Below are 57671 nucleotides of genomic sequence, written 5' to 3' on the forward strand. Positions count from 1 at the left end.
AAGCAATCTACATTTTTACGAATAATACCTGAGGGTACTAAATTTAGTTTATATTCTTTTTGGCTTGAGCCTTGGCCAATGACTAATGTATGGCCTGCATTATGCCCCCCCTGAAAACGAACGACACCTTCTGCGTGATCGGTTAGCCAATCCACAATCTTACCTTTACCTTCGTCGCCCCATTGAGTACCAATGACTACTAAATTTTTTGCCATCTTAAATTAAACCGTTTTAACTTTCCACGCTTTATTCGCGTCTTGCATTAATATGCGATCACAATTATTTTGTTTAGCGTTCATATCACCAAATAAATCAATGGCGACTATTTCGCCTTGTTGGCGAAGTGATTCAATAGCATTTTGTAATTCACGCTCGCTCCCTTGGGGCGCTAGAATTGCTTTCGCTTTTTTCCCATTAGGGAATAAAGTGACAATATTTTTTAAATCCATCGTAAAACCTGTGGCTGGTCGGTTACGACCAAATGATGCGCCAATATTGTCATAGCGACCACCTAATGCAATGGGTGAATAACACTGATCTGCATATACTGAAAACACTAAACCATTGTGATACTGGTAGCCACGAATATCACTCAAGTCATATGACACTTTAATCTGATTGTTTTTTAAAGCCTGATCAAGTTGGTTTAAAAATTGCAGCGCACTTTTAATAGCCTGATCTTGTGGCAATAATTTCTCAGCTTCTTTTAGCACATTGACATCACCATAAAGACTCACTAATTCAATGAGTGCATCTCGATTTTTTTTATCTAATGATTTAGTTAAACCAATCACTTCTGATTTATCTTTTTTCTGCATCGCTTGATACAAAAGATCAAGTTGATCACGTTCCATATTGGACGATGCGATTAAGGACGTAAAAATATCAAGGTGATTAAAATCAATTACTGGATTTTGAATACCGATGGTACTCAGTGTTTTAATTAAAAGCGTTTGTATTTCAAGATCAGCTTCGATACCTTTAAACCCATAGAGCTCAGCTCCAATTTGGAATGGCTCTCTTGACTGAAGAAAGCTGGCTGGCTTTGTTCTTAACACCGAGCCTGCGTAAGACAATCTTGTGACTTCATCATTTTGAATAAGGTGTGCATCAATACGTGCGACCTGAGGTGTGATATCAGCGCGAACACCCATAAGTCTTCCTGTCAACTGATCAACAACTTTAAATGTATCTAGATCCATATCCTGGCCATTGCCATTTAAGGATTCAATGTATTCCAACATAGGAGGAATAACATATAAATATCCGTGCGTTTGATAGAGATCAAGAATAGAGCGTCTTAATGACTCGAGATAGACTGCTTCATCGGGAAGCATGTCTTCAACATAATCTGGGAGTGTCCATTGATTCATCAGCTAGCGGCCTAAAAATAAAAAAATTAATCCTAGTGAAAAAGATATCAAACCCATAAAACGAATCTGACCACCTTTCATGGTAATCATTTTTCTGAAAGTATTACGCCAACCCTCTGGAAAAAATAAGGGCATGAGACCTTCTAAAATCAACATAAGACCAAAAGATGAAAAAAGCCAACTTTTCATGACTAATCTTTTTTCTTCTTAGAACTACGCATGTACTTTAAAAAATCTGAGGTTGGATCTAAGACCAACACGTCAGCTTTATCCTTAAAGCTTTTTTTGTAAGCTTCAATGCTTCGATAAAAGGCATAAAATTCGGGATTCTTAGCATAAGCATTGGCATAGATTTCTGAGGCCTTTGCATCGCCATCACCCTTTACTTTCTGTGCTTCTTTATAGGCTTCCGCAATAATGACATCACGCTGCTTTTCAGCATCAGCACGAATTTTTTCTGAAGCTGCAAAACCTTGTGAGCGCAACTCATTGGCCACTGATTTACGCTCAGCTTCCATACGCTGATAAACAGACTCGCTCACCTCTTTAGGAAGATCAACGCGTCTTAAGCGCACATCTAAAATTTGAATACCCATCGAACGTAAATCTCGGTCCGCACGATCTGTCAGAATTTGCATAATTTCACCACGTTCGCCTGATACGACATCATGAATGGTCCTTTTACCAAACTCCGCGCGTAATCCATCATTCACTGTTTGAGAGATTCTTCTCTCAGCTTGCACTTCATCACCCTTCACAGATACATAATATTTTGCAGGATCGACAATTTTCCATTTAATGAATGAATCAACAAGTACGTTTTTCTTTTCGCTTGTGATAAAACGATCAGGCTCTTGCCAATTCAGTGTCAAAATTCGATTGTCAAAAAACTTCACATTTTCGATGAGCGGTGTTTTGAAATAGAGCCCTGGCTCTTTTTTAATCGATATGATTTCACCTAAGCGAAATACAATGGCGTACTCTCTTTGATCTACAGTGAAAGTAGACATCGCTAAAATCATGATGCCTGCTAAAAAACTCACCAATACATATGTAATATTTTTCATATTCTTTATCTCACTTCTCGTTCTCTTGATTTAAAAGCATCTCGCGTTCGCTCCATATTTTGCAGAGAAGACTGATTCATGTCGACTTGCGGTATGACATCCACTCTAGGCGATATTGTGTCTGGTGTTGCTTGCTGAATCAATTTATCCAAGGGCAAATAAAGCAAATTATTCGAGTTTTTTTGATCGATAAACACTTTAGAAACACTCGATAAGATTTGCTCTTGAGCTTCAATATAAAGCCGATCTCTCATCACTTCGGGTGCGCGATTATATTGCGTCAATATTTGCTCGAAACGACTTGCGTTACCCTTCGCTTCATTTTCAACTCTTAAACGATAGCCTTGCGCTTCTGCTGTTAGCCTTGATGCTGTGCCTTTGGCTTTCGGGATGATGTCATTGGCATAAGCTTGACCCTCATTTTTTTGTCGCTCTAAGTCTTGCTTAGCTTTTACAGCATCATCAAATGAAGCTTGCACCTGCTCTGGCGGCTGTGCATTTTGCATAGTGACACTTGTCACATTAATGCCCGTATTGTATCGATCCAAAATTTCTTGCATAAGTTTTTTGGCTTTGACTGCAATCTCTTCGCGACCTTCGTATAACGCAAAATCCATTTTACTTTTACCAACGATTTCGCGAATGGCTGTTTCAGCAGCGCCTCTTACTGAAGACTCCGCCGAACGATTATTAAATAAAAAATCTTCCACTGACTTTAAGTTGTATTGCACGGCAAATTGAAGGTCAATAATATTTTCATCGTCTGTTAGCATCAAAGATTCTCTTAGTTCTTTTGACCTCGCAGCAGCATCGCCTGCAGAACGATAGCCAACTTCAATGGTTCGCACCTGTTCAAGGTTCACAACCTCAGCTGATTCAATCGGATATGGAATATGCCAACGTGGGCCTGGCATCGTGACTTCTGTATTTTTGCCGAATCTTAAAACAACACCTCGTGAACCCTGGTCTACGATATAAAAGCCTGTGGCTGCCCAAAGCAGAACCACAATAAGGAGAATGGGTAAAAGAGGAAGTTGGTCATTTCCTGAGTTTGGTGTCGGATTGCCTCCGGAAGACTTCGGTGTTTTTTGATCTGTTTCTTTTTTACCAAAGATACGCCCTATTTTTTTTCTTAAATCATTTAAAAGCTCGTCTAGATCAGGAGGTCCTTCTTCTTGGTTATTGTTTTGCCCAGGGTTTTTTGCCATAAATTTATACTATCTAATAATTAAGGGGATTTTCTTCAAATATTTCGGTTTCAGATGACTGCTTTGCTACATGTAGTTGGAGGATAGCCTCTTTTAAAAGTTCAATACCCTCGCCTGTCTTTGCAGATAACTGAATAGTAGAAATTCTACCATATTCATCTTTTTCATGATTTGCCTTTATATCAAGTCTATCAATCTGATTTAAAACAAGAATTTGAGGTATTGACGCTGCTTTTATTTCTTCTAGAATCTTATTCACCGCTGCGATTTGCTCACTATGATTTGGATTGGCCATATTCACGACATGAAGAAGTAAATCAGCCTCTCTTGACTCTTCAAGGGTCGATTTAAATGCCTCAATTAAGGTGGTAGGAAGCGCCTTAATAAAACCCACCGTATCTGAGATTACACATTCCACCCCTTCTTGAATAAAAAGTTTTCGAGAGGTGGTATCAAGTGTTGCGAAAAGCTGATTCATCGCTAATGCATTCGCATGCGTCAGCTGGTTAAAGAGTGTAGATTTACCCGCATTGGTATAACCTACAATGGAAATGTTCAATACATTCGAGCGACTTCTTTTTTTCCGCTGCATCGTACGCTGTCGTTTTAATTTATCTAGTTTTTCTTTCAACTGCTTAATGCGAAGTTTTAACATGCGGCGGTCAAGTTCTAATTGCTTTTCACCGGGGCCTCCTCTGACACCAATACCTCCTTTTTGTCTTTCTAAGTGACTCCAACCTTTAATCAGTCTTGTCGATAAATGATCAAGCTGGGCTAATTCGACCTGAAGTTTTCCCTCGTGACTTTTAGCGCGCTTTGCAAAAATTAATAAGATGAGTGCGGTGCGATCAAAGATGCGTGTACTAAAGTATTTTTCTAAGTTTCGCTCTTGGGAGGGGCTGAGGTTATGATTAAAAATGACGGTATCAGCTTTTGACTCTTGAATGATGAACTTTACTTCTTCGGCTTTTCCTGAGCCCAAAAAATACTTAGGATCAGGTGCCGATCTCTTAATATTCACTGTGCTCACAATGTTCATGTCAGCACTTAATACGAGCTCTTTAATTTCTTCGACACTCTCTTCGAAATCGGTATCACCAAAATTAATACTAATAACGCAAGCAGACTTTCCTTCGTTAGGACGTTCAAACATCAATCGTCATCTGCTGGTGGCTCGATATTGACATTGCGCATGGGCACAATCGTTGAAATAGCATGTTTATAGACGAGTTGACTCACAGTATTTTTTAATAAAATAGCGTACTGATCGAATGACTCAATATTACCTTGCAGCTTAATACCGTTCATCAAATAAATGGATACTGATACATGTTCTTTTCTGAGTTGATTTAAAAACTCATCTTGTAAATGTGTATTCTTTTTTTCCATAGAGGATTCCAAATATAGTTATAAGTAAAGATTCAATCGTTTCATAGTTTCGTCACGTCCTAAGATCGCCATCACAGCATCAATACTCGGTGATTGTGCGATACCTGTTAAAAGTACGCGCAGTGGCATCGCAAGTTTTGGAAATTTAATCGCATGTAAAGTCACCACTTCATTCATTACATTATGAATGGCTTCTTTCGTCCAATCAATCTTATTTAAAGAGGCTTGAAAAGATTTAATAAGCTCTAAGGCTTCAGCATTAATATGCTTTTCAAAATCTTGCTGATTCGGCTTTTGAACTTCAAATATATAAGCGATATCACCAGCAAGATTTGTTAAATGGTTTACGCGCTCGCGATGAATATCAATTGCACCTATTAAGAGATTTTGATCAATAGGCGTATGAACCACTTTTTTTAGATAGGGCTCTATAGCCGAACTGATGCGATCAAGTGGAAGTGTTTTGATATAATGGCTATTAAGCCAATCTAATTTTTCAGTATTAAATTGTGCAGATGAAGAAGTAATATGGTCCAAATCAAACCATTGACAAAAGTCAGTCATACTAAAAATTTCGTCATCACCATGGCTCCATCCGAGCCGGGCTAAGTAATTGAGAATCGCCTCAGGCAAATAACCTTGATCAAAATATTGCATCACACTGACAGCGCCATGTCTTTTAGATAGCTTTTGGCCATCATCACCCAATATCATCGATAGATGCGCATAGGCTGGAATGTTTGCATTCAAGGCTTTCAAGAGATTAATTTGCCGAGGTGTATTGTTAATATGATCATCCCCGCGAATGACATGTGTCACTTTCATTTCCCAATCATCAATCACCACACAAAAATTATAGGTCGGTGTGCCATCTCCCCTTGCAATGACAAGATCATCAAGTTCTTCATTCGCAATCGTGATTTCACCTTTGACTAAATCATGCCAAGACACAACACCTGATTTTGGATTTTTAAAACGCACGACCGGTTGAATGTTCCTAGGCGTTGGGGGTAAACTTTTTCCAGGTTCAGGCCGCCACTTACCATCATACTTTGGCTTTAAGCCTGCTTTCATTTGTGATTCACGTAACACTTCTAATTCTTCTTTGGATGAATAACAAAGATAGGCTTTATCTTCTTTAATCAATTGATCAATATATTGTTTGTACACAGCCATGCGTTTTGTTTGATAGATAGGGCCTTCATCGAAATCAAGATGAAGCCATGTCATACCATCCATAATGGCTTCTACTGCTTCAGGGGTTGATCTTTCTATATCAGTATCTTCAATACGTAAGATAAACTTACCCTGATGTCTTTTGGCATAAGCCCAAGAAAATAATGCAGTCCTCGCGCCACCAATATGAAGATAACCTGTGGGGCTCGGTGCGAAACGGGTGACAACGGTCATAGGGATTTCTTCTTAAACATTAGGGCCTGCAAACAAATCATGTTGATCATAAGATTCAATTTTAACATCGACAAAATCACCTGGCTTTAAAAGCTTGCCATCCCGTAAATAAACTTTGCCATCGATATCGGGTGCATCTGCCATCGATCTTGCAATCGCATAATCATCATCATGGCCATCGACTAAAACGGTACATATTTGACCCACTTTGGATTCGAGTTTTTGATGGCTGATGCGCGCTTGGGTTTCCATAAATTTTTGTAATCGTTCTTCTTTAATTTCTTCAGGGACTTGGCTCTCTAGAAGATTCGCACTCGCACCATCCACAGGCGAATATTTGAAACAACCGACACGATCTAATTGGGCCTCTTCAAGAAAATCTAACAGCGCTTCAAATTCAGCTTCGGTCTCTCCTGGAAAGCCTACGATAAAAGTACTGCGTATCGTGATATCAGGACACACTTCTCTCCACTTGTTGATACGCAAAAGATTATTCTCAGCACTTGCAGGTCGTTTCATGAGTTTCAAAATGCGAGGGCTTGCATGTTGGAAAGGCACATCAAGATAAGGCAAAATCGAACCCTCACTCATCAAAGGAATGATGTCATCGACATGAGGATAAGGATAAACATAATGCATTCTGATCCAGACCCCTAAAGATCCCAGAGCTTGGGCTAGATCATACAGTTTAGTTTTAACGGGGCGGCCATTCCAAAAACCACTTCGATATTTGATATCCACACCATAAGCACTTGTATCTTGTGAAATCACTAAAATTTCTGATACACCACTATTGACTAATGTTTCGGCTTCCGTCATGACATCATCAATCGAACGACTGACTAAGTCTCCACGCATCGATGGAATAATACAAAATGAACATCGATGATTGCAGCCCTCTGAAATTTTTAAATAAGCGTAATGTTTCGGTGTTAAACGAATGCCTTGAGGTGGGACTAAATCGCTAAAAGGATCATGCGGCTTTTCTAGGTGGGTATGCACAGCCGACATGACTTCATTTAAAGCATGCGGTCCTGTGATGGCGAGTAAATTTGGATACTCTTTTTCAATAATATCTTTTTTAGCACCCAAACAACCTGTGACAATCACTTTGCCATTTTTTTTAACGGCTTCCCCAATCGCATCCATCGATTCTTTAACCGCTGAATCAATAAAACCACAGGTATTCACTACGACGAGATCAGCATCTTGATATGACTTAGAAATGTCATAACCTTCTGCACGTAATTGCGTCAATATTCTTTCAGAATCTGAACCGGCTTTGGGGCAGCCTAGGGATACAAAACCTACTTTAGGAGTATGTAACGCCATTAGCCTTCAACAATCCATTGTGTCAGAGCTACAGATGCAACGCCTAACACGATAAGTGCGACTTGAAATATAGTGGAACGTAATTCAGTTTTTTTATGTAGGCCTGGAATCAAATCTGCGATTGACACATAAATCATGCTTGAAGCTGCAAGCGCTAAAATAAAAGGTACCCAGTCCATCATGGATTCCAAAATGAAATAAGCTAATAGCCCACCTAAAACAGTAAAAGAACTTGCGAGAAGATTAAAAATAAAAGCTTCTTTTTTCTTATATCCTGAATGAAGCAGAATTAAAAAATTGCCTACTTCTTGAGGGATCTCGTGCGCAATAATTGCTAATGCTGTCACGATACCGACACTGGTACTTACCATAAAAGCCGAACCAATTAAGATACCATCGACAAAATTATGAAATAAGTCACCGACCATAATCATGCTGCCACTTCGTCCTGCATCATGCGTATGTTGATGATTTGAAGAAGCATGGCTGTCTTGATGCACATCATGAACTTCACAATGGTCGCCATGACAGTGACGCCATAACAATAATTTTTCTAACACAAAAAATAAAAGAATGCCGAATAAAACGACAAAGGTTGTAGCTTCTATATGATTGGTAAGCTTAAAAGCATGCGGTAATATTTCTAAGAAAACTGCACCCAACATCGCACCCACAGCGTAACTCACTAAATGAGAAACAAGATGCGTTCTCGTGTTCATGGTCACGAGCGCTGCAGCAGTGACACTTAATAAACCACCGATAAAGCAAGAAAAGAGAATCCAAAGAAGTGTATGCATGAAGTTAAACTATGGTGAAATAATTAAGCATTATAACGAAACTTGAAATGATTGGATGTCTTTATGCATCAATCCAGATGAGGGAAGCCATTCTGCCTGTCACGCCATCACGCCTATAGGAAAAATAATCTAACTCATTAGCAAAAGTGCAGTAATCATCCGACATACTGCCCCCAAAAATTTGGTGGACACCACATCCATTGAGTCTAATTTTGGCAAGCGCGTAAATATCAGCTAACCATTTTTGATCTGAAATCAAATGAAAAGCTTTTTCAGACTCGATATGTTTTTCGCAAAAACTATTTTTCACATCAAAGCCTACTTCAAAATGCTTTTGGCTGATGGCAGGCCCTAACCATACGAGTAATTCATTGGGTGAGACATTCATTTTCACAATGGTGTTTTCAATGACACCATTTAAAAGACCACGCCAGCCTGCATGAATAGAAGCCACAATCGTCCCCTCATTATTTGTCACTAATAATGGCAAACAATCAGCTGTTTGAACAACACATATTGTATTTTTTTCTGATGTATAAGAAGCATCTGCATTAAATGAGAGTGAAGGGAGTTTAATCGCATCCACACTATGCTTCTGATTCAGCCAATGAGGCGCGCTAGGTAAAAATTGATTAAGTCGATCGCGATTCAAGTGAACAGCATTGATGTCGTCATTCACATGTGTCGCTAAATTAAAACTGTTGTATTTACCTTGGCTGCCTCCTCCAGCCCTCAGCGTTTGCATAGATTTAATATGTGGAGGTGCTGGCCAATGGGGAATAAAAAAATTACTCATCATCCTCCAGCATGTCATCATCGATATCGTCACTGACCTCATCAAGATAGTCATCAAAACTTAAATCTTCTAGAGGTTCTGTAACACCTAATTGCTCAGCCCGAATGATTTCAAGTAAAGCCTTCATATCATCGGGTAAATCAATCGACCATTCCATCGCTTCACCACTTAAAGGATGAATCAGTCCTAAACGAATCGCGTGAAGTGCTTGACGATTAAAACCTAATACATGCTGGCGTAACGCTTCACTCATGGATTTAATCGGCATAATGCTTTTTAAACCATAGACAGGATCGCCCACAATAGATGCTTTTAAATATTGCATATGCACACGAATTTGATGCGTCCGGCCTGTTTCAAGATTGCATCTTAAGTACGTGTGAACGCCAAATCGCTCTAAAATCTCATAATGCGTAATCGCAGGCCTTCCTGATAAATGGATGGCCATGCGAGTGCGAATGGATGGATGCCGCCCAATGGGCTGATTCACTGTGCCATTTTTCCATAACTGCCCCCACACAATCGCTCGATATTCCCTTTTGACGGATCTTGCTTGAAGTTGTTGCACGAGATGCGTTTGTGCATTTAAGGTCTTAGCCACGACTAAAAGCCCGCTGGTTTCTTTATCTAATCGATGCACAATACCGCAGCGAGGGATGTGTGCAATATCCGGCATATGATGAAGAAGCGCATTCAGAAGCGTGCCAGACCAATTGCCTATCGCAGGATGAACGACCATGCCGGCGGGTTTATTAATAACAAGCAATGTCTCGTCTTCAAAAATAATATTGAGCGGAATCGCTTCAGGTAAAAATGCATTGTTCTCTGGATTTGATTGAACGATGACTTTGATTTCATCACCCGCATACACCTTATGTTTTACTGAAACATAGGATTGATTCACCAGCACGAATTCATCTTTAATCCATTCTTGCAATTTGGAGCGTGAAAATTCCGGCAAAAGTTGCTGCAAAGCCACATCCACTCTTAAGCCGGCGTGCGTATCTGGGACGATCAATAATCTTTCATCATCATTCATAATGCTATAATTCTTCGTATATTTTTATAGTTAAAGGTTCGTATGCGTATTGGTATAGTCGTTATTATGATGCTTTTTCTTGCGTCTTGTGCCATTTTTGGACCACCTACTGAGCTTGACGATACTAAAGGCTTATCGGCTGAACGCATCTATGAAAAAGCATCGGAAAAAATGGCGGATAAAGATTATAAAAAATCTGTCGAGTATTTAAAAAAATTAGAATCACGCTATCCTAATAGTAAATATGGTGCGCAAGCCAAACTTGATATGGCCTATGCCTATTACAAGCAAGAAGATGCTGCGCAGTGCGTTTCAACCGTTGAGCGTTTCATTAAGATACACCCCAATCATCCAAATCTCGATTATGCGTATTACTTAAAAGGGGTGGCTTACTTTAAGCAAAGAGGCATAGTCGAAAAAGCTACCTTCCAAGATATCAGTGATCGCGATCCTAAAGTTTTAAGGCAATCCTTTCTTGCCTTTAAAGATTTACTGACACTCTACCCCAACACGCGCTATGGCAAAGATGCGACAGAGCGTATGATTTATTTAAAAAATAAATTAGCGGATCATGAACTTCATGTGGCTCGCCATTATATGAAAGTGAAAGCATATATCGCGGCATTAAATCGCGCTAAATATGTCATTGAAAGCTATCCTGATTCTAATTTTGTTGAAGAAGCGCTTGTGATTATGATCAGCGCTTATGACAATTTAGGTATGAATGATTTAAAAGAAGATAATTTAAGAATTCTGAAACAGAACTATCCCAATAGCTCCATGTTTACTAAAGGTAAAGATACTAAAAAACAGGATTGGTGGAAATTCTGGGATAAAGACTAGCGCTTCTTAGCTTCTAGTTTATTTTTATCTGTGAGTTTTTTACGAAGTGCATTCTTGCGACGCCGCATCGATACGACACCCTCTTTAGGTTTTCTTTTTTCTTCATCCAGGTAAGGATTTTCACCTTGCTTAAATTGCACCCTTAAAGGTGTGCCAATAATTTGAAATGCTTGTCTAAATGCGCCTTCTAAAAAGCGCATATAGCTATCTTTAATCGCATTCACATGATTGCCATGAATCACAATCACGGGCGGATTCGATCCGCCTTGATGCGCATAACGTAATTTAGGACGAATACCTTTTGAAATAGGCGGCTGATGCTGTTGCAATGTATCTATGAGGGCGCGTGTTAATTTAGGTGTCGACATTTTAATAAATGCACCACGATAAGCTTCATCGACAGATTTTAAAATTTCAGTAAGGCCTTTTTTCTTTAAAGCTGAGACGTATTGAAATTCTGCAAACTTTAAAAATTGTAATTTACGTTGGATATCTTGCTTGACGATTTCTCTTTCATCTTCTTTTAGTCGGTCCCATTTATTAATAGCGACGACGAGTGCGCGACCTGCTTCTAAGATATAAGCCCCCACGTGTGCATCTTGCTCTGTGATGCCCTCTTCGGCATCTACAACTAAAATAGCGACATTCGCCTCTTCAATGGCTTGCAAAGTTTTAATGACAGAAAACTTTTCAACTGCTTCAAAGACCTTACCTTTTTTACGAATACCTGCCGTATCAATGAGCGTGTAATTTTTATCATTGCGCTCTATATCAATTTGAATTGAATCACGCGTCGTTCCAGGTTCGTCAAAAGCAATCACACGATCTTCGCCTAGAAAAGCATTCACTAAAGTTGATTTACCGACATTAGGGCGACCTACAATCGCAATCTTTGGAATTTTTTGACGTACCTCATCTACTTCAATATCTTCTTTTTTAAAAGGTTCCAATGCCATCTGAATCATGTCACGCACACCTTCACCATGTGCTGACGAAATGCCTAATGGATCGCCCAAACCTAGTTCAAAAAATTCGGCCGTGACAATGCCTCTTTGCATACCTTCTGTTTTATTGACTAACAAATAAATATTGCGATTCATCTTGCGAAGTAAATCTGCAATCACGCGATCATGTGGTGTGACACCTTGTCTGCCATCCGTAATAAAAAAAATCACATCGGCTTCATCAATGGCGAGTAGCGTTTGCTTTGCCATTTCTTTTTGAATGCCTTTTTCTATTAAAGGCTCAAAGCCTCCTGTATCAATAACGATATAAGGCATGTCGCCACCTAAACCTCGCCCGTAATGACGGTCACGTGTTAAGCCAGGAAGGTCAGCTACAAGGGCGTCACGCGATTTGGTTAAACGATTAAATAAAGTGGATTTGCCGACGTTAGGTCGGCCTACAAGGGCTATGGTGGGTAACATGATTATTGAATAGCGATGGCGTAAAGCCCGCCATTACGTGTTTGCGCTAAAAACTTACCTGTTTCAAATTCAACCATACGACGCATCACAGGTAAAGCATCGTCATCCAATTGAATACGGCCTAAAAAAGCACCGGTTTCTTTATCTAAAATATGAATATAACCTTCTAAATCTCCAACAGCCACGTAATCGCCCATGCCTAAGGGGGTTGTGAGTTTACGGTTTAAGAGGTCGCCTTGACGCCAATACGTTTTACCTGATTCAAGTGCTAATGAATAAACAGCGCCACCCGTATGCGATAGATAAATCCTAGCACCGTCAATATTAATACCTGTATAACTTGAAATATCGCGGCTCCATAAAGTTCTTGCATTGACGCGATCGACTGCTGAAATTTTACCTTGATAAGCCACCGTATAAATATTTAAGCCATCAATCACGGGTGAACTTGTGACATCAGATGCACGTTCAATTTCTGTCACCCCTTTCGGTTGTGCTACTGTAATTTCCCAGAGCAGCGAGCCATTATCTTCTCGAATAGCCGCTAATTTACCCCCCGGAAAACCTGCATATATAACACCATCACTTGCCACGACTCCCACACTTGACCTTAAGCTCAAAGGTGGCCCCACTCTAGAGAAGGTCCATTTTTTTAAACCATCTTTTACGTTCACACCATGAATAAGATTGTCTGATGTTCTCACAATCACCAGACCTTCATGAATGGTAGGCGCACTTAATATTTGACTCGATAATCTCGTTTTCCAAAGCAATTTGCCACTTAAATCATAAGCGACTAATAAACCCGTGGATGTGCCCACGGTAATTTCATTAATCCCTATGCCCACACCGCCTGATAATTTTTCACCGGTATTAATTTTCCAAATGGATTTACCCGTTTTTAAATCAAATTTAGCTAAACTTCCATCAGATGATGCAGCGTAGGCTTCTTCTCCAATAATGCCAGGATAAAATTCAAATGATTCATCGCCTTCTAATTTTGCCGACCATAGTATTTTAGGGTTAAGTTTAGCTTTAAATTCTTTGAGAGGAGCTGGAGGGTCTATGGGGTCTTGACCTACAATGCGCTCTGAAATTTGATCCGTAAAATCTTTAACGGGGCCACAAGCTAAAAACGAAAAAGATAAAAGTGCGATAAGAAGATAACGAAATAAAATCAAACCTACACTCCAAGTGATTCTAATTTTTCTTCTGTGAATCTTACATAAGGGTCTTTAGGTCCAAATCGTTTTAATGCTTCTTGATAGGCTTTTTTAGCTTCATCTTTTTTACCCATCGCATTTAAAATATCACCCTTTAAATCATTAGATAGACCGAGATAACCTTCATTATCTACATCATTCGCTTTCTTTAAGGCATCTTCATATTTTTTTTCTTCGACTAATATTTGACCTAATTGAATGAGCGCTATCGATTCTGTGGCAGATTCTTTTGCGTGACTTGAAGCCCATTCCAATTTCTCTTTTGCCTTGTCTTTTAAGCCTTCAGAGTAGCTTGCTTTCGCAAATAAAATAGCCGCGCGACCTGCATAAGGTGTGCCGCCATAGTTATCAATTAAGCTTTGTGCTTTTTGCATAATGTCTTTGCTATTTTTTTCATCCAGGACCACAATGCTTTGATAAAGTTCAGAAGCGGCTAATGATTGCTTGGTTTGGTAATAGCCCCATCCTTGATAGAGACCATATATTACAAAAAATGCAATGACACCACGAGTAATGTAGTTGCCAAATTTTCTCCAGAGCGCGTTAAGTTCGTCTACCTGTTCTTGTTCTTCTAAATTGAGTGCCATAGCTTTTTATTTCCTTTAAAAAAAATTAACTGACTTTAAATTTAAAATGATTGCCCGGAATTGCATTTAAGAGTTCACGCGTGTAATTAGCTTTTGGTTTTTCATAAATGCCTTTGATGGTACCTTGTTCCACAATTTTCCCTTGATGCATCACCGCAATGGTATCTGCCATATGTCGAACGACTCTTAAATCATGACTAATGAATAAATAGCTCAAACCTAATTCCTTTTGTAGTTCTTTTAGCAATAATAAAATCTGCGCTTGAATCGATACATCGAGCGCTGAAACAGGTTCATCACAAATAACGAGTTCGGGTTCTACAATTAAAGCCCTTGCAATACCAATTCTCTGTCTTTGCCCGCCTGAAAACTGATGCGGGTATTTATTCAAATCAGACACTTCCAGCCCTACTTTTTTAATCATGTCGCGCATCTTTTTATCGCGCACAATTTTATTACCCAAATCATGAATTAATAAGCCTTCTTCTAAAATTTCACTAATCTTCATGCGAGGATTGAGTGAAGCATAAGGATCTTGAAATACCATTTGTATATGGCGTTTAAGATATTTTTTACCTTCTACATCTAAAGAGTTAAGGTTTTTACCTTTAAAGAAAAGCTCACCCTGATCAAGCGACAGCAATTGTAACAGACAACGAGCCAAGGTTGACTTACCACTGCCTGATTCACCTACAATCGCTAGCGTTTCTCCCTTTTTAATCGATAAACTGACATTATTAAGCGCTTTAATAGTTCTTTGCTTTCTTACAAAGAAACCAGACGTTTGCGTATAGGTTTTATAAAGGTCTTTAGCCTCTAACAACACTTCATTTTTAATAATTTTTGCCATAGGATAAATATGACTCTTAAATAAATGTGCGATGTTGAATAGGTTTTAATTTCTTTATACCTTCGGCATCTGGCACACATTGCAGCAAAGCTTTGGTGTAAGCATGTTTTGGTTTTTTTAATACGTCCTTCACATTTCCTTTTTCAACAATGTGGCCTTGATACATGACAATGACATCGTCAGCGATTTCTTCTACCACACCAAAATCATGGGTAATAAAAAGCATGGCCATGTGTCTTTTCTCTTTTAAATTGGAAAGAAGCTTTAAAATTTGCGCTTGCACTGTGACATCTAAAGCGGTCGTCGGTTCATCTGCAATTAAAATTAAGGGTTCACATGCAATACTCATCGCGATCATAATGCGCTGTCTTTGTCCACCCGACAGCTCATCGGGGTAACTTGAAATACGATCTGCTGCGATACCCACCTCTCTAAAAAGAGATAGCACTTTTTTATTTAAACTATTGTTATCCAAATCAAGGTGCGCACTTAACGCTTCTTTAATCTGGTCTCCAATCGTTAAGACCGGGTTTAAAGATGTCATGGGTTCCTGAAAAATCATGGCTATCGATTTACCACGATAATGTCGCATCTCAACATTAGATAAGTTGGAAATATTTTTTCCTTCAAAACAGATATCGCCTGTTTGTTTGAGTTGCGCGGACAAAAGCTTCATAATCGATAATGCCGTTAAACTTTTACCACTACCTGATTCGCCCACGATGCAAGTCGTGCGACCCGGATATAAATCAAATGAAACATCATCCACTAAAATCTTACGTGGCTCATTGATGGGAGACACTTTTAAATGTTTGACTTCAAGTATTTTTTTCATGATGTTTGTTTCAATAAGAATAGAGCTAATTCATCTAATGGAATCTTCGATTGTACATTTTCAACTCTTAAGGATTTGACTTGTGCTACACCCTCTTTCATTTCATCATCACCTAAGATGACAGCATATGCTGCACCACTTTTATCAGCGCGTTTCATTTGTGATTTAAAGCTACTTCCGCCTGAATTTAAAACGACTTTTAATCCATGAGATCGAAGTGTTTCAGATAACTTTAATGCATAGTTTTCAGCAGTCTCACCTAAATTCACCAAATAAATATTGGGTTCGTTTTGGAAAATAACACCCATATCTTCTAACAGTAAGATGATGCGTTCTAAGCCAATTCCAAAACCTGCGGCAGGTGTTTTATCCCCTCCTAATCGCTCGATTAAATAATCGTATCTGCCACCACCCGCAATGGTGCCTTGGCTTCCCAAGCGATTCGTCACCCATTCATAAACGGTGCGATTGTAGTAATCAAGACCTCTTACTAAGCGATGATTCAATTTAAAGGAAATACCTGCTTCTTTTAAATATCTACATACTGTTTCGAAATGTGCTTTCGCTTCACTATTTAAATAATCCGATAACTTTGGTGCCCCTTCAATCATGGTCTGCATGAGAGGATTCTTACTATCCAAAACCCGTAATGGGTTTTGATGGAGTCGACGTTTCGCATCTTCATCTAAAATACCAAGATGGCCTTCAAAATAACGTATAAGTTCAGAACGATATTTCAATCGATCTTCAGGGTCGCCGATTGAATTGATATGAAGTTCGACATCTTTAATATCGAGTGCTTTCCAGAGTCTTGCCAATAATAAAATTTGTTCGGCATCGATATTGGCATCGTTGAATCCAAAGGCTTCAATTCCCACTTGATTAAATTGGCGTTGACGACCTTTTTGCACATTCTCGTGCCTAAACATAGGGCCTTGATACCATAGTCGAATGGGGCCATTGTAGGTCAAGTTATGCTCAATGACCGCTCTCACACATCCCGCAGTCCCCTCAGGGCGAAGTGTTAGTAGATCTTCATTTAAAGGGTCTATCCATGAGTACATTTCTTTTTCAACAATATCAGTGTGTGTGCCGACGCTATCTACAAAAAGTGAAGTGGGTTCAACGATGGGTAGATTGATTTTTTCATAAGCATAAAGATTTAATACTTCACGTATCTTGTCTTCAACAAAATGCCAAAGCGGCGTCTTATCTGGTAAGACATCATAGAAGCCTTTGATACTTTGTAATTTTTTGCTCATAGTCGTTATTTTAACTTTGAATAGTGCGATTCCACATAGTTCATGACAATCGCTTTAAATTCTTGCGCGATTTTGTCACCCTTTAAAGTGACCGTCTTTTCACCATCGACAAATACGGGAGCAACTGGAATCTCCCCCGTTCCCGGCAAACTAATCCCAATATTTGCGAGCTTAGACTCTCCGGGGCCATTGACGACGCATCCCATCACGGCAACTGACATATCTTCAACCCCTGGAAATGTATCTTTCCATTGCGGCATGGATTCGCGTAAAAAAGTTTGAATCTCGAGTGCCAACTCCTGAAAATAAGTCGACGTCGTGCGACCACATCCAGGACATGCAGTGACTAAAGGTGTAAAAGATCGAATACCCATGGTTTGTAAAATCTCTTGGGCGACCACGACTTCATTTGTTCTAGGTTCATTGGATGTTGGCGTTAAAGATACACGAATGGTGTCGCCTATACCTTGCTGTAACAGAATAGCTAGTGCTGCAGTGGATGCCACAATCCCTTTGGAACCCATGCCAGCTTCGGTTAAACCAAGATGGAGTGGGTATGAAGTTCTTTTAGCTAACTCTTGATAAATAAGGATTAAATCTTGAACAACGCTCACTTTACAAGAGATCACAATTTTATTTTTAGGTAAACCCCAAGAGACAGCTTGCTCTGCGCTCTCAAGTGCTGATTGAATTAAGGCTTCCCGCATCAATGCATCGGATGAAAGTGGATTTTTTAATTTTGCATTCTCATCCATCATCGATGCCAATTTGGCTTGATCTAAGCTTCCCCAATTGACCCCAATGCGAACTGGCTTATTGTATGTTTTAGCAATACTGATCATCGCTTCAAACTGTTCATCACGACGACTGCCTTTTCCGACATTGCCTGGATTGATACGATATTTGGCGAGGAGCTTTGCGCACTCAGGGTAATTCTCTAATAACTTATGTCCATTAAAATGAAAATCGCCCACGATCGGGACATGACAATTTCTTTGTTTTAGCTCTTCGACAATCTTTGGAATGGCGTCTGCAGAAGCTTCATTATTCACTGTGACCCTAACAATTTCAGAACCAGCTTTCCATAACTCAAAAATTTGTTCAGTGGTTTTTTGAACGTCGGCTGTGTCGGTATTGGTCATGGATTGAACGACAATCGGAGAGCCCCCACCGACGGGGACTGACCCCACGAGGACCTTAAGAGTATTTGATCTTATAGAATTCATAAAGTTAATATAGATTATTTAGTGGCCTTGCACCATATGTAATTCCAATTTTGTGTACCTAGCCTTGCTGAATAATTTTTGCAACTATGAGTATCAAGATTTAAATTATATTTTTGAAGTGAAATTTGATTTAATTTAATTACTTCGTCATTTACAGCTCTGGAATCAACATAGTCTTTGTCCATGATATCCAAATAACACATCTCCTGATTTTTTTGAAAAAATTTAATTTTGCCTCTAAATTTAATTTTTTTAATAAATAGGTCTAAAGAATGGCATTTAGAAAGGGATGACTTTAGATTTATCAAACTAAGGGCATGATCCCACTTTTTAACATTATCAATTCGCCAATTATAAATTCCAGAAAAAATAACATAAAAATGCTTTTTCCCTGACAAGTAGGAATCAAGAATTAATTGCTCATCGCTAAAAGTATTTAACCGAAAAAAAGAAAGGTCTTTAGGGAATAATGTTACCAGCCATGAAATTGGCGAGTTGTCTGACATTAATACAAGAGACTCTTTTAACTCTCTTAGCTCCAAGGGAATTTCTGCATAAAAAGCGGGATTAACCCACCTTGTATGCCCAAACGTTCCAAAACCACCGAATAAAGAAATTATTATGGATAAAATAATAACAGAACGAAAAAACTTTTCTTTTAATTTAAAGTTGAAACTTTTAATTAAAATTAAAAAAGCTAAAGGAGTTAAAACCTCAATTGTAACTAAATATCTTTGGAGACCAAAAATAAACATCCATAAAATATATGAAAACACAATGAAACATATTAAAAAGTTTTCTTTGGATAATTTGAAAGAAAAATTAATATGAAGTTTATTCTTAATCATTGTTGTAGCTTTTAAAATAAGCAATACATATATTATTGGCCACAAAATCTCACGAGCTAAAGAATCATTTGCTGTGTTGTAATTAAAAAGTTTAAAGAATGGAAAAAAGATAATAGAAAAAAAATCTTTTGGTGTCCATGCGTTTGTAAGAGTGCTTATATTTGAAAAATTATTGTGAAAAAAATTACTAAAGAGGGGGAAAAATGGGTTATTGAAATGCTCCCACATCTTAATAAACCAAAAACCTCCAGTCAAAAAAATTCCACACAAAACTGAGAGAGAAAATAGCAAAAAGCTTACTATTCTTTTTGGAAATTTTTCTGGGTAGAAAAATAAAGAAAATGCCATGGATAGGGCATAAGGCGCATTAGTTAACTTTAACCCTACCGAACATCCTATAATTAACCCAGCAGTAAAAAATGCTAGTATTTTATAATTGCTACTATTATTTGAATCAAAATTTTTTAAAATTAAAAATAAAGAAAATAAATTTAGAACAGCAGTTGTATTATCTCCCATGCTATTACCTAAAGATGAAAGAAAATTTGGCGTTAAACAACCAGCAATTGATACAAAAAGTATTTTTAAGTGAAGGCTTTTAAAAAAATTAATCTTTTCATTCTTAATAAGAAATATCGATGTAATTTTAAAAATAAGAACAAAGATCAATCCGTGAAAAAGACCAATCATTAGCCCCACCAATTTAGGATTTAAGTAGGTGTTGAGACTAAAATAAGCAGCATCCAATAAAGGATTAAAGTAAGTTTGTATACCGCTTACTGCAAAATCGAGATCAAACTTATTGTTTAAAAAGGAGAAACCGTTATAAAGGTGGTAGCCTGCAAGATCAAAATTCCTATCCTGGCCTAAGATTAGTGACCATAAACCAAAAACAAATGGAACGAGCCAAACGATAATATTTGCATTAATTTTTCTGATCAAAATTAATTCTTTCCCTCTCAACAACTAAAGGTTTTTTTCTTACTTGGTTATAAATGGCTAGAATATACTCACCCAAAACTCCTAAAAAAAATAAGAGAACGCCGCCGAAGAAAAATAAAGCAACTATAATTGTGGGAATACCTGACTGACTGTGAGAAGCCCCAAAAAGAACAGTAAGAAAAACAGCAACTGCATAAAGTAAACTAATACCAGCCAAAATAAATCCCCCAATAAGAGCAACTCTCAGAGGAATTCCGCTGAAACTAACAATACCATTTAGGCCTTGATTAAACATTTGTATTAAATTATTTTGTGATTTTCCATATTTTCTTGATTTCCAAGTGTAAGGAATGCCTGCAGATTTAAATCCACAATCAAAGGTCATAAGACGCATAAAAGGCTGAGCATCTTCATATTTTTTCATTGCATTTAAAACGCAACGATCTACCAATTGAAAATCACCAACATCAACAGGATAATCTACATAAGTGAATTTACTTAGAATTCGATAATAAATTTTTCGCAATGTCTTAAGATAAAAAGGTTCTTCTCTTTGAGCCCTTATTCCATAAACAATTTCATAGCCCTCTTCCCATTTTTTAACAAAATCCGGAATTAAATCAGGAGGGTCTTGCATATCAACAGGCAAAAATAATAGAACAGCATCGCCCTGTGAGCTTAAAACACCATTAAATGTATTTTTAAGAATTCCAAAATTTCTAGAATTAACAATAATCTTTATGTGCTTATCGTTTATAGCCAAAGCTTTCAATAATTCAACTGTATTATCGGTAGATGCATTGTCACAAAAAATATGTTCGTACCCATATTGACTTAAGTGCACATTGAAAATTTGTTTAACTTTTAGGTAGCATTCAACGATACCAGCCTGTTCGTTAAAACAAGGAGTAATGATACTAATTATTTTTTTATTCATTTGAGAATCTTAAAGTTAAAAAATTATTCACATTTGTACCTATTAATTAGCTCTTCATTACTAAGTTCTCGACGGCCTTTAACGTAATTATTAATGATTAGCCTCTCTGCTGGAAGCCAATGACGTCTAAAATTATTTGAAAAATCAGCAATCATTTGGCCTTTTATTGTTAACTTAACACAATCATTTTCAATAAAAATTGTTCCAGAGGTCAATTGCTCAGTTAACCTAACATCAATCATATTGTATTTCTTAACAAAGTCTTTAATAAAAAGATCATCAAACTTTTTACGATTGATACCAACATGACTTTGCTGTATCTTTTCTAACATATAAAAAGATAGCGATCTGTCTATAAGAGCTGGGATTGACATTGATAAAATATAGCCTAAAAGACTAAAAATAATAATTAGTAATAACTTTTCAAATTTTGAAAAGATTAATTTTTTATCAATAAAAAACAAGAGTAAAGCAATAAAAAATATCGAAATGCAAACGTCACTTAAGGCCGCAAAAAAAACAACGTCAATTTTGAAGTAATTTACATGGATATAATAAATTATAATTAATAACACTATAAATAAAAGCCCATAAAGCAAAGAGTTTATTATTTTCATAAGATTAGTAACGCCTTTATAATGTTTATTACTTAACTTCAATAAAAACATTTTTTTTCTCAATTTTTTCCCATAATAGCAAAATGTTTGTATACAAAACATTTTCTTTTTCTTGGTTATGAATTATAAATGACTCAAATATACCGGCATTTATAAAAGTAACCCTTAAATCTTCTCCTGCGTTAAAGCTTTCTTGGTTTGTAATAAAAGGATTTTTACCTATGGTAATGCTTTCTTCAATTAAATTAGAATTTATTCTGTTGGCCGAGAAGATATTTTTTATTGATTTTGAATTAATTTCGATATTACAAACCGAAAGATTATTACCAGAAAATGCTGCCTTCCATTTCCATGGCTCTTCTATATTTTGTCCATAAGTTTCTGAGTATAAAATATCGGTATAACCCCATTCTGCAACCAATGCCATAAAGTGAATACCATAAAATCTTAAAATTCCTCCACCTAAATGATGATTGCTTTTCCATGTTGACTTTGAACTTTTAAAATGATGTGCTTTAAATTGCCATTTAATTTCTAACTTTAAATTAGGTATTTTAGAAAGCTGATTTAGCTTATTAGCCCATGTAAGGTATCGAAAAATATAATTAATTCTAAATTTTTTGCCAGATTTGATAAGCAAAAGTAATACATCAAATGATTTCTTTGGGCTTACCGCCAAAGGCTTTTCAAGAATTAATGTATTAATATTTTCTTTACTAAGTGCAATAGGTATCCAAAATGCTTGCATCTCCGGGTTAAGAGCAATAATTAAGGAACCTGACTTATCTAAAACTTCCAAATCATCTTTAACCCATTCTATTGATGAATCAAAATGTTTTAGATCTTGTCGCTCTGATAATTTTTCTTTATACCGTGATGGCAGATATATTTTTTTAGAGCCAGATTTTATTAAAGCAGGGAGGTGCCCATAAAGACCGAATCCAGAACCTAAAATACCTGGGCGATCTAAATTGACCATAAAGAGCTAGGAAAAATCTGTTTGGTTAATAATATCTAAAACTTCGCCTTGATAATTATGTAACTTAAGGTAGTTTTTTATTTCCGAAGATATGTGCCAAGCTAAATTAAGAATTGGTTTTTGATTGCTCTGCATAAAAAGTTCGTCGTCAGAGAGTATTGGAATCCTTGTTCCAGGAACATAATGTCCAATTTTTAGCGATCCTGGCTTTTCATAAATTGCAGAAATTAACGATTCATCAATATTTAATAACTTTACCAAAATCGCGGATCTTCCTGGAAAAGCTTTGGCTGGAATCTTGCCGAAATTGCGAACATATTCTTCAATTGCTTTCTTTTTTCTGCTTTTCCATTTTTCAATATCGATTTGCATATTTAGAAAGTGAGAATAAAAATTCTCTTCATTTTTTTTAATTACCTCAAGTCCATCTATAATTGAGAGGTTAATCGATTTTTTCCCAAGAAATACTCGAATATTTCCACCATAGCGATTAGGAAATTCAACATGAATCAGATCAACTTTTAATAAATTAGCTATGTATTTAAAAGATTGGTAAGAGTATGTTCTTGGATGTTCATGATAAAAAGTATCAAACTGATTTTTCTCTAAAACGGAGCCAAGATAATGATTTTCAATAATTATGACAGTATCATCAGACATGATTAATTTTAATGCCTCGATGAGACTTTTAAGATCCTCTATGTGAGCAAAAACATTTGTAAATGTTATGAAATCGAATGTCCCATATTTTTTCAATAAGTCAGAAGCAGCCTCTTTTGATAAGAAATTATTAACTATAATATGCATTTCTTTGGCTTTAGCATCATCAGCGGCTCCAGTGGGTTCCACACCAAAAGTTAATGCACCCGCCTTATGAAAAAAATCTAATAAACTTCCATCATTACATCCTATATCTAGGATCTTTTTATCCTTAAGACTTCCGAAATTTATTTCACATGTTTTAACTAAATTTTTCATGCCATCTAGCACATCAGATGTAAATCTGGATCGATAATGGTATTGTTTTGGAAATAAATCCCTCTTAGGAACTTGATATTTCTGATGCGCTGTAAAACAAACGGGACAAAAAAGAATTTCAATTGGGTATTCACGACAAGTCTTATCAGATCCTATAGGAATTAAATCATCACACATAGGATGCAACCCAAGTTTAACAACTGAATTTAAGGATTTATTATCACAAACTTCGCATGAAACGATTTCATTAATATTTTGGGGCATAAAGAAAGAAATTAGATTTTATGTATATTCATTATAGTGCTTCTATCCGAGTGACATTAGATTAATTCAACATCTTATATTCTGAAATTTCTTTTAATGCATAAAGTTTCATATTCTCTTGATTTATATAGGCATTGAACCAAGCACATGTTCTTCTGACAGACTCATCGGCATTCCATCGAGGAAACCAACCCAATCTATTTTTAGCTTTAGTAGAATCTATTTTTAAATTAAATGCTTCGTGAGGCTCATTTAAGTCTTTTTTTATATTAATTTTTATTCCCCGACCCCAGTAATGAGTAAATATATCTAAAATTTGCGCAACCGACTTTGTATCATTGTCATTTGGTCCAAAATTCCAAGCTTCAGCAAATTCTGGGCCATGAATATATAAATGCTCCGCCAACAACAAATATCCTTTTAAAGGCTCCAAAACATGCTGCCACGGTCTTATGGATTGTGGATTTCTAATAGCAATTTCCTGATTACTTTCAGCTGCCCGAATAAGATCTGGAATAAGTCGGTCGAGTGACCAATCACCACCAGCTATTACGTTACCGGCTCGAGCTGAAGCAATAGCAATTCTGTGATTTTCAAAATTACTCGAATTAAAAAAAGAGGATCGATAAGCATTGGTGACTAATTCAGCGCATGCCTTACTGCTACTATAAGGGTCAAAGCCGCCTAAAGGCTCATTTTCTCTATAAGCCCAATTCCATTCTTTATTTTCATAACATTTATCACTTGTTACATTGACAAAAGATCTAACCGTTTCACATCGACGAATAGCTTCCAATAAATTAATAGTACCCATAACATTAACAGCGTATGTTTCTATAGGGTTATCATATGAATACCTTACTAAAGGTTGCGCTGCTAAATGAATAACGATTTCAGCTTTTGATCTCTTTAAAGCTTCAAAGAGATTATTTGCATCACGCAAGTCACCCATAATAGAAGTCATTTCATTCTCAACGGAAGCAAGACTATACATATTTGGATTGGTGGAAGAAGGCAATGCATAGCCAGTGACATTAGAGCCTAATGATTGTAACCAAAGCGAGAGCCAGCTTCCTTTAAAGCCAGTATGCCCTGTCAAAAATACATTTTTACCTTCCCAAAAATTATCACTCATTCCATACTTTCCAAGGGGCTTTTCCAGTTTGCCAAAGATGATCTAATAGATTTTTATCTCGCAAGGTATCCATAGACTGCCAAAAACCTGGATGCTTATAAGCAACCAATTCTTTTTTTTCAGCAATCTGTTTAAGGGGTTCCATCTCCCAAGCTGTTGAATCTGAACCAATAAAATTTAAACATTTTGGGGATAACACAAAAAATCCACCGTTTATCCATCCACCATCACCCTTAGGCTTTTCAAAAAACCCCTTAACCCTATCATCTTCAATATCTATTGCACCATATCTTCCCGGGGGTTGAATAGCAGTTACAGTCGCAAGTTTTTTATGTTTAATATGAAATTCTATTAATTCTGGAATGTTAATATCCGAAACACCATCACCATAAGTAAAACAAAACGAATCCTCATCTTTTATATACTCAAGAACTCTTTTTAACCTCCCTCCAGTTTGGGTATTATCACCCGTATCCACTAAAGTCACAGTCCAAGGCTCTGCATTCTGCTGATGAAATGTAGCTATATTATTTTTCATATCGAATGTTACGTTAGACATGTGAAGAAAATAATTTGAAAAATATTCTTTAATCAAATACCCCTTATACCCGCAACAAATGACGAAATCATTGATACCATAATGTGAGTATATTTTCATGATATGCCACAAAATTGGCTTACCTCCAATTTCTATCATAGGTTTTGGTTTAAGTAATGTTTCTTCGGCAATTCTAGTGCCAAGACCGCCGGCTAAAATAACTAATTTCATCAGTGATCCTTTAATTAAACACTTGAAATTTTAAAAAAATACTATTTAATAACAAATAGTTATGCATTTAAATTAAATTTATTTATTGAATATTTTTTATTTACAACCTGACCTGCAAGCTGCCCACAAGCCGCATCAATATCATCTCCTCTGGTTTTTCGAATCGTCACAATATAGTCTTGGTTCACTAGGATCTCTCTAAATTTTCGAATTTGATCATTTGAAGAACATCGGTATCCACTATTCGGAAAAGAATTAAATGGAATTAAGTTAAATTTACAAGGCACATCTTTAACGATTTCAAGTAGCGCTTTGGCATCTTCTATTGAATCATTAATACCATCTAACATCACGTATTCAAAAGTCACAAAATCCCTAGGCGCTTTTTCTAAATAACGCTGACATCCTGCCATGAGCTCTTTAATAGGGAATTTTTTGTTAATGGGAACAATCTCGTCTCTCAATTTATCATTCGATGCATGGAGAGAAACTGCTAAAGCCACTGGACAATCTTCTCTTAAGCGATCCATGAGATTGACTAAACCGCTTGTCGAGAGCGTGACACGTCGACGACTTAAACCATATGCCCTGTCATCCAACATCAATTTCATAGCAGCAACAACATTCTCATAGTTAGCCAATGGCTCCCCCATGCCCATCATAACGACATTACTGATAATGCGATCCGAATTGGGGAGTGCGTTATAACCTTCCTGCTGCCTAATGAAAAAATTAGCCAACCAAAACTGGCCAATGATTTCTGCACTGGTTAAGTTACGATTAAAGCCTTGACGACCAGTAGAGCAAAATGTACATTCAAGCGCGCATCCGACTTGAGATGAAATACATAAAGTACCTCTATCATCTTCTGGAATAAACACGGTTTCGATACCATTACTTCCACCCACATCGAATAACCATTTACGCGTACCGTCATCTGAGATTGCATCACTCATGACACTTGGCAATCGTATGGCAGCCTTCTCTTTTAAAATATCACAAAATACTTTAGAAATATCTGTCATCTTATTGAAATCAATGATATTTTTTTTATAAATCCAATGCATCAACTGCTTGGCTCGATAAGGCTTTTCACCAAAAGTTTCGATAAAAGAAACGAGACGCTCGTAGTTCAAATCGAGCAAATTAGTCATTTAAAAATTAACCAAAGAAGTATTTGATTTCGATTTTAGCATTATCTAACGAATCCGAACCATGAACCGCATTAGCATCAATGCTCTCTGCAAAGTCAGCACGAATTGTTCCTGGGGCAGCTTCTTTAGGATTTGTAGCGCCCATTAAATCACGGTGTTTTAAAACGGCATTTTCACCCTCTAAAACTTGAATCATCAAAGGGCCTGAAATCATAAATCTCACTAAATCATTAAAGAAAGGACGGTCTTTATGAACAGCATAAAAACCCTCCGCTTCCGCTTGAGATAAATGCATCATTTTAGCTTTGATAATTTTTAAACCTGCACCCTCAAAACGTGAATAGATTTGACCAATCACATTTTTTTTAACTGCATCAGGCTTAATAATCGATAAGGTTTGTTCAATTGCCATTATATAAACTCCAGTAAGATTTAACATCATTGAAAAGACTGTTAAAATAACATTTTTAGAGGCATTAATAAATAATAATTCGCTCATGCAACGTACTTATCTCACCACTGCGATGTACCATTTTGTGAGTCTTCCGCACTTTGAAGCTTTGCGGGAACCCTTGCTTCAGTTTTGTGTGTCTCGCGATGTTAAAGGCACAATCCTCTTAGCCAATGAAGGTATTAATGGCACCGTGGCAGGCTCTGAAAAATCCATCTTAGAACTTCTTAAATATCTTAAAAATGACCCGCTTTTTGAAGGAAATTTCAAAGGTCTTGGTCATAAAGAATCCTGGTCAGTTAAACATCCTTTCTATCGCATGAAAGTGAAACTTAAAAAAGAAATTGTGACTTTAGGAGTGCCTGGTGTGTCGCCCACTAAAATGGTGGGTCAATATGTAAAGCCTCAAGATTGGAACTCCATTATAAGCGATCCTGAAGTAGTGCTCATTGACACACGTAACGATTATGAATATGCGATTGGTACATTCAAAAATGCGATTAATCCTAAAACAATAACTTTCCGTGAATTTCCAGAATACATAAAAACCCATTTCAACCCTAAGAAACATAAAAAAATCGCGATGTTTTGTACCGGCGGTATTCGTTGTGAAAAAGCCTCTTCTTTCATGATGTCCGAAGGTTTTAATGAAGTTTACCATTTGGAGGGTGGGATCTTAAAATATCTAGAGGAAATTAATCCAGAAAATAGCTTATGGCAAGGTGAATGCTTTGTTTTTGACCAAAGGGTTGCTATAAAACATGGGTTAGAGTTGGGTGATTACGATCAGTGTTACGCATGTCGCTTCCCCTTATCTCAGGATGACATGAAAAGCGAAGAATACACCCCTGGCATTTCATGCCCTCATTGCTTCAATAAACACTCTAACGAAAAATTAAGAGCTCTCACCGAACGCCAAAAACAAGTTATTTTGGCTAAAAATAGGGGTACCGAGCATATTGGCGCTATGCCTCAGTTTGTATCGCAACAAAAGAAGAAAAGACTCACGGCTTAAATAGTCGACTGATCTTAGAACAAAAAATATGAAGCTTAAAGTTCTTGTCTTTATTGTTGCTTACAATGCCGAGAAGACCATCGTTAATGTTTTAAGGCGCATACCAAAAAACCTTAGCAAAAATTATAATTTATCAATTCTTATTATTGATGATGCGAGCCAAGATAACACCAAAGAAGTTGCCAAATATTATCTTAATCAAGGTTATTGGTGCAAAACAAGCGTACTTAAAAATGAATTAAATCAAGGCTATGGGGGCAATCAAAAGCTTGGCTATCAATATGCGATCAACAACAATTTTGATGTTGTTGCTCTTCTTCATGGGGATGGGCAATATGCTCCTGAAGAATTACCTAACTTAATTAAACCCTTTACAAAGAAAAATCCACCTGGGGCAGTATTTGGATCCAGAATGATTTTTGCAAAAAATGCAATCAAGGGTGGCATGCCATATTATAAATTCATAGGAAACAAAATTCTGACAACATTTCAAAATTTATTACTCGGATCAAACCTATCTGAATTCCACTCAGGCTTTAGACTTTATAACGTAGGCATATTAAAAAATCTCCCATTTAAATTAAATACTAATGACTTTCATTTTGACACAGAAATTATTGTCCAACTTTTCGCTTTTGGATCTCATGTCATTGAATTACCTATTCCGACTTATTATGGCGATGAAAAATGTCATGTGAATGGAATGAAGTATGCATGGGATGTTATAAGAACATCAGTGAAAGCTAGGATTATTAAAATGGGAATTTTTTACGATCCCAAATTTTCATTCGATCAAACTCATATTAAAAATAGCATCAACACATTCAATTTTTTAAGTTTAGATAGCTTAATCTTTAAAAAAATAGAAAATAAAAGTGTTATTTTAAATCTTTCTCACGAAAAAAATAACCTATTGAATGCTTTGAAAAACCTTAAAAATTGCAGAATTATCTCCGTTAAAGACCCTTCAGATCTAGACAAAAAAAATTTTACAGTTGAATTGCTAAGCCAAATTGACTACATTTTTATTCTAGATCAAATTAACCGTGTCGATAATCCTGAATCTTTTTTAAAAAAAATTAGAGGAAAATTAAATAAAAACACACATATCAATATCATTGTAAGTGCAGCAAATATAGGTTTTTTTATTACAAGATTTATGCTTATCTTGGGTCATTTTAATTATGCTCGAAGAGGCATTCTCGATATTGAGCATAAAAGACTGTTTACATTAAAATCATTTGAGCAAATTTTCAAATATCAAGGCTTTCAAATTACAAACAAAGAATACCTTCCCGGCCCTTACCCTTTAGCCATTAATCTTAACTTTTTATCAAAAACATTAATTAAAATTAATTCCCTCTTAATAAAAATCTCGCCTGGATTATTTAGTTATCAAATGTTTTATTCAGTAAAATCAACACCAGAAACTGAATGGCTGCTTCAACAAGCCATATCTAAAACAAAAAGAAATCATACATAAATGAAAAAATGGTTGTATTTCAGCGCTAAACTTTTTGTGACTTTTTTATTCTTTTTTTATTTTGTGAGGAAATATAATTTTAATACAGTTCTCAGTCAATTATATGTTTCTGATCATGTTTGGTTATATATTGCTTTTATTATGCTTCTATTACAAATTTTCTTAATGGCTACTCGATGGCATTTTATAAGCAATATGATTAAAGCCAATTTAAGCATTTCTTCAGCAGTTCGTTTTATGTTTATTGGGCAATTTTTTAATCAAATTATGCCATCTTCAATAGGTGGCGATGCAGTTCGCATTTGGATGGCAAAGCAAAATGGTAATTCATTAGGTAAAGCCTCAATATCTACAATTTTAGATCGCATTATGGGTTTGCTAACCTACATTTTTGTACCCGTTTTATCTATATGGATATTCTCAGTAAGTTTAAATCAAAATTTTTACGCCATCGAAAGTGCAATTAATGTATTAGCCGTTATTACTATTTTTGGAATTCTAATCCTCTACCTTTTTGGAGGTCCACTTGGAAAGATGATAGAAAAAATATTTCATCTAAAATGGATTGCATTTTTCATAAAAGAATTGAAAGTTACCTTATTTAATTCTGAAACCTGGCGTGTTTTAGTGTTATCTTTTTTAATTCAGCTTATTCAGGTTTTAATGCTTTTATGTATTGCTAAAAGCTTTAAAATACCTATCCCTTTTAATGTTGGGATGATCTTGATACCAATTATTTTTTTAATTTCAACAATTCCATTGTCTTTTGCTGGGTGGGGCCTAAGAGAAAGCACGATGATTATGGGTCTTGGTTTTTTTAATATATCTGCGATAAATAGCCTATCTATATCTGTCTCATACGGATTACTTCAAATCCTTTCAAGTCTGCCCGGAATTTTTCTTTGGCTTCAATATAAAGGCAAAAAATCATTAAATGAATAAAATTTTCAATAAGGGAAATCTACAAAATTTCATATTTTCTATATTCATATTATTAATCATCCGATTTATTAGCAAACTACTTTTCTTTAAAGGATTAGAAGAAGAGTCTGAAACGATTGTAACTGGTATGATGATTGCACATGGTCAAAAACTGTATAGTGACATTTTTCAAAATCATGGCGCTCTCACATACCTCCCAAGCCTTATCATTCAAAAAATTTATCATCTTAATTTTTTAGGGCATCGTATATTTATGATGGCGCTTGAAATATTAAGTTTGCTATCTATCTATTTTTCACCGCTCCTTAAAAATAATGTACAAAAAAAAATATATGTCGTATTGGTAGCAACTTTTACGCTTTCATTCTTAAGTCGATTTTACTTACACACCTACATTTATTTTTCTATTGCTGCTTACTTAGTTTTAATATTAATGAGTTTATATGTTTTGCCATCAATCGACTCAAGTATAAGATTAAAAAAAAGATATATTTTATTGGGTAACTTTTTATTGGCATGCCTCCCCTTTTTAGGAATTGTTTATATTCCCTTCTCAGTTATTCTCTTCTTTATTTCTCTTCGCAAATATACTTATAAATTTGCCGTATTTGGCTTTATCGCTGGAGTTTTTTTCAATTTATTGGTTATAAACAGCATTGCTTCATGGAAGGGTTTTGTTGCATTGCATCTATATCTCAATTCAATTTTAATGCCAACTCTTGTTCCTGCGGTTTATCCCAACAATCTTTATCAGTCCGTCTTAAATACAGCAAAAGGTCTGACGGGAAACATGTCAGGAATTATCAGTGCGTTTATTCTGATATCGCTACTATTAAATTTCTTCCTTAAAGAATCCTTATTCCATTGGAAAAAAATTCTTAGCATAAGATTTTTATTGCTAACACTTGCAATTATTTCTCTTATTGTAAGAGGAGATCCAGGCACTGCTTCAGCTTTACCTTACTATTGTGCAATTATTACTTTACCTTTGCTTCTCTTAAAGGAGAGATATCCAGAAAATAAAATTAAAAACTATATAATTTACATGATGATTATTTTTTGCTTCACAAAATTAAGTCTTTTGCTGACTCATGATATAAAAAAATTAAATAATGCCTTACCTGAGACGTCTGAGTTTTCTGAACTTGCAAAAAAAATGACAAATGGCAATGAGAAAATCATTTCCTATTCGTGGAGAAGCACTGAATATATATTAGCAGATAGACTTCCTGCTGCTGCTTTCTTCTACTATATGCCTTGGCAAGTAGCCTACCAGAAAAAGCCTGTTCTCGGAATTCAATTTAACCCATGTGAAGATATCTTAAAAAATAAGCCAAAAATAATGCTCATTGATCAATATATGATGTGGGATAAAAAATATGATTGGGGGAATTACGGTCAATGCATTCAGGATATTGCTAATAATTATTATTATAAAGTTGAGCAAAAGCCTTATTATATAAGGCGTGATTTGTGGTCATATTACAAAGATCTTAATTTTCAAAAAAACTAAATTGTAAATCACCATGAAAATATATAATAAAAACGACATTCAAACTAATTTTGCTTTATATGGACTCATATTAATTGCTTTTGGATTTTCAACATATTTATTTTTAATATTTTTTGCCCTTTTTAGAAGGTTTATTTATTTCCTGCACTTTATTGATAAATCATATATTTTAGAGGCATTATGGTTTACTGGAGCTCCGATAGTAATTGGTTTCTTTTTAATCTTTATCGATTTATTTTTAAAAGTTAAATTAAAAAGAAATTTAAAAGAAATATCCACAAATGCAATTCAAAAAAAAGGAATTACTGTTGCTTTGACTGCATACAATGATGAAGAAAGTATTGGCCTTGCAGTAAAAAATTTTCTAAATTCGCCACATGTTCTCAGAGTTATTGTTATTAATAATAACAGTACAGATAAAACTGGAATGATCGCCAAAAGAAATGGTGCTATTGTTTTTAATGAGGCAAAGCAGGGTTATGGTTCTTGTGTTTACAGGGCTCTCAAAGAAGCTTCAGCTTATAAGGATTCCGAATTAATATGTTTATGTGAAGGCGATATGACATTCAGAGCTGAAGATCTAGATAAATTTTTAGCTTATATTTCACATGCAGACGTGGTTAACGGTACTAGAATTGTAGAGCAACTACAACATGCAAACACGCAAATTACGATTTTTATGCATTATGGAAATTTAGCCGTAGCCAAATTGTTAGAATTCAAATACCTAGGCACAGTTACACTTACTGACGTAGGAACCACTTACAAATTAATCAGAAAAAAAGCTCTTAAAAAAATTCTCCCTCAACTAAATTCCGACATTAATTTGGAATTCAATCCCTATTTGATTGAGAAGTTTATACAAAATCGATTAAAGGTTATTGAATGTCCAATCTCATTCTTTCCAAGAATAGGTAAAAGCAAAGGGGGAAACATATCTAACAAGGTTGCGTTTTTCCTGGGCATAAAAATGATATTTGGAATTATTTTTGGGTGGAAATCAGAATGATCGGTCAAAAAAAATATAGTCTTCAAACTAAGATTTATGGGCTCACGCTAGTTATTTCATTATTATTTTTTTCTCATTCCGATAGTATCTACACCCTAATACAATCATTTGGTTTTCTTAATGGTCATGTCTTTGATTTTTATGATTTTAATAGCAACCAAATTGGTTTAACACCTTATTTTCCATCAATTTACGCGATCTTAGCGATTTGGATGCTTCCTCTAAAATTAATAAATATTCTCGATACGAATTATTTTGTTACTTGGATATCAATCACCCCTGTAAAAGAAGTAAATTTAGCAGAATATATTCCTATGATTCTTTGGTATAAAACACTGCTTCTATTTGCATTTTTCGCCACAATATATTACCTCAAAAAAATTTCAAGAAACATTACTGGCAATAATATTGAAAATCATATTCTATTTGCAACATCGCCATTTGCTATATTCTCCGTATTGATATTTTCTGGCTTCGATATTATAGGCGTACTATTCTGCATTATTGGCTTTTACTTTTTTCTCAAGAAAAATTTACTCCTATTTGCAATTTCTTTTTCAATTGCAATTTCCTTTAAATTTTTTGCACTCATTATCTTCTTACCCTTACTTTTAATTAGAGAGAAAAAACTTAAAAATATCATTAAATACTCTCTTATTGCGGCCAGCATTTGCCTTATCTCATTATTAGCTGTCATCTCAAATAAAACTTTTGTTGAAAATGTATTCTTTATGGTTCAGAATAAAGTTTTTCATGGTCAGCCAATTAGCCTTTATAAGTTGAGTCTATTGGTTACTTATATTGCGCTCTGTATTAATTGTTTTTTTCAAAAAAATCTTAATAAAGACATGTTAGTTAAAAGCAGTATATTTGCTTGTTACATGAGTTACTTGGTCTTATTTTTTTATGTAAAGTGGCATTCACAATGGATTATTATAATCTTGCCTTTTATGTGTTTAATTAATAGCTATCTAAAAAATAAGAAAATATGCCTCCTATACGAAATAGCAGGTTTTATTTCTTTCTTTGTGCTTACAGTAAACACCTGGAAGGATAATGTTGATCAAAAGATGTTATCTGATGGTGCACTAGGTAAGATTTTAGGTGAATACCAATATAGAATTGCAGACTTAATAGATATTCACTATTTTGATCAATATGGAATAAATCTTAAAACTCTTTTTACGCTTACGATCTATCTTTATTTGCTTCATCCAATAATTATTTACACTTATGAAAAAAAATATAAAAAATAAATATATATACTGGCGATTTCTTTTAATTTACCTCTTTATAATTTTCAGCTTTTTGTCATACATACCGAATGACGAACACAAATTACCAAGCGATGCTTATCAAAATTTTCAAAAACCTCTTCGCTGCCTGTACTCATCTAAATTTGAGAATTGCCAATAAACCCTAAAATTAATTAAAATAAAAATAATTTTAAGTTACCCTTTAGTAACGCTAGCGGTTAATGAAGATTACAAGCATTTGCTTAGCAAATGGTTTAAAAAAAAACTGTAGGTAAATTTTAGTAAGAAAATAACTTTTAGGTAGCCTAGACTTTAGTGAAAATGGCATAAATTTTGGGCAAAGTTTACTCAGTGTAAAATTATGAGACACAAAAAAATCAACGATTGAAATATGGCTGAATACTTTTTTGTGAGTGTAGTCATCAAAATAATCTCGATATGCATATTTATAATTTGGTTGCATTAATATAATTTTTCCGCCCTTCTTCAAGATTCTCTTAAATTCAATCATTAGTAGCTGAAGCTCGGCATCATTTAAGTGTTCTAGTAAGTTACTAGCAAAAATTGTATCTACAGATAAACTTTTTATTTTGGCTAAATCAAATGCCTTAGCCTTAATGAATCTAACGTTTGGATTACAAAAACTCGCTCCCTCAGAATTTATATCAACAGCGATTTTTATTTTTGAATCTATATTATTAATAAAATCACAATAGCCACAACCAAGATCCACTGTAGTCCCATTTTCATTTACATATTTTTGAAGATATTCGCAAATAGCTTTCCATACGGAAGATCGATTCTGATCAAACTTGTATCTAGTTTCAAAATATTTACTCATATTTAAGAATGTTTACTTTTTTTTTAAATTTGGTACATTAATTTTAACAGGAGTATGTAATAATATTAGATAAGATTAATTAAAATTATTTATTTCCAATGAAAATCTTGGCTCTACAGCTAGGTCACACATCTACTGCTGCAATCATGGACAATGGGGTTATTCTAGGTGTATTAAGCCAAGAAAAATTAGATAATAAAAAAAATTCATCGCAATTCCCAAAAGACGCAATATTAGCTCTCCTTAAGAAAAATAACATTAAGGAAATCAGTGAGATCGAACGTATCATTATTTCTAGCACTTTTCTCTATCCATGGAATGAAGGTGATTTAAAAGTAAAGCAAAATAAATTTAAAAGCTTTTTATTTAGCTTAGAAAACTCTAGTCTTGGATCTTTTTTCCCTTATGTATTTTCAAGCATCAGAAAAGTAAAGAGGAAGTTTAAGCGCAATATCGGACATCAACAATTAAAAAATAATTTAAGGGAGATTGGAGCGGATAAAATTCCAATTCAAATGTTAGACCATCATACATGTCATGCTTATGCTTCTTATTTTTCTACCGTTAGAAATGTTCCTGCGCTAATTTTCACATGTGATGGAGAGGGAGACGACATAAGCTCCTCTGTAAGCCTTGTTGATAAAAATGGTAAGTTGAAATTATTAGCTCAAAGTGATTATAGGAATTCGATTGGCTGGATCTACTCTGCTACAACTAGATTCCTAGGAATGAAGATTTTAGAGCATGAATATAAGGTAATGGGTCTTGCGCCATATGCAAAAGAGTACTTCCTGGAAACATATGTAAATATATTTAAGGATGTTATATCGTTAGACAATAAAAATCCCTTACGATTTAAATCTAAATTAAATACTGTTTATTTTTATAATTATCTAATAAAAAATGCCTCGGGTGAGCGATTTGATAATATTGCTGCTTCTGTTCAGCACTTAACTGAAAATTTAATTACAAACTGGATTAAAAATGCAATTGTTTTAACTGGAATTAATGAGATATATACTGGTGGTGGAGTTTTTATGAACGTTAAACTTAACAAGAAGATTCAAGAGATGAAGGAGGTGAAAAAAGTTCATTTTATGCCTTCTTGTGGAGATGAATCCTTGCCAATAGGAGCGCTTTATAAGTTTGCTAGCGATAATGACATCGCTACAAAACCTTTAAAAAATTTATATTTAGGTCTGTCTTATTCTGATAAAGACATTGAAAAATATATAAAAACATCGGGTTTTTATAAAAAATTTAGAATTAAATTTTTCGTTAATATTGACGATAAAATTGCCGAACTTTTAGCAAATAAGGAAATTGTTGCAAGATTTTCTGGAAGTTGTGAATGGGGAGCGAGGTCGCTAGGAAATAGAGCTATTCTTGCACACCCCTCTTTTATGGAGTCTTTCTATACTGTAAATGATCAAATTAAAGTTAGGGATTTTTGGATGCCATTTGCTCCAACTATATTAGATTCTTTTGCTTTAATCTATCTAGAAAAATACCGGCCAAAAACAACCTCAGCTCCGCATATGATTACTTCCTACGTTGCTACTAAAGAAGGCCAGAGTGCATTACGAGCAGCAATTCATCAAGGAGATAAAACCTTAAGACCTCAGGTACTTACAGAGGAAGTAAATCCATCTTACTATAAATTAATAACAAAATTTTCTAAGATTACTGGTGTTGGAGGTATTTTAAATACAAGCTTCAATTTACATGGCTTTCCTCTCGTTTGCTCCCCTGAACAAGCTTTTTTTACACTAGAAAATTCAGAATTGAAAAATCTTGCAATAGGAAGTTTTTTAGTTCAAAAAAGAAAATAAACCAATTTTTATAAGGCTAACTAACTTTTTAAACAAGACAAGACTTTTAAGGATTAAAGAAAAAGCTCTTAAGTTAATCTTTTGATAAAAATTTTGCTTAAAACTACATAAAGTAGATTGCATCTCTAAATGGAAGTGCTGTTTTATCTTTCGATGAAAGCAAGGGGGTTAAATTTGGCCATTTAATGTTAATAGTATCATCATCCCAACGAATGGAACGTTCATCTTTTGGGCTATAGTAATTTGTTGTTTTATATAAAAATGTTGCGGACTCAGAAAGTGTTAAAAAGCCATGAGCAAATCCTTCAGGAATCCATATTTGTTTTTTATTTTCCGAAGAAATAATCTCCCCCACCCACATGCCAAAAGTTGTTGATGATTTCCTTAGATCAACCGCGACATCAAAGACTTCGCCCTGAACAACACGAATAAGCTTACCTTGAATGTTAGGTTGTAGTTGATAATGAAGTCCACGCAGCACACCTTTTAGCGATTTAGAATGGTTGTCTTGTACAAAATTAACTGATTTTCCAATTAACCTTTCAAACTTTTCTTGATTAAAGCTTTCAAAAAATAATCCACGGTCATCGCTAAAAACTTGAGGTTCAATAAGCAATACATCTGGAATATTTAAGGGTGTAATTTTCATGAACTATATAATCTTTTCTTCTAAGACGCGCAAGAGGTATTGCCCATAGGCATTTTTCGATAAAGGTGCGGCCAACTTCTCTAACTGGTCAGAATTAATCCAGTTGCGACGGAAACTAATCTCTTCAGGACAAGCCACCTTTAAGCCCTGACGATTTTCGAGTGTGGCGATAAATTGACTTGCTTCTAGTAATGAGTCATGCGTGCCGGTATCAAGCCAAGCGTAGCCACGACCCATGATCTCGATATTAAGTTTTTGGTTTTCTAAATAGAGTCGGTTGAGGTCCGTAATCTCTAATTCACCACGTGGTGATGGCTTTAAACTTTTTGCCATAGCAACTACATCTTTATCGTAAAAATAAAGTCCTGTCACCGCGTAATTAGATTTCGGGCTTTTTGGTTTTTCTTCTAGGCTTAAAACTTTATTAGTGCTATCAAATTCGGCCACACCATAGCGTTCAGGGTCGTTGACGTGATAAGCGAACACAGTCGCACCATCAGCACGAACCATTGCATTACTTAACAACTCGTTGAAGTCGTGGCCATAAAAAATATTGTCACCTAAAACAAGTGCGGATAAATCATTACCAACAAATGTGTCGCCCAAGATAAAGGCCTGCGCTAAACCATCGGGAAAGGGTTGTAACTTGTATGAAATATTTAGGCCCCACTGACTCCCATCGCCGAGCAAAGATTCAAAGCGTGGTGTATCATCGGGTGTCGAAATAATTAGAATGTCTTGGATACCCGCTAGCATTAAGGTGGATAGCGGATAATAAATCATCGGCTTGTCGTACACAGGGAGTAATTGTTTTGAGATACTCTTTGTCACGGGATAAAGACGTGTGCCAGATCCACCTGCAAGTATAATGCCTTTTCGTTTTTGAATATTCGCCAATTAAATGATTTCCTTTAATACCTTTTTAACTTCCGACTCCCAATGTGGTAATTCTAGCATGAAGGTCTTTTTTATCTTTTCACAATTCAATCTTGAATTAAGGGGTCGCTTTGCGGCCGTTGGGTATTCTGATGTTAGTATCGGGTGAATTTGATCGGGTATACATTTTACTTTTAAATGTAATTTGATTGCCTCATTTGAAATTAACCTTGCATAGGCGTGCCAATTTGTTTCACCCTCATTCGTCAGATGATAAGTGCCGTAATCCTTAAAATTTTTATTTTTTAAAATCTTATCCACAATCTTAAACGTCACGTCACCTAACATCGAAGCTGAAGATGGGGTTCCCCACTGGTCAGCAACAATATTGAGTGATTCTTTTTCAACGATAAGTCGTAATATTGTCTTTAAAAAATTATTGCCGTGACTTCCAAAGACCCAACTCGTTCTTAAAATAATGTGTTTTGGATGTTTATAAATTTTTTCTTCACCCTCATATTTTGTTTTGCCGTAGATGGATTGCGGATTCGTTTGATTGATCTCGACGTAGGCTTCTTTTTTTAATCCATCAAATACATAGTCTGTCGAAAAATGTATCAACGGAATATCTAACTCCGCAGCCTTCTCCGCTAAAACTTCAGGGACACTTGAATTAATAAGACGTGCAATTTCAGGTTCGGACTCGGCTTTATCTACTGCGGTATAGGCCGCAGGATTAATGATGATGTCGGGTTTTATTTGATCAATAAAAGTTCTAATCGCATCTAAGTTAGTTAAATCTAACTCCTCGCGGTCGGTGGCAATCATCTCGCCTAGCGCGCTTAATTTATTTTTTAATTCAAAGCCGACTTGACCGTTCGATCCTGTGAGTAAGATCTTCATGTGTACTGTTTTTGTACCCAGTTTTTATAGTCACCGCTTACGACATGACTGACCCAAGTTTCATTCGCTAGATACCACTCCACCGTCTTACGGATGCCGGTATCGAAGGTCTCTTGCGGACGCCATTGGAGTTCTTTTTCTAACTTGGTCGCATCAATCGCGTAGCGTCTGTCATGGCCTGGACGGTCTTTCACATAAGTGATTTGTGATTCGTACTTAGTGCCGTCAACCTTGGGTTTCAATTCATCTAAGATAGCGCATAAGGTTTTCACTACATCAAGGTTCGCTTTCTCATTCCAGCCACCCACGTTGTAGGTCTCGCCTAACTTTCCTTTATCTAAAACGCGTCGTATCGCGCTGCAGTGATCCTTGACGTACAACCAATCACGAATCTGTTGGCCGTCCCCATAGATAGGAAGTGGCTTACCATTGAGCGCATTCAGGATACATAGAGGTATCAATTTTTCTGGGAAGTGATAAGGGCCATAATTATTCGAACAATTGGTAGTGAGTACCGGTAGCCCATATGTATGATACCAAGCCCTAACCAAGTGATCACTCGCGGCCTTACTCGCACTGTAAGGGCTATTAGGCTCAAAAGGATTGGTCTCACGGAATGCCGGGTCCGTTTTACTTAAGGATCCATAGACTTCATCAGTTGATACATGAAGAAATTTAAAATGTTTTTTATGATTTTCATCTAAGCCATTCCAGTAACTTCGGACCGACTCGAGTAAGTTATAGGTCCCTACAATATTTGTTTCGATAAAATCGCCGGGGCTATGAATGGATCGGTCTACGTGGCTTTCAGCCGCGAAGTTTACGATTGCCCTTAACTGATATTTTTTTAAGAGTTTGGAAACAAGATCGCGGTCACTAATATTTCCTTTAATAAAATGGTGTTTTGCGTTGCCTTCTAAAGACGATAAATTTTCTAAGTTGCCGGCATAGGTAAGTAGGTCAAGAGATACGACTTCTTCACTCGATTGGTTCACCCAATCCAAGACGAAGTTCGATCCAATAAATCCCGCAGCACCGGTCACAAGAATTGTCATGGCCACAATTTTATCATCAGAATTAGGCTTAGGTCTCGAAGGATTTCTTATTTATTTGAAGGTATATTTTTATAAAGATATACTAACTATGACTTGCTAAAGCAATTTTGCTGTTAAATGAGGCTTAATAACATTTTGATAAAAGGCTTCCAAGCTATAGCGATGAATGACTTTTTTATCTAGCTGCTTATAAGGTGTCTCGAAAAAAGAAGGGGGAATATTTAAATAGTGGCGATCTAGAATGAGAATATTATGGGGGTTATAAAAATCATAATCTTTAATATTCGAATTAGTAGTAGCTATCTTTTTATTGAGCGCCAAAGCTTCGATAGTCCGCATGGTTAATCCAGATTGATTTATATTATGCAGATCTAAAACTACCTTTGATTGTAATAAGATTTTCTTTACTTCATGATGAGACATTTTTACAAAATGTAAATCGCTCACTTTAATTTTAAGAAAATTTTTAGTAAATATACGCCTTAAGTAAAAAATCCATTGTGATGGGGTGTAGAGATATATGAAAGAATTTAAATGTGGCATATACTTTTTAAGTGAAAGAATTAATAAACCCCTGTCTTCGTGGAGGGTTCCGATAAATGATAAATCGTAAATATTCTTTGTTTTTTTAAAGCTATTAAATTCAGGTACAAAAAAGAGTGGATAAAAATCAAGATTTAATCTTTGCGCATCCATCAAATCAAATGTAATAATACGATCATAATAGGGAAAATTATCTACTAATTTTGGCTTATTTGCGACTGAATCCCAAAGATAATTTATTATAGGCGTCTCCTGATATTCCTTCCTTAACCATCCTAAAAAGCTAGGCACCAATCCCTCACCTTGAATAACAAATATAAGATGATAATTCCGATTATGTTTTTTTAAAATCTCTAACTTGTAAAAAAAATATAAGAAAAAATAAATTAGGGATCGATTAACTCTTACAATTGCTTTAAAAATATTAGAGTCATAAGGACGATCATTGATCAAGTCAACTATAAATCCCTTTTTTTCTAAATAAGTCTTAATTATGTTGTCATAATTAAAGTAATGAGGCGCTATTAGTAAAATTTTTTTAGCTTTTTTCAATGCCTAACCTAAATGTACTTAACTATTTTAGCTGGAATGCCTGCGACCAGATGATTTTTAAAAACGCTTTTCAAGACCACTGCATTGGCTGCCACCACCGAGTTATCTCCTAGTGTAATACCACCCAGAACTTTTGCTCCCGCCGCTATCGTGACATTATTACCAATACGCGGCCTTGATTTGGAAGAAAAACTATGGTCAAAAGTCTTAGAGCCTAATGTGACTCCTTGAAAAATTGTGACATGATTCCCAATGTCAATTGCTCCAATCACAATACCGTGACTATGAGGAATGAGAAGTCCGAAACCTATTTTAGCTTTCGGCGTACATTCCAAACCAAATAAAATAACATTAAGCCAAGTGAAAATATATGCTAGAGGCTTAAAAAAGGATTTTTGATATATATACTGCGCTATACGAATTAATAGAACAGGAAAAAAACGTGGGTGCATACACATCAGATAATTCATTTGTTTATTAGCTGCTGAGAGACGAACAATATCACTTTTTATTAATCTAAAGAACTGAAGAAGGTTCATGGATTTTTTACTTCCCTCTAATAAACATTTTTCTATCTTTTAATTCTCGAATCGATTTTTCATAAGGAATTTGATAAATCGGCTCATTACTTGCCCAATTCAAAAAAATTTTAACCCCTTCTTCCACTGAAATTTTTGGTTTAAATTTGAGAATATTTGCAAGTCTTTCAATATTAGCTCGATTATGTCTGATATCCCCTTTTCGGTATTCGCCTGTAATCCTAATTTGACTATTACTACTATAAAAAGATTTGATTTTATTTGCGAGCAACAATACAGTTTCGGCCTCACCTAACCCCACATTAAGACTTCCTATAAAATGATTTTTATAATTTAGCGCTCTTGATGTTACTTCAACAACATCATCAATATATACAAAATCTCTCGACTCATTGCCATCTTCAAAAATATCAATGGGAAGTCCTTGTCGAGCCAGCGTTGAAAAAATTGCTAAAATACCTGTATAAGGATTTTTAAGTGACTGTCCTGGTCCGTATACATTCTGATAACGCAAAGCAAAAGCATTAATTCCTCTATTTTTAGCAAAAAGAAGAATAGATTGCTCTTGGGTAAGCTTAGTTATCGCATAAAAAGATAAAGGATTGAGTATGGCATTTTCAGGTGTTGGATAAGAATTCATTTCTTTTTTGCAATGAGGGCAGTTGAAATTAAAGCGCCCCGTCATGATATCTTGATCATCTCGCCCTGAGGGGTAAAAATCCCCATGCTGAAGACAGCGATAAAGGCCTTCGCCATAAATTGATCTACTTGAAGCCACAACTAATGAACTGATGTCTTTGCCGCATGGATCGTTTTGCATAAGGTCAATTAAAGTCGCCGTGCCTTGAACATTAACACTAAAATATTTTTCTACATCATACATGGACTGGCCCGTTCCGGTTTCAGCAGCAAAGTGAGCAATCTGATTAATACCAATCAAAGCTTTTCTTAAGGTTTCGCGATCTCGAATGTCGCCCTTAATAATTTCAGCGTTATTTTTTAATCGTTCCGATAAAAAGTCATTTTCATGAATTTGGGAATTGAAATTATCGATAATTTTTACATGATGGCCATTTGATATCAGGCGAAGCGCTAAATGCTTTCCAATAAATCCTGCGCCACCTGTAATTAAAATTTTCATCAATAAGGCCTCACATTAAACAAAGAAGTGAATCTAGCAATACCTCTTAATAGTAACGGATAATGGCATAAAAAAACTAGTACTTTATTCTTAAATTTCAACAACTTAACAATTTCAGGATATGCTGCATACTGAAAAAAATTAGCTTTATTGCATAACCTGAAAGCCTTCTTGTATTCTTCAATATCCTTAATGCGGAATGCAGATTGCAAGAGAAGGTAACTTAAAAGCTTTAAGATATGAGCGTAAAATAATTGAGTATATATGGGAGGCAATTTATTCAGTTGGAAATATTCAAATTCGTACTGAAATAATCGAATAGTATTATAAAAAACATCTAAACTCATTTTACGGCTCAAACTAGAATTCCTAACAAGTGCGTGATAGTAAACACCATTTAAAAAATATGTTGATTTAGCAAAGCGGGATACCAACTTGGAATGATAACTATCCTCATTAATACGAATAGGTGGAAATTTAATGCAATGCTTAATCAAAAAATTTTTTGAATAAATTTTATTCCATGCTACCGAATAAATTTCATCATCGACGAGAGCTTTCTTAAAAATATTCAATCCCTTTAAATATTTATTTTTGAATGATACAAACTTTCTTACAGGCTTCTCATCCTCTAAAACAAAATCGAATCCAAAATTAATAAAGTCATAAGAGTTGTTTTTTAAAATATGATGGGCATCATATAAAAGATTATTTTCAATATAATCATCGCTATCAATGTAACAAATATAACGTCCACGTGCTTTTAAAAAACCGAAATTTCTTGCGCTCGCAAGCCCTCCATTTCTTTTCTTTAGCAAGTAAAAAAATGGATGAGTTTTTGAGAAATTATATGCAATGCGCGAAGATTTATCTGAAGATCCATCATCTACAAGAATTACTTCAAAATCTTTAAAGGATTGGCTTGAAACACTTTCTAAGCATTTAAGGAGATACGCTTGAACATTATAAATAGGAATAATGACAGAGAAAAAAGGTGGTTTAATCATAATTAAGAACTAAATTATTCTTCTCAAAGATTTAATAATTTTAGGCACACAGAAAAATACATAGGGTATCAGTATAGAAATAATAATGCCTATATTTCCAAGCCGATGACCAAAAAACATGGCTATTAATAAACCTCCAGCTGTAGCAAAGAAATAACTTTTGGCTAAAGGCTCTTGATTTTTTGCTCGATAATAAATATTAACTAAAAATATAACTTGATTGATTAAATTCATAATAGCTAGAAGACACAACTCGTCTATTTTTAAAAATCTATGAGACAGCGAATGATCTTTAAAAATATATAAAATCATAATGAATAAAAAGTAGCCAAGAATATTCATATAAATGGTTTTTTTAAATTCATTCAAAAATATTCTTTTACCTTTAGCCCCCTCATTATTGGAAATTAATCGAGTTAATAATGGAATTTTAGATGTAATTGACGAGAAAGATAATATCCCAATCATATTCATAAATACTAGAGATAATGAAAGTTGTCCGGAGCTTGCTGAACCATTAAAATAAAAAGAAATTAGGGGTGGGATAAAAAGAAATAAACAAGAAGCAATGTATGTAGGAATTGTCTTTTTATAACTAGCATGAAATTTATCCCTTAAAATACTTTCATTAGTTTTTTTATGCTTTGATTTAAATTGAAAAATATAGGGGTATTTTTTAAAAGCCCAGGTATAGCCAATAATTGTTAGAGCTAGAGGAACAGCCAGAGGTGCGTATAAATATTGGTGTGAAAAAATGAGGTACCAGGATAACAGCGTTCCTATTAGCAATGCTAACAACCTAATACTATAAGATTCTTTTATCTTGCCTATTGACTCAACAATAGAAAATATTGGGTTGACTGTCATGCTAAATGCAATTGTCGTAACTAAGAAAAGCCATGATTGCATCCATGTTTTATCTGGCAAAGAATATCTTGAGGTATTGAAATAGAAATAACCTATCGGAATTAAGAAAATAAAAAAGAAAAAAGAAAGTTTTAAATAATATTTTTGAACTATAAAAATATTATTTAAGAAATAATTTTTTTTATCTTTTAATCTTGAGAAAATTTGAACTAACAATCCGGAAAGTCCAAGGTCAAAAAAAACGTAACTACTTGCTAGATTAATAAAAGCATAGTAAAGACCCTGCTCCTCAACAGTCACATTTTTAATAATCAAAAGTGTGGTTATTAATCCGAATAGTGCCTGGGTAATTCTTAATATTGCTACAACATGCGATGGCAATAAACAATTAATTAACTTTTTTAGTTTAATCATACTTGAATTAAATTAACTCATTATATTAGTGGTGGATCTGCATCAAATGGAATAGGTATGTTTTCTCTAATTTAATCAATAAGATGTGGGTTTTCATAACCCCTTCTACCCACAAAACTACCCACAAAAAATTAAGGTGGGTTTTGATGCCCTGCTCCAGATGTTGGGGGTATTTTAGCAGACGAGGTGTAAGGAGGGAGTTTTTCAGGTTTTCTCTTTTTGATTGCTATAGTTTCCTAAATACGGGGTATACTACTTCAAAGCTTCAAGCACTATAAGGTTATTAACCTTTTAGTCTAATCCTCATCCTTCCTGTAAATGAGTTTTTCTCTAAATGAGTTTTTATCTAAAACTTTTTTGCAAGGAATACTCTGATGAGATTTATCGCACTACAAAAACTTCTTTTAATTACACTAGTCACTTTATCTGCGACAGTATTTGCAGGTAATAAAATTAATTGGGCAGGACTAAGTGTTGGTGTAAATACTGGAATTTCAAATAATTCTTATAATCTAACGCCCGTTGATAATTCGTTATCTGTAGCAGCTAGCGTAGCAGACTGCGGTTATGGAGGGGTCTCTGGATGTACTACTTGGAGCCAAAAACCAAAATCAGCAATTTTTGGTATAGAGACTTCTTACGACTTTCAAAGGAATGATTATGTTTACGGTCTTGGAATAAGATATTTAAATTTAGCCAGTGCAACAGCTACTAATTTATCTGACCAAGGCGCCGGGGATGATAATTTCAATACAAAAATTGAAAAAAATTACCAAGTTACCGGTCGTTTTGGCAAGGCAATTGGCAATGATCTGATTTATATTAAAGCTGGAATTTCATTTGCCGATGTTAAGTTTGATGTAATAGATGTAGAGGACAATCCAGTAAGTGGAAATAGATATGGAAGCAAGTGGTTTCATGGCGGCATATTAGGTCTTGGTCTAGACCATAAATTTAATGATAATCTGATATTTGGTGCAGAATTTAATCACATTTCTTATGCATCAGAAAATATTACTGCAAAAGGCACCAGCTCAGAGGGTTTAGCCTTAAAAGAAATTTACAGCCCTAAAAGCTTTCATTCTGAAAATGTAATTTTCAATTTAAGATATTTGTTTTAGATTTAGTAATCTATTTTCTAAAAGCCACTCATCGCAGTGGCTTTTTTATTGCCTGTTATTTTTGTGGGTATAAAAAACCACCTCTCGGTGGCTTCTTACTCTAACTAGTGAATGGTGGAGCTGGGGGGAATCGAACCCCCGTCCGTAAGCACTCTACAGAAAGTTCTACATGTTTAGCTATCGTTGTTTTTGTTTAACGGTTCAATCACCAACGAGCAAGCAATTTCGCCGCGAGTCACCTTAGTTTAATTATTAGTTAAGTGACCCAACCAATAACGAGTCTCTCTTTATGACGCTGCTGTGGTTGCCCACCCGACCGAGAGACACTTCGGTGCAGCGTCCAGCTGGATTAAGCAGCTAGAGCGTAAGTTTCGTCGTTTGCGACTATACTTGTTTCTAGATGGATTTACGAGGTAACTAGGCCTCGACATGCCCTCATCTGCTTTGCAACCCACGTCGAAACCGGGTCAGCCCCAAAGCTTTTCCATTATACCCTCATTATATTTATAATACAGACTACAAACCTTAAACCTACTCATATTACAAAGTTTAAAGGCTAGTTAAAACTTTATATAAATATCTAATGTGAATAATAATAATTTTAATTATAGACCTGATATAGATGGCCTCAGAGCGTTAGCTGTATTAGCGGTAGTTTTATTTCATGCCTTTCCTGAATTTATTAATGGTGGATTTATTGGCGTAGACATTTTCTTTGTAATTTCGGGCTACTTAATCTCATCAATAATTTTAAAAAATTTAGAAAACAACACTTTTAGCTTTACAGAATTTTATTTAAGGCGAATTAAAAGGATTTTTCCATCACTCATTATTGTACTTTTTAGCGCCCTTTGCTTTGCTTGGTTTACATTACTTGATGAAGAGTATCAACAATTAGGTAAGCATGCCTTTGGTGCAAGCACCTTCACCAATAATTTTATGTTTTGGCAGGAAAGGGGTTATTTTGACAATTCTTCTGATACAAAACCACTACTGCATCTTTGGTCTCTAAGCATTGAGGAACAGTTTTATGTGATATGGCCATTATTACTTTATTTTGCTTTTAAATGGAAACCGCATCTTGGTAAATTTTTACTTTTCATAACAATTGTATTTACTATACTTCATTTTTATATATTTCATCCAGACCGTCAGGCTGCTTTTTACGCACCTTACGCAAGATTTTATGAGTTACTTGTGGGCGCCTTCATTGCTTACAAACATATGTACTCATCCAAATCAAATAACCCGTTCTATATTAAATTTCAATTTCTAAAGTCTTTAATAGGCTTAGCCTTAATTTTTATAGGAATAAAAATCATAACAAAAACAAGTCATTTTCCAGGCTATTATGCTTTGTTATCGCCTGTTCTGGGTTCAGCGCTCATTATTGATAGCTCAAAAGAGTCCTTTTTAAACAAATATTTTCTCTCAAATAAACTTATGGTCTGGATCGGGCTTATTAGTTATCCTCTTTACCTATGGCATTGGCCCTTACTTTCATTTGCAACCATTATTGAAAGTCAAACACCCTCAGTTTTTTTAAGATTCGCTTTGGTTATTCTAGCTATAACTTTAGCAACACTTACTTACTATTTTATTGAAAAGCCTATTCGATTTGGAAAAGAAAAAAAATCGGGACTTATAAGCATTGGGCTTGTTGGGATCATGTTTTTAATTGGCATATTTGGTCTCACAATTTACCTAAATAAAGGGTTTCCAAAAAGAGATGCTGCAACCCCTATTATCAAAAACGAAGGAGATGTAGGTCATATTTTATTCCATGAATACTCTACAAAACATTTTTATTTATGCACCCCAACAAGCCTCCGAAATGAAGCTCTCAAGTGGGATGACAATATTAGATGCCTTCAATCCAAAAAAGACAGGGCGATAGATATCGCAGTTATAGGAGATAGTCACGCAGAGCATCTTTTTATCGGGATTGCAGAGGGACTTCCTCATTTAAATGTTGTTTACTATCAACAACCAACTCTTCCTATTATGGGTAACCAAAATTTTGATCATATTTTTGATTACGTTATTTCAGATAAAAATATTAAAGTTGTTCTGCTAAATGCATACTGGAGCAATCGCAAGCATGAATTACCCAAACATACTTCTTTAATTGATGGGCTTTCACATACTATTCATGTCTTATTCTCAAATCACAAAAAAATATATATTTTAGATGATGTCCCTTTTTTTTCATTCGATCCAAAACAATGTAAATTTGTAAGGCCTTTATCTTTTAAAAATAACTGTGTCGAAAATAAGAGTAATTTTGATAAAAATTATCAGGATTATTTACCTATTTTTGATTTACTTAAAAAAAATCATGAAGTTATAATTTTAAATACCGCGCCTCTATTTTGTGATGAAAAAAATTGCAGCATGGAAAAAAATGGAAAGGTTTTATACAGAGATGATACTCACCTGAATATCGAGGGATCGCGATATATCGGAAAATTTATTGCTGATGAAATGAAAAAAAATAAATTATTCTAAATTATTTTTTGTTAGCTGATCGCATAATTCTAGCTTTGTCGCGCTCCCAGTCTTTTTCTTTTTCAGTCTGACGTTTGTCATACTGTTTCTTGCCTTTGGCAAGCCCAATTTGTATCTTGATACGTCCAGTTTTGTAATGCATATCAATAGGCACTAAGGTATATCCCGAGCGCTCAACTTTGCCAATAAGCTTTGCAATTTCTTCGTTATGGAGGAGTAATTTTCGTGTGCGTATCGCATCAGGGCGAATGTGTGTGGATGCAGCGCCAAGAGGTGTAATATGGCAGCCAATCAGATAGATTTCACCACGCTGAATAATGACATAAGCCTCTTTTATATTAGTACGATTGTCTCGAATGGCTTTTACTTCCCAGCCCTCTAATACAATACCCGCCTCATAATTCTCTTCAATGAAGTAGTCATGGAACGCTTTTTTGTTTTGTACAATACTCATGAAAGACTATCTATACCTTAAAATACCTATTTTACGCTAATTCAATTTACCCCATGGCAGATGTCAAAAAAAATGTAATTGTGAATCACTCGGCTGAAAAGATGTTTAATCTTGTCGATCGCATCGAGGACTATCCTTTATTTCTTCCATGGTGTGGAGGCTCTCGAATTATAGAAAGAAATGATAAAGTGACAAAAGCTTCCATCCATATTAAATATAGCGGTGTAAACCAAGGTTTTACCACACAAAATACCAAAGACTACCCTCATCGCATTGACCTTAAGCTCATTGATGGTCCGTTTAAAGTGCTTGAAGGTTTTTGGATATTTACACCCATTCATGAAGACGCTTGTAGTATCGAATTTGATCTACATTATGAGTTTTCAAATTTTATTTTAGATAAATTGATCTCGCCGATATTTAGTAAAATTGCTAATACGTTTGTCGATGGTTTCGTGACACAAGCTGATAAAATATATTAATACGATTAAAAGACTCATAACTTATGCCGAATGAAATCCTCATTGAAGTTGCCTACGCGCTTCCTCAAAAACAAATGATTATTCCTATCAAGGTTAAGGCTGGGGCAACTGCAGAAGAAGCGATTAAAGCCTCAGGCATTATTAAAAAATTCCCTGAAATTGATTTAAAAATCAATCAAATTGGCATTTTTGGAAAGCTTACACAGCTCGATCACGTCATGCGTGAGCGCGATCGTATCGAAATTTACCGGCCCCTGATTGCCGATCCTAAAGAGATTAGACGCCAACGTGCGGCTGAAGGTAAAGTCATGAAAAAAGGTGGGGATGGCGCATAAAAGCACGCATTTCTTAGCCTAAACGATACTTTTTCTGTATAATTTCGTTTTGCGCAAAGGATCAAAAGATGCGTTTAATACAACAAGCACTCACTTTCGATGACGTGCTCCTCGTTCCAGCTCACTCCACAGTACTTCCACGCGAAGTTAATTTAACCACGCAATTGACTAAAAAAATTAAACTTCACATTCCCATTGTGTCAGCAGCTATGGATACAGTGACTGAATCAAGCTTAGCGATAGCATTAGCTCAAGAAGGTGGTCTTGGAATCATTCATAAAAATATGACGCCGCAAGAACAGGCTTACCAAGTATCCCGCGTAAAACGTTTTGAATCGGGTGTAGTCAACGACCCTATTACAATCAATCCTAATATGTCAGTGCGTGACGTCATGAGCCTGACGGCTCATCATAAAATCTCAGGCTTACCTGTCATTGATGGTGGCAAAATTGTGGGTATCGTCACAAACCGAGATTTACGTTTTGAAAACAATCTCGATCAACCTATTAAAAATATCATGACGCCACGCGATCGTTTGGTGACTGTCAAAGAAGGTGAATCAAAAGAAGAAGTGATTCGACTACTTCATCACCATCGTTTGGAACGTGTGCTTGTCATTGACAAGAACGATGTCTTAAAAGGTTTAATTACTGTTAAAGATATTCAGAAATCTTCAGACCATCCTTATGCATGTAAAGATGATAAGGGTAGACTGTGTGCAGGTGCTGCCGTCGGTGTTGGAGAAGGTACCGAAGCGCGCGTTGAATTATTAGCTGAAGCTCATGTTGATGTCATTGTAGTTGATACGGCACACGGTCATGCGCAAGGTGTTATCGATCGGGTGACGTGGGTAAAGAAACATTTTCCGCATATTGAAGTGATCGGTGGCAATATCGCGACCGCCGATGCGGCTAAAGCGCTCGTTGATGCGGGTGCTGATGGTGTGAAAGTCGGTATCGGTCCAGGTTCAATCTGTACCACGCGTATTGTAGCCGGCGTGGGTATTCCGCAAATTACAGCCATCAGTAATGTCGCTGAAGCTTTGAATAAACTGGGTATCCCATTCATTGGAGACGGTGGTATTCGGTTTTCAGGGGACGTTGCAAAAGCTATTGCAGCAGGAGCTCATTCTGTCATGTTAGGTTCCATGTTCGCAGGTACTGAAGAGGCCCCGGGTGAGGTAGAGCTTTTCCAAGGTAGATCGTACAAATCATACCGCGGTATGGGTTCCATTGGTGCGATGCAAAAAGGATCCTCCGATCGTTATTTCCAAGACTCAGAAAACAATGCAGACAAATTAGTACCCGAAGGTATCGAAGGACGTGTGCCTTACAAAGGTAGCGTCATTAATGTCATCCATCAATTGATGGGTGGTCTTCGTGCTTCAATGGGTTATGTGGGCGCTCGTACCATTGATGAAATGCGAAATAAAGCTAACTTTGTGCAAATTACCAGTGCAGGCATGCGTGAATCACATGTGCATGATGTACAAATTACCAAAGAAGCGCCTAACTACCGTGTCGATTAAATTCAATGTTATTTCAAAAGAGCCTCCGACCAAGGAGGCTTTTTAAATCGTATGGATAAAATTCTCATTCTTGACTTCGGTTCACAATACACACAGCTCATCGCACGTCGAGTGCGCGAGATGCATGTTTATTCTGAACTGCATTCGCACGATATGAGTGAAGAAGCAATCAAAGCTTTCCATCCGCAAGGTATTATTTTATCTGGTGGCCCTAACTCAGTTTACGAATCTGATACACCCCAAGCCCCCCCAATTGTTTTTGATTTAGGCATTCCTATTTTAGGTATTTGTTATGGCATGCAAACGATGGCAGCGCAACTCGGCGGCAAAGTTGAGAATGCAAATACGCGCGAATTTGGCTATGCAGAAATTAGAGCACATAATCATTCAACTCTTTTAGAAAATATTCAAGATAAAACGAATCCAGAAGGTCACGGACTTCTCGATGTATGGATGAGTCATGGAGACAAAGTGACAGCATTACCGCCTGAATTTAAGGTGATTGCAAGTAATACATCAACACCTATTGCCGGCATGATGCATGAAACAAAAAATTTCTATGGCGTGCAATTTCATCCAGAAGTCACGCACACCAAACAAGGCTTTGCTATTTTAAAACAATTTGTAAGTACTATTTGCAAATGCAAGCCAAACTGGACAATGCCCACCTATATCGAAACAGCAGTTAAACATATTCAAGATACCGTCAAAGATGATGAGGTCATTCTAGGTTTATCGGGTGGTGTTGATTCATCCGTTGCGGCGGCGCTCATTCATCGCGCGATTGGTGATCAACTCACTTGTGTTTTTGTAGATAACGGCTTACTCCGTTTAAATGAAGCCACACAAGTCATGAAAACATTTCACGATAACTTAGGTGTCAAAGTCATACATGTGGATGCATCGAATAAATTCTTGAAAGACCTAAAAGGTGTGACGGATCCGGAACAAAAGCGAAAAATTATTGGCCGTGAGTTTGTGGAGGTCTTTCAAAATGAGGCTCAAAAAATTCCAAAAGCCAAATGGTTAGCACAAGGCACAATTTATCCTGATGTGATTGAATCAGCGTCAGCCAAAACTAAAAAAGCACACACAATTAAAAGTCATCACAATGTTGGCGGCTTACCTGAAACATTGAACCTAAAATTATTAGAGCCCTTACGCGAACTCTTTAAAGATGAAGTGCGTGAATTGGGTGTGGCATTGCGGCTTCCTAAATCGATGGTCTATCGTCATCCTTTCCCTGGCCCTGGCCTAGGTGTTCGTATTTTAGGGGAAGTAAAATCAGAATTCGCAGATCTCCTCCGACGTGCAGATGCGATTTTTATTGAAGAGCTTATAAATTCAGGCTGGTATGACAAAACATCGCAAGCGTTTGCAGTTTTTTTACCAATAAAATCAGTGGGCGTCATGGGTGATGGTAGAACATACGAATATGTTGTGGCATTAAGAGCGGTAGTCACTTCTGATTTTATGACAGCACACTGGGCTGAACTTCCATATGATCTTTTAGGTAAAGTATCTAACCGTATTATTAATGAAGTACGCGGTATTAATCGTGTAGTTTACGATATATCAGGAAAACCACCTGCTACCATTGAGTGGGAATAATGACATTACTTAAAAAAATCATTAAGCTAAGTTTTAATGAGAGCGCTTATCAATTTAGGTCATAATTTAAAATTGTTTTATTAAATAAAAAAATATTTTCGCCTCGATAAATAAAATCGAAGTCAAATTTTGAAATTGACTTGATGAAATTTCTAGATGATCCAGAAAATGGCAACAACCAATCATGTAATTCAATAATTATTAAAGGAAATTTATTCATCCAATTAACGTCACCTTTGAATAAAGAATCCTCACCTCCTTCGATATCAATTTTTAAAATTAAACAATTACATTTTGTGCATGCAGGATGCAGAAGTATATCTGATGGAGAAATACTTCGAATTTTATTTAAATTATGCTTAACTTTATTTTTTTTAATGACATTTGTCCTAAAACCCCAATCTGAGAGCCCTGGATCCTGAAGTTCTAAAAATCCACTCTTATAGTCTATTGCCCCAAAAAAATTAAATACGTTTAATCCTGAAAGATTGGATTTTAATATTTTAAAATTCTTTATCTCTGGTTCAAGAGTATAAATAAATGAATTTGAAAAAGTCTTTGCAAAAAATAATGCTGATGCTCCGATATTAGCTCCAGCATCAATAATTAATGAGGGGGAAACTTTAGACATTTTATTATGATATTTAATTAATATTTTTCCCTGAGCCATATCCTCAATATTGTAATCTCCATTTCTAAATATTTGTTTCAAACATCCATTGTCTCCTTTAGAATGAGCCCTGTATGTGATATATGTCGAGAAATTTTTCTTTGCAATATGAATGCTTCGCATATTTTTTTTTAATAGTCCTAAAAAACCTAATTTACAGGTAAATATTATTTTTCGATAAATATTCATAGATTTGTCCTAAATAGATCTGTTAAAAAAAAATTATGTATGGCGTCAAATTTTTTTGCATTTATCAAACAATACTCTGCTTTTGCAATCTATAGTTGAAATAAGATAATAATAATTGGTATTAGTAAAATTAATTGTCCAGTAATTCTATAAAATAGAAGATATCTTTAGATTGAAGAAGATCTTAAATTAGGAAATAATTATGAGTCGCGCATTTGTTAAAGAGAATGATTTAGAACATGCAGGGATTGATATCCTTGAGAGGCCCCTAAGTAATGAGCCTAATTATGTTACGCCAAATGGACTAAAGCTCCTTAATGCACAAATTGATGCACTTGAAGTTGAACGTGCACAATTAAAACAAAAAAAAGATGATCCTATCGCTAAACAAAAAATTGCCATCCTAGAGCGCGATATGCGTTATTATGCAGCGCGGATTGAATCAGCGATTCTCACCAAACCTTCGGAAGAAGATCATTTAATTGTATTGTTTGGGGCCAAAGTAACCGTAGAAGACGGAAAAGGTCAATTGAGTACTTACGAAATTGTTGGTGAGGATGAAGCGGACATTCATAAAGCCAAGGTGAGTTATTTGTCACCTTTAGCTGAAGCGCTCATCGGTGCAAAATTAAATGATGAAGTGATATGGGAAAAACCGATGGGTGATACCTATCTCACGATACAAAAAATAGAATATTAATTTTTTAAGAGAGACAAAAGATGCAAGTTAAGGAAGCCATACAACAAAGAAGATCTATTAAGCATTTTGATACTAACCATGCGATGACTGAAAAAGAGATCCATGAAATTCTTTCCCATGCGATTCTTTCTCCCACAGCGTTTAATATTCAGAACTGGCGATTTGTCGTGGTTACAGATAAAGCTTTACGTCAAAAAATTCGTGCAGTGAGCTGGGGTCAAGCGCAAGTTGAAGAGGCTTCTATATTAATAGTGCTGGTAGCCGATCTTATGTCTTGGAATAAAGAACCAGCTCGCTATTGGAAAGATGCTCCGAAGCCTGTGCGGGATTATTTAGTACCAGCCATTCATCAATATTACAATGATAAACCTCAAGCGCAGCGTGATGAGGCGATGCGCTCATGCGGCATGGCGGCTATGAATATTATGCTCACCGCTAAATCGATGGGTTACGATACCTGCCCTATGGATGGTTTTGATTTTGATAAAGTGAGTGAGCTTTTAAATCTCCCAAAAGACCATACCCCTGCGATGTTTGTTTGTGTGGGCAAAGGCATTAAAGAAGCTATGCCACGTGGTGGCCAACTTCCGCTTGACCAAGTTGTAATACAAAATCAGTTTAAATAAAAAATTTTAAGGGAATTAAAGCGTGCTTATAAGTAATAACATCACCATACAGTTTGGTGCAAAACCACTTTTTGAAAATGTCTCAGTTAAATTTGGCGACGGTAATCGCTACGGACTCATTGGCGCTAATGGTTGTGGAAAATCCACTTTTATGAAAATTTTAGCAGGCGTATTAGACCCAACATCAGGCAATATCTCACTCGATAAGAATGAGCGTATGTCATGGCTTAAACAAGATCAATTCGCATATGAAGATCAGCGTGTATTAGATGTAGTCATGATGGGACACGAAGAGATGTGGAAAGCGAATGAAGAAAAAAATGCAATCTACATGAATCCAGAAGCATCCGAAGAAGATTACATGAAAGCTGCTGAATTAGAGGGTGTGTATGCAGAGTTTGATGGTTATACGGCAGAAGCCCGAGCAGGTGAATTACTCATTGGTGTTGGCATTCCGATCGAGCAGCATCAAGGTCCTATGAGTGCTATTGCACCCGGCTTTAAATTACGCGTACTACTAACGCAAGCCATTTTTTCGAATCCAGATATTTTGTTACTTGATGAACCTACCAACAACTTAGATATTCATACGATTCAATGGCTAGAAGATACATTAAACAATCGTAACTCCACCATGATTATCATTTCTCATGATAGGCACTTCTTAAATCGGGTATGCACACACATGGCAGACATGGATTATGGGAAGCTCGCAGTCTATCCCGGTAATTATGATAATTACATGGAAGCCTCCACCATGGCTCGTCAACAAAAATTAAAAGATAACGATAAGGCAAAGGAACAGATTGCAGAATTACAAGAATTCGTGAGACGCTTTTCGGCTAATGCATCAAAAGCGCGTCAAGCAACAAGTCGAGCAAAACAGATTGATAAAATTAAGGTGGAAGAATTTGTGCCGTCTAGTCGTCAATACCCATATATTCGTTTTGATTATGATGATAAGGATAAACTTCATCGACAAGCGGTAGAAATTAAAAACTTAAGTCACGGTTTTGATCAGCCATTATTTAATAATTTTAATTTACTCGTTGAAGCAGGTGAACGTATTGCAGTCATTGGAGAAAATGGTATTGGTAAAACAACTTTTCTTCGATGTTTAGCGGGTGATCTTAAACCTAACCATGGTGATATCAAGTGGGCTGAAAAAGCAAAGATTGGTTATTTTGCGCAAGACCATGCAATCGACTTCGAAAAAGATGTCACATTATTTGATTGGATGAAAGACTGCGCACAATCCGGTGAAGATGATC

The 57671-nt window shown here is 35.7% G+C and carries 57 protein-coding genes and 1 other RNA gene (2 of these 58 only partly in view); 17 read left to right on the forward strand and 41 right to left on the reverse strand.

The annotated features are described in order from the left end of the window. The 12 genes from FIT79_RS06720 to rluD all read right to left on the reverse strand — a co-directional run. Nucleotides 1-215 carry the beginning of an adenylosuccinate synthase gene (locus tag FIT79_RS06720; RefSeq protein ID WP_189644846.1) on the reverse strand. Its footprint begins 1099 nt before the window's first position, so only the first 215 of its 1314 coding nucleotides appear in the window; the start codon lies at nucleotides 213-215; the stop codon falls past the left edge of the window. Nucleotides 216-221: 6 nt separating this feature from the next. Further along, complete coding sequence (locus FIT79_RS06725) at nucleotides 222-1373, reverse strand: ATP phosphoribosyltransferase regulatory subunit (protein ID WP_189644847.1); 1152 nt, start codon at nucleotides 1371-1373, stop codon at nucleotides 222-224. A 3-nt stretch (nucleotides 1374-1376) separates the two neighbouring features. Next, complete coding sequence (locus tag FIT79_RS03990; protein ID WP_139871607.1) at nucleotides 1377-1562, reverse strand: DUF2065 domain-containing protein; 186 nt, start codon at nucleotides 1560-1562, stop codon at nucleotides 1377-1379. Between the two features lie 2 nt (nucleotides 1563-1564). Then, nucleotides 1565-2440: a protease modulator HflC gene (gene hflC, locus FIT79_RS03995; protein ID WP_028818099.1), complete on the reverse strand. Its 876-nt coding sequence runs from the start codon at nucleotides 2438-2440 to the stop codon at nucleotides 1565-1567. Between the two features lie 5 nt (nucleotides 2441-2445). Further along, nucleotides 2446-3648: an FtsH protease activity modulator HflK gene (gene hflK, locus FIT79_RS04000; protein WP_139875686.1), complete on the reverse strand. Its 1203-nt coding sequence runs from the start codon at nucleotides 3646-3648 to the stop codon at nucleotides 2446-2448. A gap of 13 nt (nucleotides 3649-3661) precedes the next feature. Then, nucleotides 3662-4801: a GTPase HflX gene (gene hflX, locus FIT79_RS04005; RefSeq protein WP_139871611.1), complete on the reverse strand. Its 1140-nt coding sequence runs from the start codon at nucleotides 4799-4801 to the stop codon at nucleotides 3662-3664. Then, nucleotides 4801-5037 (reverse strand): RNA chaperone Hfq, encoded by a 237-nt coding sequence (hfq, locus tag FIT79_RS04010; protein ID WP_028818102.1) that lies wholly within the window; start codon nucleotides 5035-5037, stop codon nucleotides 4801-4803. The genes hflX and hfq overlap by 1 nt, the downstream gene beginning before the upstream one ends. Before the next feature lie 18 nt (nucleotides 5038-5055). Further along, on the reverse strand, nucleotides 5056-6447 hold the full coding sequence (gene gltX, locus FIT79_RS04015) for a glutamate--tRNA ligase (RefSeq protein WP_139875687.1): 1392 nt from the start codon (nucleotides 6445-6447) through the stop codon (nucleotides 5056-5058). Nucleotides 6448-6459: 12 nt separating this feature from the next. Continuing rightward, on the reverse strand, nucleotides 6460-7779 hold the full coding sequence (gene rimO / locus FIT79_RS04020; RefSeq protein ID WP_139875688.1) for a 30S ribosomal protein S12 methylthiotransferase RimO: 1320 nt from the start codon (nucleotides 7777-7779) through the stop codon (nucleotides 6460-6462). After that, a complete protein-coding gene (locus FIT79_RS04025) occupies nucleotides 7779-8576 on the reverse strand; it encodes a ZIP family metal transporter (protein ID WP_139867836.1) in 798 nt (265 codons plus the stop codon). The genes rimO and FIT79_RS04025 overlap by 1 nt, the downstream gene beginning before the upstream one ends. A 61-nt stretch (nucleotides 8577-8637) precedes the next feature. After that, nucleotides 8638-9375: a peptidoglycan editing factor PgeF gene (gene pgeF, locus FIT79_RS04030; protein WP_317615608.1), complete on the reverse strand. Its 738-nt coding sequence runs from the start codon at nucleotides 9373-9375 to the stop codon at nucleotides 8638-8640. Continuing rightward, nucleotides 9365-10411 carry a 23S rRNA pseudouridine(1911/1915/1917) synthase RluD gene (gene rluD, locus FIT79_RS04035; protein ID WP_139875689.1) on the reverse strand — a complete coding sequence of 349 codons (1047 nt, stop codon included), beginning with the start codon at nucleotides 10409-10411 and terminating at the stop codon, nucleotides 9365-9367. The genes pgeF and rluD overlap by 11 nt, the downstream gene beginning before the upstream one ends. A gap of 42 nt (nucleotides 10412-10453) precedes the next feature. Here rluD and FIT79_RS04040 point away from each other — a divergent pair, with 42 nt between their 5' ends. After that, nucleotides 10454-11254: an outer membrane protein assembly factor BamD gene (locus FIT79_RS04040; protein ID WP_139875690.1), complete on the forward strand. Its 801-nt coding sequence runs from the start codon at nucleotides 10454-10456 to the stop codon at nucleotides 11252-11254. Here FIT79_RS04040 and der read toward each other — a convergent pair. The 16 genes from der to ndk form a co-directional block, all read right to left on the reverse strand. Further along, nucleotides 11251-12681: a ribosome biogenesis GTPase Der gene (gene der, locus FIT79_RS04045; protein ID WP_139875691.1), complete on the reverse strand. Its 1431-nt coding sequence runs from the start codon at nucleotides 12679-12681 to the stop codon at nucleotides 11251-11253. The two genes, FIT79_RS04040 and der, sit on opposite strands and share 4 nt — an antisense overlap. Before the next feature lie 2 nt (nucleotides 12682-12683). After that, nucleotides 12684-13862 (reverse strand): outer membrane protein assembly factor BamB, encoded by a 1179-nt coding sequence (gene bamB / locus FIT79_RS04050; RefSeq protein WP_139875692.1) that lies wholly within the window; start codon nucleotides 13860-13862, stop codon nucleotides 12684-12686. A gap of 2 nt (nucleotides 13863-13864) precedes the next feature. Beyond that, entirely contained in the window at nucleotides 13865-14491 is a 627-nt protein-coding gene (locus tag FIT79_RS04055; RefSeq protein ID WP_139875693.1) for a YfgM family protein, read from the reverse strand. Nucleotides 14492-14516: 25 nt separating this feature from the next. Further along, a complete protein-coding gene (locus FIT79_RS04060; RefSeq protein ID WP_139875694.1) occupies nucleotides 14517-15341 on the reverse strand; it encodes an ATP-binding cassette domain-containing protein in 825 nt (274 codons plus the stop codon). 16 nt (nucleotides 15342-15357) lie between these two features. Continuing rightward, on the reverse strand, nucleotides 15358-16176 hold the full coding sequence (locus FIT79_RS04065) for an ABC transporter ATP-binding protein (RefSeq protein ID WP_139875695.1): 819 nt from the start codon (nucleotides 16174-16176) through the stop codon (nucleotides 15358-15360). Next, nucleotides 16173-17438 (reverse strand): histidine--tRNA ligase, encoded by a 1266-nt coding sequence (gene hisS / locus FIT79_RS04070; protein ID WP_139875696.1) that lies wholly within the window; start codon nucleotides 17436-17438, stop codon nucleotides 16173-16175. The genes FIT79_RS04065 and hisS overlap by 4 nt, the downstream gene beginning before the upstream one ends. Nucleotides 17439-17443: 5 nt before the next feature. Continuing rightward, complete coding sequence (gene ispG, locus FIT79_RS04075; protein WP_139875697.1) at nucleotides 17444-18664, reverse strand: flavodoxin-dependent (E)-4-hydroxy-3-methylbut-2-enyl-diphosphate synthase; 1221 nt, start codon at nucleotides 18662-18664, stop codon at nucleotides 17444-17446. A 14-nt stretch (nucleotides 18665-18678) separates the two neighbouring features. After that, on the reverse strand, nucleotides 18679-20454 hold the full coding sequence (locus FIT79_RS04080; RefSeq protein ID WP_139875698.1) for a hypothetical protein: 1776 nt from the start codon (nucleotides 20452-20454) through the stop codon (nucleotides 18679-18681). Further along, nucleotides 20438-21391 carry a glycosyltransferase family 2 protein gene (locus FIT79_RS04085; RefSeq protein ID WP_139875699.1) on the reverse strand — a complete coding sequence of 318 codons (954 nt, stop codon included), beginning with the start codon at nucleotides 21389-21391 and terminating at the stop codon, nucleotides 20438-20440. Before FIT79_RS04085 ends, FIT79_RS04080 begins: the two co-directional genes overlap by 17 nt. A 23-nt stretch (nucleotides 21392-21414) precedes the next feature. Beyond that, nucleotides 21415-21765 carry a hypothetical protein gene (locus tag FIT79_RS04090; RefSeq protein ID WP_139875700.1) on the reverse strand — a complete coding sequence of 117 codons (351 nt, stop codon included), beginning with the start codon at nucleotides 21763-21765 and terminating at the stop codon, nucleotides 21415-21417. A 271-nt stretch (nucleotides 21766-22036) separates the two neighbouring features. Continuing rightward, entirely contained in the window at nucleotides 22037-22987 is a 951-nt protein-coding gene (locus tag FIT79_RS04095) for a Gfo/Idh/MocA family oxidoreductase (protein ID WP_139875701.1), read from the reverse strand. A 6-nt stretch (nucleotides 22988-22993) separates the two neighbouring features. Next, nucleotides 22994-24229 (reverse strand): class I SAM-dependent methyltransferase, encoded by a 1236-nt coding sequence (locus FIT79_RS04100; protein ID WP_139875702.1) that lies wholly within the window; start codon nucleotides 24227-24229, stop codon nucleotides 22994-22996. Between the two features lie 61 nt (nucleotides 24230-24290). Continuing rightward, nucleotides 24291-25364: a CDP-glucose 4,6-dehydratase gene (gene rfbG, locus FIT79_RS04105; RefSeq protein WP_139875703.1), complete on the reverse strand. Its 1074-nt coding sequence runs from the start codon at nucleotides 25362-25364 to the stop codon at nucleotides 24291-24293. Then, complete coding sequence (gene rfbF / locus FIT79_RS04110; RefSeq protein ID WP_139875704.1) at nucleotides 25357-26133, reverse strand: glucose-1-phosphate cytidylyltransferase; 777 nt, start codon at nucleotides 26131-26133, stop codon at nucleotides 25357-25359. Before rfbF ends, rfbG begins: the two co-directional genes overlap by 8 nt. Nucleotides 26134-26192: 59 nt before the next feature. After that, nucleotides 26193-27287, reverse strand: a complete 1095-nt coding sequence (rlmN, locus tag FIT79_RS04115; RefSeq protein ID WP_139875706.1) for a dual-specificity RNA methyltransferase RlmN — start codon at nucleotides 27285-27287, stop codon at nucleotides 26193-26195. Between the two features lie 7 nt (nucleotides 27288-27294). Further along, nucleotides 27295-27699 (reverse strand): nucleoside-diphosphate kinase, encoded by a 405-nt coding sequence (ndk, locus tag FIT79_RS04120; RefSeq protein WP_139876090.1) that lies wholly within the window; start codon nucleotides 27697-27699, stop codon nucleotides 27295-27297. Between the two features lie 85 nt (nucleotides 27700-27784). Between ndk and trhO the strand changes: the two genes are divergently transcribed. Genes trhO through FIT79_RS04150 form a run of 6 tightly spaced genes read left to right on the forward strand, consistent with a single transcriptional unit; the run spans nucleotide 27785 to nucleotide 34956 of the window. Next, nucleotides 27785-28753: an oxygen-dependent tRNA uridine(34) hydroxylase TrhO gene (trhO, locus tag FIT79_RS04125; RefSeq protein ID WP_139875707.1), complete on the forward strand. Its 969-nt coding sequence runs from the start codon at nucleotides 27785-27787 to the stop codon at nucleotides 28751-28753. Between the two features lie 28 nt (nucleotides 28754-28781). Next, the gene (locus FIT79_RS04130; RefSeq protein ID WP_139875708.1) at nucleotides 28782-30236 is read left to right on the forward strand and encodes a glycosyltransferase family 2 protein; all 1455 of its coding nucleotides are present in this window, start codon (nucleotides 28782-28784) and stop codon (nucleotides 30234-30236) included. Further along, a complete protein-coding gene (locus tag FIT79_RS04135; RefSeq protein WP_139875709.1) occupies nucleotides 30237-31178 on the forward strand; it encodes a lysylphosphatidylglycerol synthase transmembrane domain-containing protein in 942 nt (313 codons plus the stop codon). After that, a complete protein-coding gene (locus FIT79_RS04140; RefSeq protein ID WP_139875711.1) occupies nucleotides 31171-32691 on the forward strand; it encodes a hypothetical protein in 1521 nt (506 codons plus the stop codon). Before FIT79_RS04135 ends, FIT79_RS04140 begins: the two co-directional genes overlap by 8 nt. Before the next feature lie 13 nt (nucleotides 32692-32704). Further along, complete coding sequence (locus tag FIT79_RS04145; protein WP_139875713.1) at nucleotides 32705-33700, forward strand: glycosyltransferase family 2 protein; 996 nt, start codon at nucleotides 32705-32707, stop codon at nucleotides 33698-33700. Beyond that, nucleotides 33697-34956, forward strand: a complete 1260-nt coding sequence (locus FIT79_RS04150) for a hypothetical protein (RefSeq protein WP_139875714.1) — start codon at nucleotides 33697-33699, stop codon at nucleotides 34954-34956. The genes FIT79_RS04145 and FIT79_RS04150 overlap by 4 nt, the downstream gene beginning before the upstream one ends. 211 nt (nucleotides 34957-35167) lie before the next feature. Here the strand turns inward: FIT79_RS04150 and FIT79_RS04155 are convergent, their stop codons facing one another. After that, nucleotides 35168-35797, reverse strand: coding sequence for a class I SAM-dependent methyltransferase (locus tag FIT79_RS04155; protein WP_139875715.1), 630 nt, complete (start codon nucleotides 35795-35797; stop codon nucleotides 35168-35170). A gap of 98 nt (nucleotides 35798-35895) precedes the next feature. Between FIT79_RS04155 and FIT79_RS04160 the strand changes: the two genes are divergently transcribed. Next, nucleotides 35896-37629 carry a carbamoyltransferase C-terminal domain-containing protein gene (locus FIT79_RS04160; RefSeq protein WP_139875717.1) on the forward strand — a complete coding sequence of 578 codons (1734 nt, stop codon included), beginning with the start codon at nucleotides 35896-35898 and terminating at the stop codon, nucleotides 37627-37629. Nucleotides 37630-37732: 103 nt separating this feature from the next. Here FIT79_RS04160 and rfbC read toward each other — a convergent pair whose 3' ends face one another. The 9 genes from rfbC to FIT79_RS04205 form a co-directional block, all read right to left on the reverse strand. Continuing rightward, nucleotides 37733-38278, reverse strand: a complete 546-nt coding sequence (gene rfbC / locus FIT79_RS04165; RefSeq protein WP_139875718.1) for a dTDP-4-dehydrorhamnose 3,5-epimerase — start codon at nucleotides 38276-38278, stop codon at nucleotides 37733-37735. A 3-nt stretch (nucleotides 38279-38281) separates the two neighbouring features. Next, a complete protein-coding gene (rfbA, locus tag FIT79_RS04170) occupies nucleotides 38282-39166 on the reverse strand; it encodes a glucose-1-phosphate thymidylyltransferase RfbA (RefSeq protein ID WP_139876091.1) in 885 nt (294 codons plus the stop codon). Nucleotides 39167-39175: 9 nt separating this feature from the next. Then, the gene (gene rfbD / locus FIT79_RS04175; RefSeq protein WP_139875719.1) at nucleotides 39176-40057 is read right to left on the reverse strand and encodes a dTDP-4-dehydrorhamnose reductase; all 882 of its coding nucleotides are present in this window, start codon (nucleotides 40055-40057) and stop codon (nucleotides 39176-39178) included. After that, a complete protein-coding gene (gene rfbB / locus FIT79_RS04180; protein ID WP_139875720.1) occupies nucleotides 40054-41112 on the reverse strand; it encodes a dTDP-glucose 4,6-dehydratase in 1059 nt (352 codons plus the stop codon). The genes rfbD and rfbB overlap by 4 nt, the downstream gene beginning before the upstream one ends. A gap of 96 nt (nucleotides 41113-41208) precedes the next feature. Next, entirely contained in the window at nucleotides 41209-42207 is a 999-nt protein-coding gene (locus FIT79_RS04185) for a WaaS/CpsH family glycosyltransferase (RefSeq protein ID WP_479415254.1), read from the reverse strand. A gap of 8 nt (nucleotides 42208-42215) precedes the next feature. Next, a complete protein-coding gene (locus FIT79_RS04190) occupies nucleotides 42216-42746 on the reverse strand; it encodes a serine O-acetyltransferase (RefSeq protein WP_139875722.1) in 531 nt (176 codons plus the stop codon). A 7-nt stretch (nucleotides 42747-42753) separates the two neighbouring features. Then, complete coding sequence (locus tag FIT79_RS04195; protein WP_139875723.1) at nucleotides 42754-43887, reverse strand: SDR family NAD(P)-dependent oxidoreductase; 1134 nt, start codon at nucleotides 43885-43887, stop codon at nucleotides 42754-42756. Further along, nucleotides 43887-44894 (reverse strand): glycosyltransferase family 2 protein, encoded by a 1008-nt coding sequence (locus FIT79_RS04200; RefSeq protein ID WP_139875724.1) that lies wholly within the window; start codon nucleotides 44892-44894, stop codon nucleotides 43887-43889. Before FIT79_RS04200 ends, FIT79_RS04195 begins: the two co-directional genes overlap by 1 nt. A 9-nt stretch (nucleotides 44895-44903) precedes the next feature. Next, the gene (locus FIT79_RS04205) at nucleotides 44904-46175 is read right to left on the reverse strand and encodes a hypothetical protein (protein ID WP_139875726.1); all 1272 of its coding nucleotides are present in this window, start codon (nucleotides 46173-46175) and stop codon (nucleotides 44904-44906) included. A 374-nt stretch (nucleotides 46176-46549) separates the two neighbouring features. On the opposite strand from FIT79_RS04205, the gene FIT79_RS04210 reads away from it, so the two are divergent. Then, nucleotides 46550-47296: an outer membrane protein gene (locus FIT79_RS04210; RefSeq protein ID WP_139875727.1), complete on the forward strand. Its 747-nt coding sequence runs from the start codon at nucleotides 46550-46552 to the stop codon at nucleotides 47294-47296. A gap of 112 nt (nucleotides 47297-47408) precedes the next feature. Here the strand turns inward: FIT79_RS04210 and ssrA are convergent. After that, nucleotides 47409-47771: a transfer-messenger RNA gene (gene ssrA / locus FIT79_RS04215) on the reverse strand. Between the two features lie 110 nt (nucleotides 47772-47881). Between ssrA and FIT79_RS04220 the strand changes: the two genes are divergently transcribed. Next, nucleotides 47882-49804: an acyltransferase family protein gene (locus FIT79_RS04220; RefSeq protein WP_189644848.1), complete on the forward strand. Its 1923-nt coding sequence runs from the start codon at nucleotides 47882-47884 to the stop codon at nucleotides 49802-49804. A gap of 1 nt (nucleotide 49805) precedes the next feature. Here the strand turns inward: FIT79_RS04220 and smpB are convergent, their stop codons facing one another. Further along, a complete protein-coding gene (gene smpB / locus FIT79_RS04225) occupies nucleotides 49806-50258 on the reverse strand; it encodes an SsrA-binding protein SmpB (protein ID WP_139875729.1) in 453 nt (150 codons plus the stop codon). 53 nt (nucleotides 50259-50311) lie between these two features. On the opposite strand from smpB, the gene FIT79_RS04230 reads away from it, so the two are divergent. The 4 genes from FIT79_RS04230 (at nucleotide 50312) to guaA (ending at nucleotide 54215) form a co-directional block, all read left to right on the forward strand. Then, nucleotides 50312-50740, forward strand: coding sequence for a type II toxin-antitoxin system RatA family toxin (locus tag FIT79_RS04230; protein ID WP_139875730.1), 429 nt, complete (start codon nucleotides 50312-50314; stop codon nucleotides 50738-50740). 23 nt (nucleotides 50741-50763) lie between these two features. Continuing rightward, complete coding sequence (locus tag FIT79_RS04235) at nucleotides 50764-51075, forward strand: RnfH family protein (protein ID WP_139875731.1); 312 nt, start codon at nucleotides 50764-50766, stop codon at nucleotides 51073-51075. 68 nt (nucleotides 51076-51143) lie between these two features. Next, on the forward strand, nucleotides 51144-52604 hold the full coding sequence (gene guaB, locus FIT79_RS04240; RefSeq protein ID WP_139875732.1) for an IMP dehydrogenase: 1461 nt from the start codon (nucleotides 51144-51146) through the stop codon (nucleotides 52602-52604). A 51-nt stretch (nucleotides 52605-52655) separates the two neighbouring features. Beyond that, the gene (guaA, locus tag FIT79_RS04245; RefSeq protein ID WP_139875733.1) at nucleotides 52656-54215 is read left to right on the forward strand and encodes a glutamine-hydrolyzing GMP synthase; all 1560 of its coding nucleotides are present in this window, start codon (nucleotides 52656-52658) and stop codon (nucleotides 54213-54215) included. A gap of 49 nt (nucleotides 54216-54264) precedes the next feature. On the opposite strand, the gene FIT79_RS04250 is transcribed toward guaA, so the two are convergent. Beyond that, complete coding sequence (locus FIT79_RS04250) at nucleotides 54265-55074, reverse strand: FkbM family methyltransferase (protein WP_139875734.1); 810 nt, start codon at nucleotides 55072-55074, stop codon at nucleotides 54265-54267. Between the two features lie 202 nt (nucleotides 55075-55276). On the opposite strand from FIT79_RS04250, the gene FIT79_RS04255 reads away from it, so the two are divergent. The 3 genes in view from FIT79_RS04255 to FIT79_RS04265 are tightly spaced (at most 22 nt apart) and all read left to right on the forward strand, a layout consistent with a single transcriptional unit that may run on beyond the window. Continuing rightward, on the forward strand, nucleotides 55277-55774 hold the full coding sequence (locus FIT79_RS04255) for a GreA/GreB family elongation factor (RefSeq protein WP_139875735.1): 498 nt from the start codon (nucleotides 55277-55279) through the stop codon (nucleotides 55772-55774). A gap of 20 nt (nucleotides 55775-55794) precedes the next feature. Continuing rightward, on the forward strand, nucleotides 55795-56400 hold the full coding sequence (locus FIT79_RS04260) for a nitroreductase family protein (protein ID WP_139875737.1): 606 nt from the start codon (nucleotides 55795-55797) through the stop codon (nucleotides 56398-56400). Between the two features lie 22 nt (nucleotides 56401-56422). Beyond that, on the forward strand, nucleotides 56423-57671 hold the 5' portion of the coding sequence (locus FIT79_RS04265; protein ID WP_139875738.1) for an ABC-F family ATPase. Its footprint extends 350 nt past the window's final position; only the first 1249 of its 1599 coding nucleotides appear in the window; its start codon is at nucleotides 56423-56425; its stop codon lies beyond the right edge, outside the window.

This window comes from Candidatus Methylopumilus universalis (assembly GCF_006365315.1).
In the GTDB taxonomy this organism is placed as follows: domain Bacteria; phylum Pseudomonadota; class Gammaproteobacteria; order Burkholderiales; family Methylophilaceae; genus Methylopumilus; species Methylopumilus universalis.

Excerpts from the sequence above, each read along its gene's own strand:
- FIT79_RS06725 (WP_189644847.1), bottom strand. The coding sequence starts at position 1,373 with ATGAATCAATGGACACTCCCAGATTATGTTGAAGACATGCTTCCCGAT.
- FIT79_RS03990 (WP_139871607.1), bottom strand. The coding sequence starts at position 1,562 with ATGAAAAGTTGGCTTTTTTCATCTTTTGGTCTTATGTTGATTTTAGAA.
- hflC (WP_028818099.1), bottom strand. The coding sequence starts at position 2,440 with ATGAAAAATATTACATATGTATTGGTGAGTTTTTTAGCAGGCATCATG.
- hflK (WP_139875686.1), bottom strand. The coding sequence starts at position 3,648 with ATGGCAAAAAACCCTGGGCAAAACAATAACCAAGAAGAAGGACCTCCT.
- hflX (WP_139871611.1), bottom strand. The coding sequence starts at position 4,801 with ATGTTTGAACGTCCTAACGAAGGAAAGTCTGCTTGCGTTATTAGTATT.
- hfq (WP_028818102.1), bottom strand. The coding sequence starts at position 5,037 with ATGGAAAAAAAGAATACACATTTACAAGATGAGTTTTTAAATCAACTC.
- gltX (WP_139875687.1), bottom strand. The coding sequence starts at position 6,447 with ATGACCGTTGTCACCCGTTTCGCACCGAGCCCCACAGGTTATCTTCAT.
- rimO (WP_139875688.1), bottom strand. The coding sequence starts at position 7,779 with ATGGCGTTACATACTCCTAAAGTAGGTTTTGTATCCCTAGGCTGCCCC.
- FIT79_RS04025 (WP_139867836.1), bottom strand. The coding sequence starts at position 8,576 with ATGCATACACTTCTTTGGATTCTCTTTTCTTGCTTTATCGGTGGTTTA.
- pgeF (WP_317615608.1), bottom strand. The coding sequence starts at position 9,375 with ATGATGAGTAATTTTTTTATTCCCCATTGGCCAGCACCTCCACATATT.
- rluD (WP_139875689.1), bottom strand. The coding sequence starts at position 10,411 with ATGAATGATGATGAAAGATTATTGATCGTCCCAGATACGCACGCCGGC.
- FIT79_RS04040 (WP_139875690.1), top strand. The coding sequence starts at position 10,454 with ATGCGTATTGGTATAGTCGTTATTATGATGCTTTTTCTTGCGTCTTGT.
- der (WP_139875691.1), bottom strand. The coding sequence starts at position 12,681 with ATGTTACCCACCATAGCCCTTGTAGGCCGACCTAACGTCGGCAAATCC.
- FIT79_RS04055 (WP_139875693.1), bottom strand. The coding sequence starts at position 14,491 with ATGGCACTCAATTTAGAAGAACAAGAACAGGTAGACGAACTTAACGCG.
- FIT79_RS04060 (WP_139875694.1), bottom strand. The coding sequence starts at position 15,341 with ATGGCAAAAATTATTAAAAATGAAGTGTTGTTAGAGGCTAAAGACCTT.
- FIT79_RS04065 (WP_139875695.1), bottom strand. The coding sequence starts at position 16,176 with ATGAAAAAAATACTTGAAGTCAAACATTTAAAAGTGTCTCCCATCAAT.
- hisS (WP_139875696.1), bottom strand. The coding sequence starts at position 17,438 with ATGAGCAAAAAATTACAAAGTATCAAAGGCTTCTATGATGTCTTACCA.
- ispG (WP_139875697.1), bottom strand. The coding sequence starts at position 18,664 with ATGAATTCTATAAGATCAAATACTCTTAAGGTCCTCGTGGGGTCAGTC.
- FIT79_RS04085 (WP_139875699.1), bottom strand. The coding sequence starts at position 21,391 with ATGAATAAAAAAATAATTAGTATCATTACTCCTTGTTTTAACGAACAG.
- FIT79_RS04090 (WP_139875700.1), bottom strand. The coding sequence starts at position 21,765 with ATGTCAATCCCAGCTCTTATAGACAGATCGCTATCTTTTTATATGTTA.
- FIT79_RS04095 (WP_139875701.1), bottom strand. The coding sequence starts at position 22,987 with ATGGTCAATTTAGATCGCCCAGGTATTTTAGGTTCTGGATTCGGTCTT.
- FIT79_RS04100 (WP_139875702.1), bottom strand. The coding sequence starts at position 24,229 with ATGCCCCAAAATATTAATGAAATCGTTTCATGCGAAGTTTGTGATAAT.
- rfbG (WP_139875703.1), bottom strand. The coding sequence starts at position 25,364 with ATGAGTGATAATTTTTGGGAAGGTAAAAATGTATTTTTGACAGGGCAT.
- rfbF (WP_139875704.1), bottom strand. The coding sequence starts at position 26,133 with ATGAAATTAGTTATTTTAGCCGGCGGTCTTGGCACTAGAATTGCCGAA.
- rlmN (WP_139875706.1), bottom strand. The coding sequence starts at position 27,287 with ATGACTAATTTGCTCGATTTGAACTACGAGCGTCTCGTTTCTTTTATC.
- ndk (WP_139876090.1), bottom strand. The coding sequence starts at position 27,699 with ATGGCAATTGAACAAACCTTATCGATTATTAAGCCTGATGCAGTTAAA.
- trhO (WP_139875707.1), top strand. The coding sequence starts at position 27,785 with ATGCAACGTACTTATCTCACCACTGCGATGTACCATTTTGTGAGTCTT.
- FIT79_RS04130 (WP_139875708.1), top strand. The coding sequence starts at position 28,782 with ATGAAGCTTAAAGTTCTTGTCTTTATTGTTGCTTACAATGCCGAGAAG.
- FIT79_RS04135 (WP_139875709.1), top strand. The coding sequence starts at position 30,237 with ATGAAAAAATGGTTGTATTTCAGCGCTAAACTTTTTGTGACTTTTTTA.
- FIT79_RS04140 (WP_139875711.1), top strand. The coding sequence starts at position 31,171 with ATGAATAAAATTTTCAATAAGGGAAATCTACAAAATTTCATATTTTCT.
- FIT79_RS04145 (WP_139875713.1), top strand. The coding sequence starts at position 32,705 with ATGAAAATATATAATAAAAACGACATTCAAACTAATTTTGCTTTATAT.
- FIT79_RS04150 (WP_139875714.1), top strand. The coding sequence starts at position 33,697 with ATGATCGGTCAAAAAAAATATAGTCTTCAAACTAAGATTTATGGGCTC.
- FIT79_RS04155 (WP_139875715.1), bottom strand. The coding sequence starts at position 35,797 with ATGAGTAAATATTTTGAAACTAGATACAAGTTTGATCAGAATCGATCT.
- FIT79_RS04160 (WP_139875717.1), top strand. The coding sequence starts at position 35,896 with ATGAAAATCTTGGCTCTACAGCTAGGTCACACATCTACTGCTGCAATC.
- rfbC (WP_139875718.1), bottom strand. The coding sequence starts at position 38,278 with ATGAAAATTACACCCTTAAATATTCCAGATGTATTGCTTATTGAACCT.
- rfbD (WP_139875719.1), bottom strand. The coding sequence starts at position 40,057 with ATGAAGATCTTACTCACAGGATCGAACGGTCAAGTCGGCTTTGAATTA.
- rfbB (WP_139875720.1), bottom strand. The coding sequence starts at position 41,112 with ATGACAATTCTTGTGACCGGTGCTGCGGGATTTATTGGATCGAACTTC.
- FIT79_RS04190 (WP_139875722.1), bottom strand. The coding sequence starts at position 42,746 with ATGAACCTTCTTCAGTTCTTTAGATTAATAAAAAGTGATATTGTTCGT.
- FIT79_RS04195 (WP_139875723.1), bottom strand. The coding sequence starts at position 43,887 with ATGAAAATTTTAATTACAGGTGGCGCAGGATTTATTGGAAAGCATTTA.
- FIT79_RS04200 (WP_139875724.1), bottom strand. The coding sequence starts at position 44,894 with ATGATTAAACCACCTTTTTTCTCTGTCATTATTCCTATTTATAATGTT.
- FIT79_RS04205 (WP_139875726.1), bottom strand. The coding sequence starts at position 46,175 with ATGATTAAACTAAAAAAGTTAATTAATTGTTTATTGCCATCGCATGTT.
- FIT79_RS04210 (WP_139875727.1), top strand. The coding sequence starts at position 46,550 with ATGAGATTTATCGCACTACAAAAACTTCTTTTAATTACACTAGTCACT.
- smpB (WP_139875729.1), bottom strand. The coding sequence starts at position 50,258 with ATGAGTATTGTACAAAACAAAAAAGCGTTCCATGACTACTTCATTGAA.
- FIT79_RS04230 (WP_139875730.1), top strand. The coding sequence starts at position 50,312 with ATGGCAGATGTCAAAAAAAATGTAATTGTGAATCACTCGGCTGAAAAG.
- FIT79_RS04235 (WP_139875731.1), top strand. The coding sequence starts at position 50,764 with ATGCCGAATGAAATCCTCATTGAAGTTGCCTACGCGCTTCCTCAAAAA.
- guaB (WP_139875732.1), top strand. The coding sequence starts at position 51,144 with ATGCGTTTAATACAACAAGCACTCACTTTCGATGACGTGCTCCTCGTT.
- guaA (WP_139875733.1), top strand. The coding sequence starts at position 52,656 with ATGGATAAAATTCTCATTCTTGACTTCGGTTCACAATACACACAGCTC.
- FIT79_RS04250 (WP_139875734.1), bottom strand. The coding sequence starts at position 55,074 with ATGAATATTTATCGAAAAATAATATTTACCTGTAAATTAGGTTTTTTA.
- FIT79_RS04255 (WP_139875735.1), top strand. The coding sequence starts at position 55,277 with ATGAGTCGCGCATTTGTTAAAGAGAATGATTTAGAACATGCAGGGATT.
- FIT79_RS04260 (WP_139875737.1), top strand. The coding sequence starts at position 55,795 with ATGCAAGTTAAGGAAGCCATACAACAAAGAAGATCTATTAAGCATTTT.